At 62.9% G+C, this 54,693-nt stretch carries 60 protein-coding genes and 1 tRNA gene (2 of these 61 running past the window's edge); 16 read left to right on the top strand and 45 right to left on the bottom strand.

The window, feature by feature from the left end; translation table 11 throughout:
- A protein-coding gene (locus P9217_RS22090; RefSeq protein WP_067319885.1) for an aldo/keto reductase crosses the window boundary here: on the bottom strand, positions 1-327 show its beginning. Its footprint begins 783 nt before the window's first position; only the first 327 of its 1,110 coding nucleotides appear in the window; the start codon lies at positions 325-327; the stop codon falls past the left edge of the window.
- Between the two features lie 29 nt (positions 328-356).
- Entirely contained in the window at positions 357-884 is a 528-nt protein-coding gene (locus P9217_RS22085) for a nuclear transport factor 2 family protein (RefSeq protein WP_278087515.1), read from the bottom strand.
- Positions 885-999: 115 nt separating this feature from the next.
- On the opposite strand from P9217_RS22085, the gene P9217_RS22080 reads away from it, so the two are divergent.
- A complete protein-coding gene (locus P9217_RS22080) occupies positions 1,000-1,926 on the top strand; it encodes a LysR family transcriptional regulator (RefSeq protein WP_278087514.1) in 927 nt (308 codons plus the stop codon).
- A 27-nt stretch (positions 1,927-1,953) separates the two neighbouring features.
- On the opposite strand, the gene tsf is transcribed toward P9217_RS22080, so the two are convergent.
- The 5 genes from tsf to P9217_RS22055 all read right to left on the bottom strand — a co-directional run bounded on the left by tsf (position 1,954) and on the right by P9217_RS22055 (position 6,597).
- Positions 1,954-2,874, bottom strand: a complete 921-nt coding sequence (gene tsf, locus P9217_RS22075; RefSeq protein ID WP_278087513.1) for a translation elongation factor Ts — start codon at positions 2,872-2,874, stop codon at positions 1,954-1,956.
- 119 nt (positions 2,875-2,993) lie between these two features.
- Positions 2,994-3,773, bottom strand: a complete 780-nt coding sequence (rpsB, locus tag P9217_RS22070) for a 30S ribosomal protein S2 (RefSeq protein WP_059188654.1) — start codon at positions 3,771-3,773, stop codon at positions 2,994-2,996.
- Between the two features lie 259 nt (positions 3,774-4,032).
- Entirely contained in the window at positions 4,033-4,311 is a 279-nt protein-coding gene (locus P9217_RS22065) for a DUF4031 domain-containing protein (RefSeq protein WP_095800767.1), read from the bottom strand.
- Between the two features lie 64 nt (positions 4,312-4,375).
- Complete coding sequence (locus tag P9217_RS22060) at positions 4,376-5,671, bottom strand: hypothetical protein (protein WP_095800768.1); 1,296 nt, start codon at positions 5,669-5,671, stop codon at positions 4,376-4,378.
- A gap of 95 nt (positions 5,672-5,766) precedes the next feature.
- On the bottom strand, positions 5,767-6,597 hold the full coding sequence (locus P9217_RS22055; protein ID WP_127242192.1) for a cell envelope integrity EipB family protein: 831 nt from the start codon (positions 6,595-6,597) through the stop codon (positions 5,767-5,769).
- A 138-nt stretch (positions 6,598-6,735) separates the two neighbouring features.
- Here P9217_RS22055 and P9217_RS22050 point away from each other — a divergent pair, with 138 nt between their 5' ends.
- The 3 genes from P9217_RS22050 to P9217_RS22040 all read left to right on the top strand — a co-directional run bounded on the left by P9217_RS22050 (position 6,736) and on the right by P9217_RS22040 (position 9,300).
- On the top strand, positions 6,736-7,200 hold the full coding sequence (locus P9217_RS22050; protein ID WP_066992618.1) for a RidA family protein: 465 nt from the start codon (positions 6,736-6,738) through the stop codon (positions 7,198-7,200).
- A gap of 12 nt (positions 7,201-7,212) precedes the next feature.
- The gene (locus P9217_RS22045) at positions 7,213-7,941 is read left to right on the top strand and encodes a glycerophosphodiester phosphodiesterase (protein ID WP_278087512.1); all 729 of its coding nucleotides are present in this window, start codon (positions 7,213-7,215) and stop codon (positions 7,939-7,941) included.
- 144 nt (positions 7,942-8,085) lie between these two features.
- Entirely contained in the window at positions 8,086-9,300 is a 1,215-nt protein-coding gene (locus tag P9217_RS22040; RefSeq protein WP_278087511.1) for a GNAT family N-acetyltransferase, read from the top strand.
- Positions 9,301-9,321: 21 nt separating this feature from the next.
- On the opposite strand, the gene P9217_RS22035 is transcribed toward P9217_RS22040, so the two are convergent.
- Positions 9,322-9,486: a cytochrome oxidase subunit III gene (locus P9217_RS22035; RefSeq protein ID WP_095780537.1), complete on the bottom strand. Its 165-nt coding sequence runs from the start codon at positions 9,484-9,486 to the stop codon at positions 9,322-9,324.
- A gap of 157 nt (positions 9,487-9,643) precedes the next feature.
- On the opposite strand from P9217_RS22035, the gene P9217_RS22030 reads away from it, so the two are divergent.
- The gene (locus P9217_RS22030; protein ID WP_066992609.1) at positions 9,644-10,072 is read left to right on the top strand and encodes an HIT family protein; all 429 of its coding nucleotides are present in this window, start codon (positions 9,644-9,646) and stop codon (positions 10,070-10,072) included.
- 369 nt (positions 10,073-10,441) lie between these two features.
- Positions 10,442-11,374, top strand: coding sequence for a phosphatase PAP2 family protein (locus P9217_RS22025; protein WP_278087510.1), 933 nt, complete (start codon positions 10,442-10,444; stop codon positions 11,372-11,374).
- Positions 11,375-11,610: 236 nt separating this feature from the next.
- Here the strand turns inward: P9217_RS22025 and clpA are convergent, their stop codons facing one another.
- Complete coding sequence (gene clpA, locus P9217_RS22020) at positions 11,611-14,076, bottom strand: ATP-dependent Clp protease ATP-binding subunit ClpA (protein WP_066992605.1); 2,466 nt, start codon at positions 14,074-14,076, stop codon at positions 11,611-11,613.
- Between the two features lie 6 nt (positions 14,077-14,082).
- On the bottom strand, positions 14,083-14,409 hold the full coding sequence (clpS, locus tag P9217_RS22015; protein WP_041000825.1) for an ATP-dependent Clp protease adapter ClpS: 327 nt from the start codon (positions 14,407-14,409) through the stop codon (positions 14,083-14,085).
- An 89-nt stretch (positions 14,410-14,498) separates the two neighbouring features.
- Between clpS and P9217_RS22010 the strand changes: the two genes are divergently transcribed.
- Complete coding sequence (locus P9217_RS22010) at positions 14,499-14,675, top strand: hypothetical protein (protein ID WP_156751000.1); 177 nt, start codon at positions 14,499-14,501, stop codon at positions 14,673-14,675.
- A gap of 10 nt (positions 14,676-14,685) precedes the next feature.
- Here the strand turns inward: P9217_RS22010 and P9217_RS22005 are convergent, their stop codons facing one another.
- Complete coding sequence (locus P9217_RS22005; RefSeq protein ID WP_066992785.1) at positions 14,686-15,015, bottom strand: phasin family protein; 330 nt, start codon at positions 15,013-15,015, stop codon at positions 14,686-14,688.
- Positions 15,016-15,303: 288 nt separating this feature from the next.
- Here P9217_RS22005 and P9217_RS22000 point away from each other — a divergent pair, with 288 nt between their 5' ends.
- Complete coding sequence (locus tag P9217_RS22000) at positions 15,304-16,740, top strand: D-alanyl-D-alanine carboxypeptidase (RefSeq protein ID WP_278087509.1); 1,437 nt, start codon at positions 15,304-15,306, stop codon at positions 16,738-16,740.
- A gap of 41 nt (positions 16,741-16,781) precedes the next feature.
- Here P9217_RS22000 and P9217_RS21995 read toward each other — a convergent pair whose 3' ends face one another.
- The 3 genes from P9217_RS21995 to P9217_RS21985 form a co-directional block, all read right to left on the bottom strand.
- A complete protein-coding gene (locus P9217_RS21995) occupies positions 16,782-17,480 on the bottom strand; it encodes a molecular chaperone DnaJ (RefSeq protein WP_095777736.1) in 699 nt (232 codons plus the stop codon).
- A gap of 123 nt (positions 17,481-17,603) precedes the next feature.
- The gene (locus tag P9217_RS21990) at positions 17,604-18,041 is read right to left on the bottom strand and encodes a DUF1489 family protein (RefSeq protein ID WP_067319848.1); all 438 of its coding nucleotides are present in this window, start codon (positions 18,039-18,041) and stop codon (positions 17,604-17,606) included.
- 135 nt (positions 18,042-18,176) lie between these two features.
- Positions 18,177-19,580 (bottom strand): L-serine ammonia-lyase, encoded by a 1,404-nt coding sequence (locus P9217_RS21985; RefSeq protein WP_278087508.1) that lies wholly within the window; start codon positions 19,578-19,580, stop codon positions 18,177-18,179.
- 168 nt (positions 19,581-19,748) lie between these two features.
- Here P9217_RS21985 and P9217_RS21980 point away from each other — a divergent pair, with 168 nt between their 5' ends.
- A complete protein-coding gene (locus tag P9217_RS21980; protein ID WP_095825359.1) occupies positions 19,749-20,468 on the top strand; it encodes a DUF599 domain-containing protein in 720 nt (239 codons plus the stop codon).
- Here the strand turns inward: P9217_RS21980 and P9217_RS21975 are convergent.
- From P9217_RS21975 to P9217_RS21955, 5 genes are all read right to left on the bottom strand, one after another.
- Positions 20,441-21,238, bottom strand: coding sequence for a YdcF family protein (locus P9217_RS21975; RefSeq protein ID WP_278087507.1), 798 nt, complete (start codon positions 21,236-21,238; stop codon positions 20,441-20,443). The genes P9217_RS21980 and P9217_RS21975 overlap by 28 nt on opposite strands.
- A gap of 82 nt (positions 21,239-21,320) precedes the next feature.
- Entirely contained in the window at positions 21,321-22,886 is a 1,566-nt protein-coding gene (locus P9217_RS21970) for an amidase family protein (RefSeq protein ID WP_278087506.1), read from the bottom strand.
- Positions 22,886-23,344: a GNAT family N-acetyltransferase gene (locus P9217_RS21965; RefSeq protein ID WP_067319833.1), complete on the bottom strand. Its 459-nt coding sequence runs from the start codon at positions 23,342-23,344 to the stop codon at positions 22,886-22,888. Before P9217_RS21965 ends, P9217_RS21970 begins: the two co-directional genes overlap by 1 nt.
- Positions 23,345-23,351: 7 nt before the next feature.
- Positions 23,352-23,639: an Asp-tRNA(Asn)/Glu-tRNA(Gln) amidotransferase subunit GatC gene (gene gatC, locus P9217_RS21960; RefSeq protein WP_095800780.1), complete on the bottom strand. Its 288-nt coding sequence runs from the start codon at positions 23,637-23,639 to the stop codon at positions 23,352-23,354.
- A 137-nt stretch (positions 23,640-23,776) separates the two neighbouring features.
- A complete protein-coding gene (locus tag P9217_RS21955) occupies positions 23,777-24,484 on the bottom strand; it encodes a metal-dependent hydrolase (protein WP_278087505.1) in 708 nt (235 codons plus the stop codon).
- Positions 24,485-24,591: 107 nt separating this feature from the next.
- On the opposite strand from P9217_RS21955, the gene ruvX reads away from it, so the two are divergent.
- Positions 24,592-25,074, top strand: a complete 483-nt coding sequence (ruvX, locus tag P9217_RS21950) for a Holliday junction resolvase RuvX (RefSeq protein WP_278087504.1) — start codon at positions 24,592-24,594, stop codon at positions 25,072-25,074.
- Here ruvX and P9217_RS21945 read toward each other — a convergent pair.
- The 3 genes from P9217_RS21945 to P9217_RS21935 form a co-directional block, all read right to left on the bottom strand.
- Positions 25,016-25,357: a DUF6105 family protein gene (locus P9217_RS21945; protein WP_278087503.1), complete on the bottom strand. Its 342-nt coding sequence runs from the start codon at positions 25,355-25,357 to the stop codon at positions 25,016-25,018. The genes ruvX and P9217_RS21945 overlap by 59 nt on opposite strands.
- A complete protein-coding gene (locus tag P9217_RS21940) occupies positions 25,357-25,917 on the bottom strand; it encodes a hypothetical protein (RefSeq protein ID WP_127240657.1) in 561 nt (186 codons plus the stop codon). The genes P9217_RS21945 and P9217_RS21940 overlap by 1 nt, the downstream gene beginning before the upstream one ends.
- A 152-nt stretch (positions 25,918-26,069) precedes the next feature.
- Positions 26,070-27,698, bottom strand: a complete 1,629-nt coding sequence (locus P9217_RS21935; RefSeq protein ID WP_278087502.1) for a DNA alkylation response protein — start codon at positions 27,696-27,698, stop codon at positions 26,070-26,072.
- A 182-nt stretch (positions 27,699-27,880) separates the two neighbouring features.
- Here P9217_RS21935 and P9217_RS21930 point away from each other — a divergent pair, with 182 nt between their 5' ends.
- From P9217_RS21930 to dprA, 4 genes are read left to right on the top strand one after another with little or no spacing between them, the layout of a single operon-like run.
- The gene (locus tag P9217_RS21930; RefSeq protein ID WP_095777744.1) at positions 27,881-28,846 is read left to right on the top strand and encodes an aspartate carbamoyltransferase catalytic subunit; all 966 of its coding nucleotides are present in this window, start codon (positions 27,881-27,883) and stop codon (positions 28,844-28,846) included.
- Positions 28,843-30,129 carry a dihydroorotase gene (locus tag P9217_RS21925; RefSeq protein ID WP_278087501.1) on the top strand — a complete coding sequence of 429 codons (1,287 nt, stop codon included), beginning with the start codon at positions 28,843-28,845 and terminating at the stop codon, positions 30,127-30,129. The genes P9217_RS21930 and P9217_RS21925 overlap by 4 nt, the downstream gene beginning before the upstream one ends.
- Before the next feature lie 55 nt (positions 30,130-30,184).
- Positions 30,185-30,766 carry a glycerol-3-phosphate 1-O-acyltransferase PlsY gene (gene plsY / locus P9217_RS21920; protein WP_067319814.1) on the top strand — a complete coding sequence of 194 codons (582 nt, stop codon included), beginning with the start codon at positions 30,185-30,187 and terminating at the stop codon, positions 30,764-30,766.
- Positions 30,763-31,890 (top strand): DNA-processing protein DprA, encoded by a 1,128-nt coding sequence (gene dprA / locus P9217_RS21915; RefSeq protein ID WP_095825355.1) that lies wholly within the window; start codon positions 30,763-30,765, stop codon positions 31,888-31,890. The genes plsY and dprA overlap by 4 nt, the downstream gene beginning before the upstream one ends.
- A 33-nt stretch (positions 31,891-31,923) precedes the next feature.
- On the opposite strand, the gene P9217_RS21910 is transcribed toward dprA, so the two are convergent.
- From P9217_RS21910 to P9217_RS21895, 4 genes are all read right to left on the bottom strand, one after another.
- Positions 31,924-33,069, bottom strand: coding sequence for a hypothetical protein (locus P9217_RS21910; protein WP_095800784.1), 1,146 nt, complete (start codon positions 33,067-33,069; stop codon positions 31,924-31,926).
- 100 nt (positions 33,070-33,169) lie between these two features.
- Positions 33,170-33,355: a hypothetical protein gene (locus P9217_RS21905; protein ID WP_066992556.1), complete on the bottom strand. Its 186-nt coding sequence runs from the start codon at positions 33,353-33,355 to the stop codon at positions 33,170-33,172.
- Between the two features lie 183 nt (positions 33,356-33,538).
- Complete coding sequence (locus tag P9217_RS21900; RefSeq protein ID WP_067319800.1) at positions 33,539-34,078, bottom strand: J domain-containing protein; 540 nt, start codon at positions 34,076-34,078, stop codon at positions 33,539-33,541.
- Between the two features lie 471 nt (positions 34,079-34,549).
- Positions 34,550-34,625 (bottom strand) — tRNA-Lys (locus P9217_RS21895).
- A gap of 284 nt (positions 34,626-34,909) precedes the next feature.
- Between P9217_RS21895 and P9217_RS21890 the strand changes: the two genes are divergently transcribed.
- Positions 34,910-35,365, top strand: a complete 456-nt coding sequence (locus P9217_RS21890) for a BA14K family protein (protein ID WP_095777749.1) — start codon at positions 34,910-34,912, stop codon at positions 35,363-35,365.
- Positions 35,366-35,432: 67 nt separating this feature from the next.
- On the opposite strand, the gene P9217_RS21885 is transcribed toward P9217_RS21890, so the two are convergent.
- The 16 genes from P9217_RS21885 to P9217_RS21810 all read right to left on the bottom strand — a co-directional run bounded on the left by P9217_RS21885 (position 35,433) and on the right by P9217_RS21810 (position 52,214).
- Positions 35,433-35,912 (bottom strand): DUF6882 domain-containing protein, encoded by a 480-nt coding sequence (locus P9217_RS21885; protein ID WP_067319793.1) that lies wholly within the window; start codon positions 35,910-35,912, stop codon positions 35,433-35,435.
- A 32-nt stretch (positions 35,913-35,944) separates the two neighbouring features.
- On the bottom strand, positions 35,945-37,438 hold the full coding sequence (gene glpK / locus P9217_RS21880; RefSeq protein ID WP_095825326.1) for a glycerol kinase GlpK: 1,494 nt from the start codon (positions 37,436-37,438) through the stop codon (positions 35,945-35,947).
- Between the two features lie 90 nt (positions 37,439-37,528).
- Positions 37,529-39,259 carry an ABC transporter substrate-binding protein gene (locus P9217_RS21875; RefSeq protein WP_066992542.1) on the bottom strand — a complete coding sequence of 577 codons (1,731 nt, stop codon included), beginning with the start codon at positions 39,257-39,259 and terminating at the stop codon, positions 37,529-37,531.
- A 77-nt stretch (positions 39,260-39,336) separates the two neighbouring features.
- The gene (locus P9217_RS21870; RefSeq protein ID WP_067319787.1) at positions 39,337-39,624 is read right to left on the bottom strand and encodes a DUF2160 domain-containing protein; all 288 of its coding nucleotides are present in this window, start codon (positions 39,622-39,624) and stop codon (positions 39,337-39,339) included.
- A 3-nt stretch (positions 39,625-39,627) separates the two neighbouring features.
- Entirely contained in the window at positions 39,628-40,536 is a 909-nt protein-coding gene (locus tag P9217_RS21865; protein WP_066992537.1) for a carbohydrate ABC transporter permease, read from the bottom strand.
- A 1-nt stretch (position 40,537) separates the two neighbouring features.
- On the bottom strand, positions 40,538-41,404 hold the full coding sequence (locus tag P9217_RS21860; RefSeq protein ID WP_066992534.1) for a sugar ABC transporter permease: 867 nt from the start codon (positions 41,402-41,404) through the stop codon (positions 40,538-40,540).
- On the bottom strand, positions 41,405-42,472 hold the full coding sequence (locus P9217_RS21855; protein ID WP_095825325.1) for an ABC transporter ATP-binding protein: 1,068 nt from the start codon (positions 42,470-42,472) through the stop codon (positions 41,405-41,407).
- A 10-nt stretch (positions 42,473-42,482) separates the two neighbouring features.
- Positions 42,483-43,562: an ABC transporter ATP-binding protein gene (locus P9217_RS21850; RefSeq protein WP_095825324.1), complete on the bottom strand. Its 1,080-nt coding sequence runs from the start codon at positions 43,560-43,562 to the stop codon at positions 42,483-42,485.
- A 39-nt stretch (positions 43,563-43,601) separates the two neighbouring features.
- Positions 43,602-45,128 (bottom strand): glycerol-3-phosphate dehydrogenase, encoded by a 1,527-nt coding sequence (glpD, locus tag P9217_RS21845; RefSeq protein ID WP_067319781.1) that lies wholly within the window; start codon positions 45,126-45,128, stop codon positions 43,602-43,604.
- A 126-nt stretch (positions 45,129-45,254) separates the two neighbouring features.
- On the bottom strand, positions 45,255-46,022 hold the full coding sequence (locus P9217_RS21840; protein WP_095800787.1) for a DeoR/GlpR family DNA-binding transcription regulator: 768 nt from the start codon (positions 46,020-46,022) through the stop codon (positions 45,255-45,257).
- Between the two features lie 110 nt (positions 46,023-46,132).
- The gene (locus P9217_RS21835; RefSeq protein ID WP_067319779.1) at positions 46,133-47,560 is read right to left on the bottom strand and encodes a pyridoxal-dependent decarboxylase; all 1,428 of its coding nucleotides are present in this window, start codon (positions 47,558-47,560) and stop codon (positions 46,133-46,135) included.
- 92 nt (positions 47,561-47,652) lie between these two features.
- Complete coding sequence (locus P9217_RS21830; protein ID WP_095800788.1) at positions 47,653-48,384, bottom strand: peptidase; 732 nt, start codon at positions 48,382-48,384, stop codon at positions 47,653-47,655.
- A 30-nt stretch (positions 48,385-48,414) separates the two neighbouring features.
- A complete protein-coding gene (locus tag P9217_RS21825) occupies positions 48,415-49,209 on the bottom strand; it encodes a transglutaminase family protein (RefSeq protein ID WP_067319775.1) in 795 nt (264 codons plus the stop codon).
- A gap of 20 nt (positions 49,210-49,229) precedes the next feature.
- Positions 49,230-50,171, bottom strand: coding sequence for an alpha-E domain-containing protein (locus P9217_RS21820; protein ID WP_066992511.1), 942 nt, complete (start codon positions 50,169-50,171; stop codon positions 49,230-49,232).
- 225 nt (positions 50,172-50,396) lie between these two features.
- A complete protein-coding gene (locus P9217_RS21815) occupies positions 50,397-51,809 on the bottom strand; it encodes a circularly permuted type 2 ATP-grasp protein (protein WP_066992507.1) in 1,413 nt (470 codons plus the stop codon).
- Between the two features lie 168 nt (positions 51,810-51,977).
- On the bottom strand, positions 51,978-52,214 hold the full coding sequence (locus tag P9217_RS21810) for an Lrp/AsnC ligand binding domain-containing protein (RefSeq protein ID WP_066992504.1): 237 nt from the start codon (positions 52,212-52,214) through the stop codon (positions 51,978-51,980).
- 278 nt (positions 52,215-52,492) lie between these two features.
- On the opposite strand from P9217_RS21810, the gene P9217_RS21805 reads away from it, so the two are divergent.
- Positions 52,493-52,912 carry a DUF4864 domain-containing protein gene (locus P9217_RS21805; protein ID WP_066992501.1) on the top strand — a complete coding sequence of 140 codons (420 nt, stop codon included), beginning with the start codon at positions 52,493-52,495 and terminating at the stop codon, positions 52,910-52,912.
- 6 nt (positions 52,913-52,918) lie between these two features.
- On the opposite strand, the gene tgt is transcribed toward P9217_RS21805, so the two are convergent.
- The 3 genes in view from tgt to queA are tightly spaced (each overlapping or abutting the next) and all read right to left on the bottom strand, a layout consistent with a single transcriptional unit that may run on beyond the window.
- Positions 52,919-54,049, bottom strand: a complete 1,131-nt coding sequence (tgt, locus tag P9217_RS21800) for a tRNA guanosine(34) transglycosylase Tgt (protein ID WP_278054113.1) — start codon at positions 54,047-54,049, stop codon at positions 52,919-52,921.
- Complete coding sequence (locus P9217_RS21795) at positions 54,042-54,311, bottom strand: hypothetical protein (protein WP_095780556.1); 270 nt, start codon at positions 54,309-54,311, stop codon at positions 54,042-54,044. Before P9217_RS21795 ends, tgt begins: the two co-directional genes overlap by 8 nt.
- Positions 54,301-54,693, bottom strand: partial view of a tRNA preQ1(34) S-adenosylmethionine ribosyltransferase-isomerase QueA gene (queA, locus tag P9217_RS21790; protein WP_278054112.1) — the 3' end only. The gene runs 696 nt beyond the window's last position; only the last 393 of its 1,089 coding nucleotides appear in the window; its start codon lies off the right edge, out of view — the gene reads right to left on this strand; the stop codon is at positions 54,301-54,303. Before queA ends, P9217_RS21795 begins: the two co-directional genes overlap by 11 nt.

Below are 54,693 nucleotides of genomic sequence, written 5' to 3'. Positions count from 1 at the left end.
CGCGCGCATGATGTTCTTTCGGCCATTGCCGCCGGCATTCGGATTGCCGGGTTCCTTGTTCATCGTGAATTTGGTGGCGATCACCGCCTTGTCGCGCAAGCCGCGCTCGGCGACGAATTCGCCGAGCCAGGTCTCTGCCGTCCCGCCGGTGTAGAGGTCGGCCGTGTCGAAGAAATTGCCGCCAGCCTCGACATAGGCGTCGAACATGGCGCGGGAGGTTTCCCTGTCAGCACCCCAGCCCCATTCGGTGCCGAAGGTCATGGTGCCCAGCGCCAGCCGGCTGACGCGCAGGCCGCTATTGCCGAGCGTGTAATAGTTCATGCTCATGACGTGTTCCGATCGTGTTTGGTATGGGCTTATTGGCCAGGCGTCGCTTTCACCCAGGGATTGCCGCGCTCATGCGTCATGCGGAACGTGAAGCCGTCCACCTTCCAGCCTTGACCCGATCGGCTCAGGCGATGCTCATAGGTGCCCCAGACCTCCCAGAGCGGATCGCCATTGCCTTCCATCCTGTTCCAGGCATAGCCGTTGGAACGGACGGTCGCCGTATCGGCCTCTATTTCGACCTGGTGGTTGGTCCGCAGGTGCAGGCTCGTCTTGCTGCCTTTGAGATTGGCAGCCCAGGCGCCGATCAGATCGTCGGAGGCGACCCTGGCCGCGGGCTGTCCGGAAAGGCTGCTGAAGTCCGCGGTAACCCGGTCGGCGAAGAAGCTGCGGGCGAGTTTCCAATCCTGCGCATCGACGGCGCGGTCAATGGCATCCGCGATGCGGATGACGGCGCGCTCGTCGGCGAGCGTTTGCCAGCCCATTGGTTCGGCTCCGCCGGCATCGACGGGCGCCAGTGCCAGTCCTGCCGCGAAGGTCGCATGTCTCAAAGCATTCATGTTTTTTCTCCTTGCGCATCGGCCCCACCGCCCGTGTGTTGGCGCCAATGTGGACCAGCTTGGCGGCATCGATAAGATTGCATTGTTCGCAAGGACTATGCGATATTATTCATGAATGGATCGAGATCTGCTGACGCATCTGCCGGTGATCGTCGCCGTGGCTCGGCGCGGCGGCTTCGCGCTTGCCGCGGCCGAACTCGGCATGAGTCCGTCGGCGGTCAGTCATGCGGTGCGGCTGGTGGAGGAGCGCATCGGCCAGCCGCTGTTTGCGCGCACCACGCGCAGCGTTTCGCTGACCGAAGCCGGCAAGGCGCTGGTGGAGACCGCGGCCCCTGCCCTGCAGGACATCTCCGAGCGCATCGACCGCATCCGCGGCATCAAGGGCAGGCCCTCCGGCCTGCTCAGGATCAATGCGTCCAATATCGCGATCCCCCTGGCGGTCACGCCGGTGATCGCGGCCATGGCCGAACGCTATCCGGAGGTGACGGTCGAGGTCTTCGCCGACCAGGCCCTGGTCGATATCGTCGGCGAGGGTTTCGATGCCGGCATCAGGCTGGGCGAGATGATCGCACAGGATATGATCACCGTGCGGCTTACGCCTCCCGTCAAGGCAGTGGTTGTCGCCTCGCCCGGCTATATCGGAAAGCACGGCCGGCCGCGCGACGTAGCCGACCTGGCGAGGCACAATTGCATCGGCTACCGGCTTGTCCGCTCCGGCGGGCTCTATCGTTGGGATCTGAACGAAAACGGCACGGATGTCGTGGTCGAGACGCGCGGCACGGCCATCGTCACAGATTCGCTTGCGGCGATCGATCTTGCGCTTGCTGGCGTCGGGCTCGCCTACGTATTCGAGCCGCTGGTGCGCGCCGATCTCGCCGCGGGTCGTCTGGTTCAGATCCTGCCGAAGACGGCGATCGAGGAGCCGGGCCTGTTCCTCTATTTCCCGCGCAGGGCATCGATGGCGCCGAAGCTCAGAGCCTTTATCGATACCGCTCAAGAGATCGGCCGGGCATCCATGCGGACACCCGGCCGAGTTGCCTGAGCTCTGTAGCCTTACTTTTGCTTCGGGCTATTTCTTGACCGCGGCCGCGACTTCCGCCGCGAAATTGGTCGCTTCCTTCTCGATGCCCTCGCCCAGCGCGTAACGCAGATAGGCGGTGATCTTCGCCGGAGCGCCGATCTCCTTCTCGGCATCCTTCAGCGCCTTCTCGACGGTGATGTCGGGATTGAGCACGAAGGCCTGCTTCAGGAGCACGACCTCTTCATAGAACTTACGCAGCCGGCCCTCGACCATCTTCTCGATGATCGCTTCCGGCTTGCCGGACTGGCGGGCCTGGTCGGAGAAGATCGCCTTCTCGCGCTCGATCAGGGCCGGGTCGACTTCCTCGGCAGTCAGCGCAACCGGGTTGGTCGCGGCGACATGCATGGCGACCTGGCGGCCGAAGGCGTTCGCCGCATGCTCATTGCCGGTGGTCTCGATCGCGACCAGCACGCCGAGCTTGCCGAGGCCATCCGCGACGGCATTGTGGACATAGGTCGCCACCGCGCCATGCGGGACAGTGAGCTTGGCCGAGCGGCGGAAGCCCATGTTCTCGCCGATGGTGCCGACCGCGTCCTTGATGGTGTCGGTGACTGACTTGTCGGAGCCCGGATACTTGGCCGCGGCAACTGCTTCGGTCGTGCCATAGGCGAGCGCCACCTTGGCGACGTTGGCGACGATTTCCTGGAAGGCGGAGTTGCGCGCGACGAAGTCGGTCTCGGAGTTCACCTCGACGACCGCGGCTTCGCGAACACCGGAATCGACGCCGATCAGGCCTTCCGCCGCGGTGCGGCCGGCCTTCTTGTCGGCCTTGGAGATGCCCTTCTTGCGCAGCCAGTCGACGGCCGCTTCCATGTCGCCGTTGGTTTCGTTCAACGCCGCCTTGCAGTCCATCATGCCCGCGCCGGTCAAGTCGCGGAGTTCTTTGACCTGTGCAGCCGAAATGCTCATTGTCGCCTCTTTGTTTCAAAAGCGCCGACGCACCATCGAATCCCGATGATGCGCCCGGCAAAAGCGCTTTAACGCGCCAACTTATTGGAAAGATGAAGGCCGAAGCCGGCCTTCGTTTTTCAAGCTTCCGGAGCTTCAGTGGCCGGAGTGTCGAGCGCCGGTTCGACCGGAGCCTCGGCCGACGCGCCGATGTCCATGCCGAGCGCGCCCTGCTGCCGGGCGATGCCGTCGATCGCAGCCTTGGCGATCAGGTCGCAATAAAGCTGGATCGCGCGGGCCGCGTCGTCATTGCCGGGGATCGGGAAGTCGATTTTGTCCGGGTCGCAGTTGGAATCGATGATGGCGACGACCGGGATGCCGAGGCGCTTAGCCTCGAGGATGGCGATCGCCTCCTTGTTGGTGTCGATGACGAACATCAGGTCCGGCGTCGAGCCCATGTCCTTGATGCCGCCCAGCGCCTTGTTGAGCTTCTCGCGCTCACGGTCGAGGTTGAGGCGCTCCTTCTTGGTGAGGCCCTGGGCCTCGCCGGCCAGCGTCTCGTCGAGCTTGCGCAGGCGTTGGATCGAATTCGAGATCGTCTTCCAGTTGGTCAGCATGCCGCCCAGCCAACGCGAGTTGACATAATACTGGGCCGAACGCTGCGCGGCGTCGGCGACGATGTCCGAAGCCTGGCGCTTGGTGCCGACGAACAGCACACGGCCGCCCTTGGCGACGGTGTCGGAAACCTGCTTCAGGGCCTGGTGCAGCAGCGGCACCGTCTGCGACAGGTCGATGATGTGGATGTTGTTGCGGGCGCCATAGATGTAGGGCGCCATCTTCGGGTTCCAGCGGTGGGTCTGGTGGCCGAAGTGAACACCAGCTTCCAGAAGCTGGCGCATGCTGAAATCAGGCAGAGCCATTCCTTAGTTCCTTTCCGGTTGGCCTCCACGGACACAGGCATTTCGGACTTATGTCCTGATGCCACCGGAGGTTTCAGCCGGATTTCTCCCGGGCAGACACCAAAGTCCGTGTGTGGAATGAGCGGGCATATAGAGGGGAAGTCTCGTAAACGCAAGCGAGCTACCGGAAAACGCCCTCACCTGCGGCGATCCGCGCACTTATGCATGTCGTCCAGAAGTGTTCGGCGGTTCTGGGACAACGACATGCATCAAAACTCCGTCAGCGTCGGGTCTTGCCGTTCGGTACTCTGACGCGGCGGAAGACGGCGACAATCTCCTCGCGACTGCATTCGACCGCGCCAAGCCGCACGGCGCGGTCGCGCTCAAAGCCGGTGATATCGTAATGCGGCGCCGAAGTCTTCGGCGGCCCCTGATAGGACGAGCCCTTGAGGCCGAGATCGGCGGCAAAGCGGTGGAGCTCGTCGGTGTCGTCGGCGAGCAGATGGCACCAGCGATGGCCGGCCCATTTCCAGATCGCCGCATCGACATAGACAGCCATCGAGCTTGCAGCACTCCAACCGACATCGGCGGCCCGCTCACAATCATCCCGGGCCGACGCGAAGTCAGCGATGATAAAAGGGATTCGGATAGGAAATGAAGCCGCCGGCGGCTTCAAGTTCGGTCACGATTCTCGACACCGCTTCCTGCATCCTTGAGCGCAGCACGGCGAGCGCCTCTTCGACCGAACCATCATATGCATGAAGCGCCAACGGCTCGGGCACGCGGATGTGAGCGCAGCGCGGCCCGGCGGGCTGCGGAATGAAGCGGTTGATCGAATCGCGCAAAGCGCCTTTGCAATAGTCGTTGCGGATGCGCTTCAGATGCTCGGCGATCTCCTCCTGGGTTATCGTCTGATTGGCGAAGGCCCAGGAGCCGACGCGCTGGACGCGCTGGATCGTTTCCGCCAGTTTTCGCACGCGTTTTTGCTCATCCGCATCAGCCTTGCCCTCGCGCAGCCAGCGGCGTGAACGCCGCAGCAACTCGGCCAAATCGAGGTCGGGTTCGGCCGCAACGGCATCGGCGAGCCGCAGGCCAAGCTCGGCCAGCACCCTTTGCTGGCGGCTGGCAAAGGAAGCGCCCGCCTCTGCGGTCAGGCCGCAGGCCTGCTCGTCGAGGGAGAGCAGGCCTGAATAGATGCTGTAGACGCGCTCCGGCAGGGAGCCGGCTGCAACACTTTCCATTTTCAGCTTTTTCTCGACATAGGCGCATTCCCTGGCGAGCGGCCGCTCGACATTGCCGATGAAGGCGAGCTTCCAGACAACAGGAGCCACCCAGACCTTGAAATCCTTGTTGGTTTCGCGCCCGCGCTTCAGCGCCGCCAGCCCCATCTCCACCGCGCCGGGAAGCAGCGGCGCGACATGGTTGCCGTGCCAGCCGACGCTGCCTTCCGGATGAAGCAGCACGCCATGGCCTTTCAGCGCCCAATCGACCGAATGCGCCTTGGCGGCTTCGCTGTTGCCGGGAATCTGCGCGATCAGATTGTTGGCCAGCCAGAATTTCTGCATCAGCCGACCGAGCCCGTTCACCACCCCATGTGTTGCCCATGAGGCGGCAAGCGGGCTGACGCGCGAGACGATCTCCTTGTCGATCATCCAGTCGGTGAAGAATTCCGGATGGTTGGGCGTGATGAACGTCGCTTGGCCTTCGCCGCAGCAGGCGTGCAGCTTCTGCTGGTCGGCGACGGGAAAGTCGATGTGACGGATATTGGCGACGCCGCGCAGGCCGGCGAGCCGATTGAACGGCAACAGGTCGCGGAAGCCGGGAACCCCTCGCAACATGACGATGCGGTTGACGATCGTCATCACCTTGATCAGCGCCGGATTGGGTCGCGGCGCCACGAACACGTCGATCCTGCCCAAGCTTTTCCCCCGAAATGCCTACGGGATGCTGGAACGGGATTGCGGCGTCTTCAAGTCAGGCTCGGCGACGGATCGCCGTAGCGGTTAACCCGCCGCTATTTCGAGGCCGGACAGGGCTTGGCCTGATCGAACAGCGACAGGTTCACCAATTTGCCGGTCATTGAGAAGTCGCCATAATCCATGACGAGGTCGCGCGTGATGCCGTTCTCATGCAGTTTGAAGCTGATCCGGTACTCCGGCACCTCTTCGCCGCTTTTGTCGGTGTCGTCGAAATAGGCGATGTCGACCGGCCAGTATTTGTCGGTGGCAAGCTCGGCGAGCGCCGGCGCTTCCGGGTCCGCCTTGTCGGCGTCGGCTCTTTTGCCGACGACGACGGTGGTCGTCATTACCTTATTGGCATCCTCGGAGCCGTCGAACAGATTGGTCTGATAGAAGTTCTCTCCCTTCTCGGCCTTGCCGATCAGCTCCACGAGGTGCTGGGTGGGGAACTGCGTGGCGGCGAGCTCGAGCGTGTTCTTCTCGGGCTTGTCGATGTTGACTTTGAGGCCCTTCGGCTCCCTGGTCGCCATACCCTTGACTTCCTTGTCGAGGTTCTGGTCGACGAAGGACTTCGTCACGAAGGAGAAGGTCTTGCCTTCTGCGTCCTCAAACGTCGTCGTCTGCTGGTCGGTCAGCCTAGTGTTCTCGCTGGTGACGATCTGCGTGACGAAACGGAACTTCACCGTATAGCCCTCGCAGGGAGAGCCGTTGAACTCATAGACCATGCGGCCGGAGATGCCCGTGATGCCGGAGCGGTCGGACGCCTTGTTGAGGGTGAGATCATAGACGGCGCGGTGCGCCTGCAGCGCGGGCACGGCAAGGGCCGGAGCCATCGGGATGGCCGCCGACACGAGAGCGGTGGAAAGGAAAAGGCGCGTCAAGCGCATGCAGTGCTCCGATCGTCGCGGCCGATGGCAGGCCGCAGGGAAAGATGGTCCAGCTTAAAAAAAGTCGTGGCGGAAGCGAGGCAAAAATAGCAATTTCGGCCCCGCCAACGCGGCGCCTTCCAGCAATAGGGAAAACCAATGAGCGAAACAATCGAAAAGCGGCTAAGCGATCTCGGCGTTGCCATTCCGGCCGCAGCAGCGCCGGCCGCCAACTACGTGCCCTACTGCCGGACCGGCAACACCCTCTTCACCGCCGGGCAGCTGCCGCTGAAGGACGGCAAGCTGCAGGCAAGCGGGCTGCTTGGCCGCGACATCGATACCGCCGCCGGCAAGGAGGGCGCAAAATTCTGCGCCATCAACATCCTGGCGCAGGCCAAGGCAGCACTTGGCGATCTCGAAAAAATCCGCCGGCTGGTCAAGATCACGGTCTTCGTCGCCTCGGCGCCGGACTTCGTCGAGCAGCATCTGGTCGCCAACGGCGCCTCCGACTTCCTCGTCGCGGTCCTCGGCGAACGTGGCAAGCACGCTCGCTCCGCCGTCGGCACTGCGTCGCTCCCGCTCAATGCCGCGGTCGAGATCGAAGCGATCTTCGAAGTCGAGTAAAACGAGCCTGACATGACCGACCTTTCCTGGTTGATTGCCCGCCCCGTCGCGCATCGCGGCTTCCACGACATGAACAAGACACGCTGGGAGAACACTCTGTCGGCCTTCGCCGCGGCAGCCGACCGCGGTTACGCGATCGAATGCGACGTGCATATCTCGTCCGACGGCGTTCCCGTCATCATCCACGACTGCGACCTGAAACGACTGACAGGCGAGGATGGCTTCGTCTGGCAACGCACCGCGGCCGAGCTCACCGCGCTCAAGGTGGGCGGCACGAAAGATCATGTGCCGACGTTGCAGGAGGGGCTCGACCTGATCGACGGACGCGTGCCGCTGGTGGTCGAGCTGAAAGGTGTTCCCGGCCACGACAAAGGATTGGTCGCGAGCGTCGGCAGGCTGCTCAAGCGCTACACTGGCAAGGTGGCGATCATGTCGTTTGACCATTGGCTGATCCGCGACTTCGCCAAGGAGGCGCCGGGCATTCCCGGCGGGCTCACCGCCTACGGCAAGGACGACCAGCTGATCGAGGCGCATTTTGCCATGCTGGCGCACAACCTCGCCTTCACCTCTTACGCCGCCGGCGATCTGCCGAACCCGTTCGTCAGCTTCGTGCGCGAAAAGCTCAAGATGCCGGTCATCACCTGGACCGTGCACGACCAGCCGGCGGTCGACCTCACCTTCAAATATGCCGACCAGATGACCTTCGAGGGCTTTGAGCCGGACCTGGTCAAGGTCGCCTAGAGCTGGATGATTTCAGGTCGAACGACCTGGATCAGATCCGAGCATGATGCCGTCCGAAAACCGCTTCGCACTTTCGGCATCATGCTGTGAGGCAGTGCCTGAAACGTGACTTGTAGCTGCCCTGAGGACGCTTAAATAAGCCGGATGGATCAGGGTGACGACGACGATGGACCGACAGCGAATGCGGACTATTCGGTCCGCATCGCGACCACCATCGGCGCATTCACCTGCGATGAATGGAACAGCTTCGCCGGAACCGCGCGCGGCGACAGAGCAAACGGCTACAACCCGCTCGTTTCATTCGGTTTTCTGAGCGCGCTTGAGGATTCTGGCTGTGCCGTGCGGCGCACCGGCTGGCAGGGTCATCACCTCAGGCTCGAGACGGCGCAAGGCAAGCTGCTGGGCGCCGTGCCTTGCTATCTCAAATCGCACAGTCAGGGCGAATATGTCTTCGACCACGGATGGTCGGACGCGTTCGAGCGCGCAGGTGGGCGCTATTATCCGAAGCTGCAATGCTCGGTGCCGTTCACGCCCGTCACCGGCCCTCGCCTGCTCGTAAGCAGGGGCGAGGACGAAGGCGCGGTGAGGGCCGGCCTCGCCGCCGGCCTGAAATTGGTGACCGACAAGCTCGGCGTATCTTCCGCGCATGTCACCTTCGCCGCCGAGCCCGACATTGCGACGCTCGAAGCAGCGGGTTTCCTGCACCGGACCGACCAACAGTTCCATTTCTTCAACGAAGGCTTTTCGAGCTATGATGACTTCCTCGCCACGCTCGCTTCACGCAAGCGTAAGGCGATGAAAAAGGAGCGTCGCGAGGCGCTGGCCGACGGCATCAGCATCGATTGGCTGACCGGCAGGGACATCACCGAACGCGTCTGGGACGATTTCTTCGCTTTCTACATGGATACCGGCGGCAGGAAATGGGGCCGCCCTTATCTCAACCGCCAGTTCTTCTCGCTGATCGGCGAGCGCATGGCCGAGGACATTCTCCTGGTCATGGCCAAGCGCAGCGGCCGCTACATTGCGGGCGCCATCAACTTCATCGGGTCCGACGCGCTTTACGGCCGCAACTGGGGCTGCATCGAGGATCACCCCTTCCTGCATTTCGAGGTCTGCTACCATCAGGCGATCGACTTCGCGATCGAGCGCAAGTTGAAGGTGGTGGAGGCCGGCGCGCAAGGCGAGCACAAGTTGGCGCGCGGCTACCAGCCGGTGACCATGCATTCGGCGCACTACATCGCCCATCCTGGCCTGCGCAACGCGGTCGCCGACTACCTTCGCCGCGAGAGGCGCGAGGTGGAGCGGATGGGGGAGTATCTCGAAGAGCACACCCCGTTCCGCAAGGATCTCAAGGAATAGCTCGGGCCTTGCCATCCACAGTCATTGCGGCTTTCGGGCCGCGATCGGAACGAGGAACGAAAAGCAGGCAACCAGGAAGAAAATGCCGCCGCCAAGCGCCAGCAGATCGCCTGCGCGCCACGCGGCGGCGATGAAGAACAGCGCCGACACAATGAACAACAGCCATCCGGCGACGATCCACTTCACAGTCGCTCCATCCTGACATTGACGTATCAGACGACAACACCTGCGATCATGCAACAGCGATGGCCGACCGCGCTGCCGACAGATCGGCTCAATCGTCTTGCCGCTCGGAAGCGGCTTCGCTACACCGGACGACGACACCTAATCCGGAGTGCCCGCCATGGCCGAAGCCTACGATCCCGGCAACATCTTTGCGAAAATCCTGCGCGGCGAAATCCCCTCGCACCGCATCTATGAGGACGATGCGGTCGTAGCCTTCATGGATGTGATGCCGCAAGGAGTCGGCCACACGCTGGTGGTGCCGAAGGCGCCGTCGCGCAATATCCTCGACGCCGATCCGGCAACATTCGGTCCGCTGTTTGCCGTGGTGCAGAAGGTGGCGGTTGCCGTGAAAAAGGCCTTCAATGCCGACGGCGTCACCTTGATGCAATTCAACGAGCCGGCCTCCGGGCAGACCGTCTACCATCTCCATGTCCACGTCATTCCGCGCTTCGACGGCGTGCCGCTGAAGCCCCATTCCGGGCAGATGGAAAAGCCGGAAGTGCTGGCCGAGAACGCCGGCAAGATCCGCGCGGCACTAGGGAACTAAAGCGCGCGGCCCCGTCGCCGTTGAAGGCCGACTGACAGCCTCGCACTGACGATCCTATATCGGTTTGCCGCGACAACCCTGGCGCGTTTTCCCCGGCCGCGTGCGGCGCCCGGATGCGACCGTTCGCACTCGAATCGTTTGGTTAGGAAATATCGAACCATCTCGCTGTAGAACGCTGGGGCGTGGCGAGCTATTGGGTTTCAAACCATGGACAATTCGGTTGCGGCGTCGACCCCCCTTGCGACGATGGCTGGCGGACGGGCTTTTCTGATCGCCCTGGCACACGCCTTTCGACGACACAGATTGCTTCACGCCTTGGCCGTCGGCGCTCTGCTTCTGGCAATAGCGATCGGCATGCGCACCGGAAACATGCCGGATTTCGGCATATTGAAAGAATACATTGAGTACCTTTTGATCGCTTTCTGGATCTGCGGTTGCGTCTTTGCACTTGGGATCTTTCTCCACCTTGCGCTGGTCAAACGGGATCCCGAACCGCTCGGCACCTTCCTGAAATCGCTGGGCAGCTTTTTCGGCGACGCCGAACGCACGGCCAACAGCCTCAACGGCCTGACCGCCAGCATCGCCTTCGTATCCGCCGTCGGCGTTCTGAAAGGAGCCATCGCAATCCTCTCCCCTTTTGCATGGGACAAGGCGCTGGCCCACGCCGATCGGATCCTGCATTTCGGTAGAGCGCCGGACGAATGGCTGTGGTTTATCGTCCAGTCGCCCTTTGCATTGAGGATGCTCAATCTCGCCTACAATTTCTGGTTCATCGTGCTCATCGCCACGGTTTTCACCGCCTGCATCACGCGCAAAGATACGAAGCTGCGTCATCAGTTCCTGATGAGCTTCATGCTGATATGGACGCTTGGCGGCTTCTTCCTGGCGATGGGGCTGTCGTCGGCGGGGCCGTGCTTTTACGAGCGACTGGGACTCGGCGGTGACTTCCGTCCCCTCATGCAGGCACTCGCCGCCGCCGATCGCATCTATCCGATCTGGGCGCTTAGCACGCAGGACATGCTGTGGAGCGGCTATACCGGCGCGACCGTCGGCAGCATCGGCATATCCGCTTTCCCGTCCATGCACGTGGCGATGGCGGTGCTTTTCTCCTTGTACGCAACGCAGCGCTCCCGGCCGGCCGGTGTCCTGATGTGGGCATTCGCTGCTGTGATAATGGTCGGCTCAGTCGCGCTTGGCTGGCACTATGCCATCGACGGCTACGCGGGTGCCCTCTTGTCGATCATGATCTGGAAGGCGTGCGGATATTTCCTGACACGCTTCGCGCCGGACGGCGTTGCTTGACTCTGCAGCCAGCAAACATTTCACGGGGCGGCAATGCTCGACTTCCGGAGGGCCGTGCGCCATTCCGTATGGATGATTTGGCCAGCCGTCACGTGGGTTCCTCCCAAGTCAAAAAGCCCCGTTGCCGGGGCTTTTTGACTTCAATGCATGTCGCCCAAAGGCGGGCGGCCGTTTTGGTAACAAGCACCTAGCGCGCGCCGCCTGAATCCGTTTCAGCGGGACGCGCTTCAGGTCGATCAGCCCTTGCGGGGCAGCTGCGGCACCAGGCTTCGCTTGCCGCCGTCCTTGCCCTTCGGCTCCGGCTTCTGCGCCACGGCCTTCTTGGCGGCAGGCTTCTTCGCCGCCGCCTTCCTCGGCTTCGGCGCGTCCTCCGGCTCTTCCTTCTTCGGCTTCACCGGAGCTTCATCGGCCAACGATTCGAGCTTCAGGCCGGTCTCGCCGGTTTCCTTCTTCTCGACGGTGACGCGCACCGTGCCACCCTTCTTCAGCTTGCCGAACAGCACCTCGTCGGCCAGCGGCTTCTTGATGTGCTCCTGAATGACGCGGCCGAGCGGACGCGCGCCCATGCGCTCGTCATAGCCCTTGTCGGCCAGCCAGGCGATCGCGTCCGGCGACAGGTCGAAGGTGACGCCCCGCTCGGAAAGTTGGGCCTCGAGCTGCATGACGAATTTCTGCACCACCTGATGGATCACCGGGATCGGCAGCGAGCCGAACGGAATGATCGCGTCGAGACGGTTGCGGAATTCGGGCGTGAACAGCCGGTTGATAGCCTCGACGTCGTCGCCCTCGCGCTTGGTCGAGCCGAAGCCGATCGCCGCGCGCTGAGCGTCCGATGCGCCCGCATTGGTCGTCATGATCAGGATGACGTTGCGGAAGTCGATCTGCTTGCCGTTGTGGTCGGTCAGCTTGCCATGGTCCATCACCTGCAACAGGATGTTGAACAGATCCGGATGCGCCTTCTCCACCTCGTCGAGCAACAGCACGCAATGGGGATGCTGGTCGACACCGTCGGTCAACAGTCCACCCTGGTCGAAGCCGACATAGCCGGGAGGTGCGCCGATCAGCCGCGAGACGGTGTGGCGTTCCATATATTCCGACATGTCGAAGCGGATCAGCTCGACGCCGAGCGAGGCCGCAAGCTGCTTGGCCACTTCCGTCTTGCCGACGCCGGTCGGCCCTGAGAAAAGGTAGGAGCCGATCGGCTTCTCCGGCTCGCGCAGGCCCGCCCGCGCCAGCTTGATCGCCGACGTCAGCGCGGTGATTGCGGTATCCTGACCGTAGACGACGCGCTTCAGCTCGACATCGAGACCCTGCAGCACCTTCTCGTCGTCCGCCGAAACCGTCTTCGGCGGGATGCGCGCCATGGTGGCGATCGTCGCCTCGATTTCCTTGATGCCGATCGTCTTCTTGCGCTTGGCCTCAGGCACCAGCATCTGCGAGGCGCCGGTCTCGTCGATCACGTCGATCGCCTTGTCCGGCAGCTTGCGGTCGCTGATGTAGCGGGCCGACAACTCCACCGAAGCCTTGATCGCTTCGCTCGTGTAGCGGACCTTGTGGAACTCCTCGAAATAGGGCTTCAGGCCCTTCATGATCTCGATGGCGTCCTCGATGGTCGGCTCGTTGACGTCGATCTTCTGGAAGCGCCGCACCAGCGCGCGGTCCTTCTCGAAGAACTGGCGGAACTCCTTGTACGTTGTCGAGCCGATGCAGCGGATCGCGCCGGACGACAGCGCCGGCTTCAACAGGTTCGAGGCATCCATGGCGCCGCCAGACGTGGCCCCTGCCCCGATCACGGTGTGGATCTCGTCGATGAACAGCACCGCGCCCGGATAGTCCTCGAGCTCCTTGACGACCTGCTTCAGCCGCTCCTCGAAGTCGCCGCGATAGCGCGTGCCGGCCAACAGAGTGCCCATGTCGAGCGCGAAGATGGTGGCGTCCTGCAGCACCTCGGGCACGTCGCCTTCGACGATGCGCTTGGCAAGGCCCTCGGCGATCGCCGTCTTGCCGACGCCTGGGTCGCCGACATAGAGCGGGTTGTTCTTGGAGCGGCGGCACAGCACCTGGATGGTGCGATTGATCTCGCTCTCGCGACCGATCAGCGGATCGATCTTGCCGGCCTTGGCCTTGTTGTTGAGGTTGATGCAGTAGGCCGTCAGCGCGTCCTGCGGCTTCTTCTTGCCGCCGTCTTCCTGCGGCTCGGCGCCGTTCTGACCGCCCTGCTCATCGTCGGCGCCGCGCGGCGTGCGCGACTCCGAAGCGCCGGGGCGCTTGGCGATGCCGTGCGAGATGTAGTTGACCGCGTCGTAGCGGGTCATCTGCTGTTCCTGCAGGAAATAGGCCGCATGGCTTTCGCGCTCGGCAAAGATTGCGACGAGCACATTGGCCCCGGACACCTCCTCGCGGCCGGACGACTGCACATGGATGACGGCGCGCTGGATGACGCGCTGGAACCCGGCGGTCGGTTTCGAATCCTCGTCGTAACCGGTGACGAGATTGTCAAGCTCGGTGTCGATATAGGTCAGAACGGTGTGCTTGAGCTCGTCGAGATCGACATTGCAGGCGCGCATCACCGCGGCCGCCTCGGTGTCGTCGATGAGCGCCAGCAGCAGGTGTTCGAGCGTTGCATATTCATGATGCCGCTCGTTGGCGAACGTCAGCGCCTGATGTAGCGCCTTTTCCAGGCCTTGGGAGAAAGCCGGCATGTTACCTCACTTCTTCTCCATCACGCATTGCAGCGGATGCTGATTCTGTCGGGCGAAATCCATGACCTGAGACACTTTGGTCTCGGCCACCTCGAATGTGTAGACCCCGCACTCGCCCACTCCATGATTATGAACATGCAGCATGATGCGTGTGGCGGCCTCGCGGTCCTTCTGGAAAAAACGCTCCAGGACGTGGACCACGAACTCCATGGGAGTGTAGTCGTCGTTAAGGATGAGGACCCTGTAGAGGCTGGGCTTTTTTGTCTTGGTTTTGGTGCGCGTGATGACCGCCGTGCCGCGACCGGGATCGTTGCGGTCGCCGTCACCTTGCATTCGCACCACGCCTGCCGTGGCAGTCAAACCGATCGTCACGTAGTCCTGCCTTTTCGAATCCTCATGCGAGTTCAACATGTAGGTCTTCGATGGCCGATTTTAAGCCCTTCTGTTTAGCTGACAATATGGCTAGGTACGCAAACTTCAGCGAATTTCTCAATCGTGAATGCGGCAAGGCGCGGGTGGTTGCGGCGGCGCATGAAAAAACCCGGCCGCGCTTCCGCGACCGGGTTGTTTTTGCGGGCCGGCTAGCCTGCCCGATGTGATCGGACGAAATTACTTCGCCTTGGCGACGACCGATTCGAACGGCTTGTAGGCTTCCTTGGCGAGCTCGGCATAGAGATTGCCGATCTTGCTGGCCTCGGCCACGAAGCTCTCGTAGCTCTGCTTGGCGTAGTCGGTCTGGATCTCGATGGCCTTCTCGATCGACTTGGCCGAGAACAGCTTCTCGAAGGCGGCGCTGCCGGCCTCGAAGCTCTTCTTGGTGTATTCGCCGGCTTCGGTCGCGATCGCCTGCGCACCCTTGGTGAGCGAGGCAAAGCTCTTCAGCCCGGTGTCGGCAAACTCCTTGCCGTATTTCGCGAAGTCCTCATAGGTCTGGGTCATTTCATGCCTTCCCTTGGTTGAAACGCCCATTTAGCCCCGGGCGCCCTTGTGCAATGCACTGGAATATATTGTGCGCTGCACAAAAGTCAAGATTGCCTTGAGCTGCAAGGGCTCCGCGCGACAGCGACCGCTAAAGTTCGAATAAACAGAGGCTCAAATCGCCAGAAAATGGTGAACGCGGCGGTTACCATAAACGGATTGGTAACGCTGACCGCGATAGCTTGGCCGGAAGTGAGGCAGGCACCCCTCTGCCGCCTCCGGGGCAACGAAAATTCAGGGTAAGTAACGGTGCGTCAGGCGTTGTCGGGCTTCGTCTCCAAATCTTCATTCTCCTTCAAGGCGATCATGATTGCCGCGCTCGCGGTGACGATTGTCACCGCCGATGTCGCCTCCGCGATGGCGGCAAAGTCTGCCGCGATTGTCGTCGACGCCAAGACCGGAAGGGTGCTTTATTCGGCCGACGCCAACGGCCGGCGCTATCCGGCTTCGCTCACCAAGATGATGACGCTCTACCTCACCTTCGAGGCATTGGCGAAGGGCAGGATCGGCAAGAACACGCCGGTGCCGTTCTCGGCCCATGCCGCGTCCGAGCCGCCGACCAAGCTCGGCGTGCGCGCCGGCGGGTCGGTGCCGGTCGAGACCGCGATCCTGTCGATGGTGACGAAGTCGGCGAACGACTCGGCGACCGCGCTGGGCGAGTTGCTCGGCGGCAGCGAAGACAATTTTGCCCGCATGATGACGGCCAAGGCACGCCAGCTTGGCATGAACGGCACTGTCTTCCGCAATGCCAATGGCCTGCCCGATCCGGGCCAGTTCACCACGGCGCACGACATGGCGATGCTCGGCATCGCGCTCCGCGAGCACTTCCCGCAATATTACGGCTATTTCTCGCAGCGCTCGTTCCTCTATGGCCGCCAGCGCATCAACGGCCATAATCGCCTGCTCGGCCGCATCAAGGGTGTCGACGGCATCAAAACCGGCTACACGCGCGCTTCCGGCTACAACCTGGTCTCCTCAGTCGCCGATGGCGATCGCCGCCTCGTCGCAGTGGTGATGGGCGGCGCTTCCGGCCGCAGCCGCGACAACCAGATGGCTTCACTGATCAACACCTACCTTCCGCGCGCCTCGACCCGCGGCGGCGGCAACCTGATCGCCAAGGCGGGCGGCGGCAATCCGATCAAGGCTCTGGCCAAGGTCCTCCTGCCCAAGCATGACGCACCGACTCCGGACGAAAAACCGGCTGTCGACGACACCGAAGTCGCGTCAGCCGATGACAGCGCGCCGGTCGCTGAGGAAACCAAGCCGGTGATCCAGGTCAGGAAGGTGAAGACGGTTGCGGTGGCCGCCATGGCTCCGGCACCCGCGCCCCAAGAAACCACCTCAGAGACCGAAACCGCATCACAGCCCGAAGCCACGTCCCAGACGGTTGCCGCTTACGCCGAGCCGGCCATCGATCCGGTCAAGACGGCCTCGCTGCCGTCGGGATGGGTGGTGCAGGTCGCGTCCTCGCCGACGCAATCGGGGGCTCAGGCGCTTCTCGACAAGACGACCAAGCAGGCGCCGAAGGTGCTGGCCGACGCATCGGGCTTCACGGTCGCGTTCGACAAGGGCGGCGTCACCTACTACCGCGCCCGCTTCGGCGGTTTCGGCTCGAAGGACGCAGCCTGGAAAGCTTGCGACGCCCTGAAGCGAAAGAAGATCGAGTGCTACGCCGTCCAGCAATAGGCGGCTTTTGAACCTCCCGGGAAGTTCCGCGTCGAAGGAGACTAGTCGTGATTGGAGAGCAAGACGTCCTTGGCTTCATTGATCCGCGCCGCCAGGACAGACGTGCCGCCGACATCGGCGTTCAGGCGCTGCATCAGGCGGCGGTGCGCCTTGCGGATATCCGCCGCGGCAGCCCCCGCTTCAAGACCAAGGATCTTGTAGGCCTCCTCCTTAGTCATGGCGCCCGCACCTGGCGCAACACCCAGCCCTTCGCCACTGTCCGGCTGCGCGTCCTTGCGCCAGACGGGAAAACGGCCGTCAAGATACGTCTCTAGCAGTTGGCGGCTCTCCGGGTCCGGCCGTAGCTCGACATGGAGTTGCTGCAGCTCGGCGATCTCCATGGCGCTCAGCATTCTCCCCTCATAGTGGCCGGCGAGAACAAGGCCTTCGAGCTTGCCGCTGTCGTGGTCGAGCTCCATTTCGAGAGCCGCGGTGCGCACGGTTGAGCGTTTGGCCGCGACAAGTTTCGGTGGCGGTCGCCTCGCCCGCATCCAGGCATACCAGCCTGCCGCAGCAATCATCAGCAGACCGCCAAAGCTGCTGCGGCCGACCACGAGCATCGTCGCGCCGATCAGGCCCAACAGCGCGGGCCCAAGCGTTCTGAGACTGTCCGCCATCCTCGCTGCGTCGGCACGCACAAAGATTGTCGCGGCGCCGAAAAGCACCAGGAGCACGGCTGCCAATGCGATGATCACGCCCATCAGTTTGCACCGCCATCCAAATGATTGTGCATCGAAATCAAGATGTGGCGCAGGGGCGGTGCTTGCAAGCCCCACGCCGGGCCGCTCGAAGGGCCAGCAAGCGGAAGATGAGGACCTGCAGTCCTACAGCAGGCCGAGTTCCGCAAGCTCCAGGCGCAGTTTCGGCGGCATCTCGGCCAATGCGGCCCTGCCCTTGCCGAGATCGGCCGGCGCATCGGAGGGCTTAAGATAACGCCAGCCCTGGAAGGCGCGGCGCGGCTGCCAGTCGGTGCGCACCACTTCGGGATCAAGCACGAGATGGCAGCGGCCGATGCCTTCGCCATCGACGAAAGGCCGGATCTCCGTAATCAGCTGCCGGCATTGGACGTTGCCCTTGATCACCCAGTAGAGCGAGCCGCCATCGGTGATCTCCCCACCGCGCGTCGGCACCATGCGCGTGGTGTGCCAGTGCTCGGCCGGCTCGCCAGCGCGGCACCGCTCGTCGAGACGGAAGGCGATCCACTCTTCCAGGTCCTCGACGCTGTCGCAGCCGACGCAGAGTTTGACGAGATTGAGAGACATGCCCGCAATCTAGCGACAGCGCCGGAGGCATTCAACGCCAAGCGGGATTATGCACAGGCCGACTGCAGCCAAATCATGAGGCCAGCGTGGCCGTTTCGATCGCTTCGGCAAACCAAGCCCGCCGGTGGGGCAAGGTCAGCACTCGACCACGTTGACAGCCAGTCCGCCGAGGCTGGTTTCCTTGTATTTCTCGTTCATGTCGAGACCCGTCTGGCGCATGGTCTCGATAGCAGCATCCAGCGGCACGAAATGCGTCCCGTCGCCCTTGATGGCGAGCGAGGCGGCTGTTACCGCCTTGACCGCGCCCAGCGCATTGCGCTCGATGCAGGGCACCTGCACCAGGCCGCCGACCGGATCGCAGGTCATGCCGAGGTGGTGCTCGAGCGCGATTTCGGCGGCGTTCTCGACCTGCTCCGGAGTGCCCCCCATGACCGCGCAAAGCCCGGCCGCCGCCATTGCCGAGGCGGATCCCACTTCGCCCTGGCAGCCGACCTCGGCGCCCGAGATCGAAGCGTTTGACTTGATGATGCCGCCGACGGCGGCGGCCGTCAGCAGGAAGTCGCGGATGCTCGGCTGGTCGGCTTCGGGATGGAAATGCAGCCAGTAGCGCAGCACCGCCGGCAGCGTGCCGGCGGCACCGTTGGTCGGCGCAGTCACCACGCGCCCGCCGGCGGCGTTCTCCTCGTTCACCGCCATGGCATAGATCGACAGCCAGTCATTGGCGAGCAAGGGGTTGGGCCGGTTCTGCTGCCACTGTTCCTGCAGCTTGTCATGCAATTGGCGTGCGCGGCGCCGCACCTTCAGTCCGCCCGGCATGATGCCGTCCTGCGACAGCCCGCGGTCGATGCAGCCTTTCATGGCGCTCCAGATCGCGTCGAGGCCGGCGTCCAGCTCCTCGCGCGACATATGCGTTTCCTCGTTGGACCGCTTCATCTCGGCGATCGAAAGCCCGCTCCTGGCCGCCATCGCCAGCATCTCGACGGCGTTCTTGAACGGATAAGGCACCTTCTTGCCTTCCGTCGTCACCGAGCCCTTGGCCTTCATGCGCTGCAACTCTTCCTCGGAGACGACGAAGCCGCCGCCGATCGAATAATAGATGCGCTTGAGCAGCAGCCGGTCGGACGCATCGTAGGCATAGAAGGCCATGCCGTTGGCATGGCCGGTCAACGGCGTCTTGCGGTCGAGCACCAGATCCTTGGCCGGGTCGAAGCGGTAGGCCGGATGCCCAGGCGGCGAAATCCGTTTCTCCGTTCCGATGCGGGCAACGATGCTATCCGCCTCATCCGGATCGACTGTCTGCGGCGTCTCGCCGGCCAGTCCGAGGATGACGGCGCGGTCCGAGCCATGGCCGATCCCGGTATAAGCGAGCGAGCCGTGCAGGCTGGCGCCGATGCGATCGACCTCGACGCCGGCCGGGCGCGGCCAGTCGTCGGCGAGGATCTCGTCGAGGAAGCGGCGGGCAGCCGTCATCGGCCCCATCGTATGCGAGCTCGATGGACCGATGCCGATCTTGAACAGGTCGAAAACCGAAAGGAACACGCGCCGCTGTCTCCTGGAGGCCGCTCAAAACTTACATATAGGAATTCTCGCGATGTTTCCGCTGTTTTGCATGTCGCGGCGCGGCGTCAGCCGACCTTGTTTGCTCCGGCAGCGACATGTACCGCTTGCTTCCGCCGTCGAAGCGCCCGGCCTGTGGTAAAAGAACGTATGGGCGATTCCCTTCATCTTTCGGCGACAGACCTGGCCGCTCTGGCCTTTTTCCTGGTCGTCTGGGTGCTGCATACGCTGGCCTCCGACGGCAAGCTCGTTAGCCGCGTGTCGCTGACCACGGCCATGAACGCTCAGCGCGAAGCCTGGATGCGCAACATGGCCGAGCGCGAGGTGCGCATAGTCGACACCGCCATCATGTCCGGGCTGCAGCAAGGCACCGCCTTCTTTGCCTCGAGCTCGCTGATCGCGCTCGGCGGCTGCTTTGCCCTTCTCGGCGCTTCCGACCGGGTTCTGACCATAATGACTGACTTGCCGTTGGCCTCCGCATCCTCCCGCGAAGCCTTCCAGACCAAAATGTTCGGCCTGGTGCTGATCCTCGCCTTCGCTTTCTTCAAATTCGGCTGGGCCTACCGGCTGTTCAACTACTGCTCGATCCTGATCGGTGCCGTGCCGGTCCCGCATGGCGAGGCCTCGCGCAATCCGGTCAGCGGGACGGCGGTGTGGCGGGCCACCCGCATGAACGTGCTAGCCGGCAAGCATTTCAATTCCGGCCTGCGCGCCGTCTTCTTCTCGATCGGCTATCTCGGCTCGTTCGTCGGCCCGACGGTGTTCGTGCTGTCGACGCTGGTGCTGCTTGCCGTGCTTGTGCGCCGTCAGTTCTTCTCGGCCGCGCGCCAGGCAGTGCTCGGTCAGCCGCCCGGCGCCGGGAAAGGTTGATCGATGCGGCCCGACAGCCAATAGGCGGAGAGCCCGATCCATTCGCGGATCGCCATGGTGGTCGCCTGCAGCGAATCGGCCGGATTGTCGCGGAACAGACCGATGCCTTCCTTGCCTGAGGTCCGGTAATCGACCGGCCAAGGGACGGTTGGAAAACCGGCCTTGTCGAACAACGCCTTGGCGCGCGGCATATGGAAGGCAGACGTCACCAGCAGCCATGTCTCGCCCGGTTTCGGCTCGACCAGCCTGCGGGTGAAGACTGCATTTTCGTACGTGTTGCGGGACTTGTTCTCAAGAATCAGGCGATCGGGCGCGACCCCCAGCGCGCCAAGCAGGCGCGGCGCGGTGTCGGCATCGCCCTCGCCGTCCAGGAAAAGCTCGCCATTGCCGCCGGAGACGACCACTTTCGCTTGCGGAAAACGCCTGGCGAGGATCGCGGTCTCGACCATGCGATCGCCGCCGCTGTTCAGCTCATAGCCGCCGCGCGCCAGATTGATCGCGCCCTCGAAACCGCCGCCGAGCACGACGATGCCGTCGACCTTGGCCGGCAGCGGCGGCTTGGGAAAGCGTTCCTCCAGCGGATTGAGCATCATTGCGCCAAGCGAGGTCCAGCCCGAAAGCGCGAGGATCAGGAAGGCGAGCACGCTGCCGGTGCCGGCCAGCCGAGGGCGGCGGAACAGCGCCGCCAGCAGACCGGCGAGCAGCAGGAAGATCGCCAGATTGAGCGGCTGGACGAGAAACCAGAGGATCTTGGAAAGATAATAGAACATCCCTCACCCCATTACGGCGCCGCGCGTCCGTTTGGACGCGCAAAGGACGCCACAACGCTAATGGACTAGATGAGGGACAACGCTACCACCACTTGTCCGGCTGGAACCTGCCCGCGGCCTGTTCGATGACGTGGGCGGTCTGGAACAGCGTTTCCTCGTCGAACGGCCTGCCGATGAGCTGCAGGCCGAGCGGCAGGCCTTTGCGGTCAAGGCCGGCGGGCACCGATATCCCCGGCAACCCGGCCATGTTCACCGTCACGGTGAAGATGTCGTTGAGATACATTTTCACCGGATCGGCGTTCATGTCCTCGTCGGCGACGCCGAAGGCAGCCGACGGTGTGGCCGGGGTCAGGATGACGTCGACACCGGCAGCAAAGACGGTCTCGAAATCGCGCTTGATCAGCGTGCGCACTTTCTGCGCCTGCAGGTAGTAGGCGTCATAGTAACCCGCGGAAAGCACATAGGTGCCGATCATGATGCGGCGCTTAACCTCGCGGCCGAAGCCGGCGGCGCGCGTCTTCTCATACATGTCGACGATGTCCTTGCCGGGCACGCGCAACCCGTAGCGCACGCCGTCATAGCGGGCGAGGTTGGACGAGGCCTCGGCCGGCGCCACGATGTAGTAGGCCGGCAGCGCGTATTTGGTGTGCGGCAAAGAGATATCGACGATCTCCGCGCCGGCGTCCTTCAGCCAGGCAATGCCTTTCTGCCAGAGCGCCTCGATATCCTCAGGCATGCCGTCGACGCGGTACTCCTTCGGAATGCCGACCTTCATGCCCTTGATCGGCTTGCCGATCACCGCTTCGTAGTCCGGCACCGGCCGGTCGACCGACGTCGTGTCCTTCGGGTCGGAGGAGGCCATCGACTTCAACAGGATCGCGGCGTCGCGCACATCGCGCGCGATCGGACCGGCCTGGTCGAGCGAGGACGCGAAGGCGACGACGCCCCAGCGTGAGCAGCGGCCATAGGTCGGCTTGATGCCGACGGTGCCGGTGAAGGCTGCCGGCTGGCGGATCGAGCCGCCGGTATCGGTCGCGGTGGCGCCGGCGCAGAGGAAGGCGGCGACCGCGGAAGCCGATCCGCCGGAGGAGCCGCCCGGCACCAGCTGGGCGTTATCCAACGTCCGCGCGGTCTTCGCGCCGCCGGCCGAGACAAACCCGCCGTCGCCCTGATGCGTCGTCGGCGTCACCACCGTGTCGAGGCGCGAGCGCCGCCAAGGATTGATGACCGGGCCGTAATAGGAGGTCTCGTTGGAGGAGCCCATGGCGAACTCGTCCATGTTGAGCTTGCCGAGCATAACGGCGCCGTCGGCCCACAGATTGGATGTGACGGTCGATTCGTAGCGCGGTTGGAAACCGTCGAGCACATGGCTGCAGGCCTGGGTGTGGACGCCTTCGGTGGCGAACAGATCCTTGATGCCGAGCGGAATTCCTTCGAGCGCCCCGCCCTCGCCCTTGCCGAGCTTCGCGTCGGAAACCTTGGCCATCTCGCGCCCCTTGTCGCCGGTCACCGCGACATAGGCATTGAGCACCGGATTGGCGCGCTCGATCGCCGAGAGATAGGCTTCGGTGATCTCGGCAGCCGAAATCTCCTTGCCGCGCAGCTTGGCGCGGGCCTCGGAAATGGTGAGATGTGTGAGGTCGCTCATCAGGTAAGGCTCTTTTCGTAAAACACCGACCATTCCGAGTCGGGATAATCCAGCACCGGGCCGCAACGCGAAAACCCGGCGCGTTCGTAGACGGCCCAGGCGGCAGGGTGGCGATCGCCGGTCTCCAGAACCAGGCGCTTCAGGCCTTCCTGCCGCGCCAGACCCTCGATCCGCGCAACGATTTGGGCACCGATCTTCTGGCCGCGATGCGTGGGCCGCGTGTACATGCGCTTGACCTCGCCGACCGCGTCCGCATGACGCTTCAGCGCGCCGCAGCCGACCGCAAGGCCAGCGTCGCGGGCGACGAACACGGTCGTGTCGTGGCCAGCCATCTGCTCGACGGTGAGGTGATAGCAATGTTCCGGCGGCGTCAGTTCGAGCAGCGCGGTGTTGAGTTCTGCGACCAGCGCGCGCACGTCGTCCTGCAAGGGCGTCTCGACGCCGATTTCGACGGCCATCCTGCCCTTACTCCACAACCTTGGGAACGAGGAAGAAATTCTCTTCCATGGCCGGCGCGTTGGCGACGATGTCGACCGCTTTGTTGCCGTCGGTGATCATATCCTGCCGCTTCTTCATCTCCATCGGCGTGACCGAAGTCATCGGTTCGACGCCGGAGACGTCCACCTCGTTCAACTGCTCGACGAAGCCAAGGATGGCGTTCAGCTCGCCTGTCATGCGCTCGGCATCCTGCTCGCTCACGGCAATGCGGGCAAGGTGCGCGACGCGCTTCACGGTCTGAAGATCAACGGACATGTCTATTTGCCTCGGGAAAACCAGTGCGGGCTATAGCGGCGCCGCGCTTGCGGCGCAACATAGATCATGCCGCCGACCGGGATGCGGTGCTTCGGGCGCCGCTCTAGGCAGTGTACCCTACTACATAGGGCGAACGCCTAGATCGTGATCGCCTTGCCGATCTCGGGCAGCGCCACCTTGACGCCGGATCCCTCCATGCCGGCGACGAATTTGTCGGCGGTCTGGTCGATCATCGGGAAGGTGCCGAAATGGCAGGGAACGACCGTATCGAAGCGGAAAAAGCGGCGGCAGGCTAGGGCAGCCACCGCGCCGCCCATGGTGAAGCGATCGCCGATCGGCACGATGCCGATCTTCGGTTCATGCAATTCGTTGATCAGCCCCATATCGGAAAAAATGTCGGTGTCGCCCATGTGGTAGAGCGTCTTGTCCTCCGGGAAATGCAGCACGAGCCCGCCCGGATTGCCGAGATAGGTGTTGGTGCCGTCTTGTCCGCCGAACGAAGAGGAGTGCAAAGCCTGGACGAAAGTGGTGGTGAAGGGAGCGCAATCGACGGTACCGCCGATATTGCCGGGATTTATCTTCTTATCGCTGACGCCCTGGCCGACGAGATACATGCAGATCTCGAAATTGGCGACCAGCATGGCGCCGCTCTTGTTCAGTACCTCGGCGGCTCCGCTGATATGATCGCTGTGGCCATGGGTCAGAAGAACATGCGTCACCCCTTCGGCTGGATTTTCCCAGCCGCCCGTCCATGACGGATTGCCGACCAGATACGGGTCTATGAGGATGTTGGCGTCCTTGGTCTCGATGCGGAATGCCGAATGTCCATACCAGGTCAGTTTCATGAAGGGATTCCTCGATTTTCTCGTTGCCAAAGGATAGAACGCCGAAAGCAAATTGAAAGTCCCGCGGCCGATCAAAAAGCCGCGCGGCGACTAACCAGGACGAGCGGTTGGGCATCATAAGCATCGAGGAATTGCCTGCAGTTCTCGCGGGCGGCCGCACGCTCGCCGGGCTTGATCTGGGCGACAAGACGATCGGCGTGGCGGTGTCGGACCGAAGCCTGTCCTTCGCCCATCCGCGCCCGGTCATCCTGCGCAAGAAGTTTTCGCTCGATGCCGCCCAGTTGCTGGCTCAGCTCGAGAAGGACAATGTCGGCGCGATCGTGCTCGGCCTTCCCGTCAACATGGACGGATCGGAAGGACCGCGCGCTCAGAAATCCCGCGCCTTCGCGCGCAACATGGCCGCCTTGTCCGACCTGCCCTTCGTGCTATGGGACGAGCGGCTGTCGACGGTCGCGGCGGAACGGACGCTGATCGAGATGGATTTCTCGCGCAAGAAGCGCGCCGGCAAGATCGATTCGGCGGCGGCGGCCTTTATTCTGCAGGGAGCGTTGGACCGACTCCAGTCGCTCGGCCGAGCTGATCGGGGCTGACAGGGCCTTCCCGGCGCCGCCTGATCCATTCGGCGATTTGGCGCCGGCGGCGGAATGCCACCAGTCCGAGCAGCAGGAAACTGTCGAACACGCAGGCCCGCGCCACCATACCGGGGATGATCCCCGGATCGACGCCGAGCATATGGCCGTAAAGCTGGAAGACCAGGTCGTGCAATTGGCGGCTGAGCATCACGTAGCCGAAATTGATGTCGTTGAGAGACAGGAAGAACCAGCCCCAGAACAGGACCAGCGGAGCCGCCCAGAATGCGAACAAGGCGCGCATCAGCGGCGACCTCCGGGTCTGGTTTCCGGCCGGCTGGAGATGCGGGACAGGAGCGAGCTGTGCGCGACGCCCGCTGCCATGCGATGGGAAACCAGGGGGGCTTCGCCTTCATGCAAGGTCATCGCGGCGAGAGCCGAGCGTCGCTCGGCGAGCACCGCGACATAAGAGGCGAGCAGCGCCGTCATCTGGATGGCGACGACCATGAACAGCCCGTTGATGCCTTGCGCGGCGCCGCCGACGAGAATCACCGAAAGCAGGAAGGAGGCGCAGATGAAGGCTATCCGCACCACCGTATCGCCCGCATCCGGCCTTGTCGCGATGTTGAGCAGCGTCTCGACGAAGGCCCAGCAGAACAGCAGCGCGACGATCAGCAGAGCGACCGCGAGCGGCGCCACGACGAGAGCATGATCGAGATCCGGGAAACGGCTGCTTTGCAGCGAGACGCCAAGCACGCCGAGCGCCGACGCGATGCCGCGATTGCCATCCATGCAGATGTAGGCCAGCAGGGCGAAGACAACCGCCCAATGCAAGGCCAGAAATGATGTCAAAACGTGCCGCATGCGCTTCCTGCCTGGGAGCACGGGATCGTCATGGTTAACATTTCCCTACTCCGGTGGACAGAGTGGGCTCCGCGAAGCCTCCCCGCAACGGAAACCATTCGTTAAGGTTAACGGCAATCCACAGGCCGGCGATCGAACGCCTTTCAGGCCGCTCAATTCAGCGGCGGGTAAAGCGTGTCGATGATCATGCGCGCGTCATGGCGCGAATCGAGCATGCCGTAGGTGGTGCGCCATTGGCCGCCGAGTCTTGTTTCGACGAAGGCGTCGGCGATCCGCCCTGCCCCCAGCCGGCGCAGCTCCGCCGCCGCCGCCGAAAGCGCCAGCTGTTCGGTCAGCAGGCGAGCAGAGCCCTGGTCGGTCGAAGCCACCTGCATGGCCGCATTGAGCACGCTGATGGTGCCCCGCCCGCCGGCGCCGAGGTCGCGGTCGATGCCGGCCAGCACCTCCTCGAACAGGCCTGGCGCGCGGCCAAGCACACGCAGCACGTCGAGCGCCATGACGTTGCCGGAGCCTTCCCAGATCGCGTTGACCGGAGCCTCACGGTAATAGCGAGCAAGCGGCGCTTCCTCCACATAGCCGTTGCCGCCGAGGCACTCCATCGCCTCGTAAAGCAAGGCCGGTGCGATCTTGCATACCCAGTATTTGACCACCGGCGTCATGGCGCGTGCAAAGGCCGCCTCGCCGCGATCGCTCGCCGCCTCGTCGAAGGAACGCGCCAGCCGGAACGACAGCGCCGTCGCGGCGGCAACGTCGAGCGCCATGTCGGCAAGGACCCGCTGCATCAGCGGTTGATCGACCAGACTGGTGCCGAACACCTGGCGATGGCGCACGTGGTGGACGGCTTCGGCCAGCCCGGCGCGCATGAGCGCTGACGAAGCGACGGCGCAGTCGAGCCTGGTCAGCGTGACCATGTCCATGATCGTCTTGATCCCGGCGCCCGGCTCGCCGACCATCTCGCCGATGGCATTGGCGAACTCGACCTCCGACGAGGCGTTGGAGCGGTTGCCGAGCTTGTCCTTCAGGCGCTGGAAACGGAAGCCATTGCCCGAGCCGTCGCCCAGAATGCGCGGAACCAGGAAGCATGAAAGCCCTTCCGGCACCTGGCCGAGCACGAGAAAGGCGTCGGACATCGGCGCCGACATGAACCATTTATGCCCGGTCAGCCGATAGAAGCCGTTTCCCGCGCGCTCGGCCTTTGTGACATTGGCGCGCACGTCGGTGCCGCCCTGTTTCTCGGTCATTCCCATGCCGAGGGTAAGCCCGGTCTTTTGCACCGGCGGCTTCTGGCTCTGGTCGTATTTGCGCGTTGTCACGCGCGGCGCCCATTCGCGGAACAGCTTTGGGCTCGCCATCAGCGCCGCCAGCGAAGCGCTGGTCATGGTGATGGGGCAAAGATGTCCGGTCTCGAGCTCCGCGGTCAGGTAGAAGCGCGCCGCCCTCACCTGATGCCGGCGGCCGATCTCGGCATCGCCGTTTTCCCAAACCGAGGAATGCAGGCCGCCGGCAACCGAGCGTCGCATGAGCGCGTGATAAGCGGGATGAAACTCGACCAGATCGACGCGTCGGCCCTGGCGGTCATGCGTCCTGAGCTTCGGTGTGTCGGTGTTGGCGAGCCGGGCAAGTTCCTGTGCTTCCTGCGTCATGACGAACCTGCCGAGCCCGTCCAGATCCTTGCGGACGGAATCGGAAAAACGCTCGGCAAGCTGGATGAGCAACGGATCGCCCCGCCATGCGTTGCCGCCCCTCAGTGGCGGCGGCTGGTTGATCACCTCGTCGGTCACGCCCAATCCTTCAGTTGGCAGAGAGGTCCTTACCATCTCAAGGCCGCGGTCGCGAATCCGAAGCCATCGGGCCTTATAGCCAAGCAATGCAAGGCGCGCGACGAAAATACCGGGGAGAACGCGCGCAATCCAAAGCTGGCGCTTGCGGCTGGCCGGACCGCACCCTATAGCAGCGCCTTGAGATGACCGACGCTTCGTCCCTGCCGCTGTTCCCTCACCGCCATCTTCTAGGCATCCGCGATCTTTCCCCCGCTGATATCGAGCTGTTGCTCGATCGCGCCGACCGGGCCGTCTCGATCTCGCGGCAATCTGAAAAGAAGACCTCGACGCTGCGCGGCCGGACACAAATCAACCTCTTCTACGAGGCCTCGACCCGCACGCAATCGTCCTTCGAGCTCGCCGGAAAACGGCTCGGGGCCGACGTCATGAACATGTCGGTGGCGAGCTCTTCGGTGAAGAAGGGCGAGACCCTGATCGACACCGCCATGACGCTCAACGCCATGCGTCCGGATATCCTGATCATCCGCCATCAGTCGGCGGGCGCGGCAGCGCTTCTGGCGCAAAAGGTCGGCTGCTCGGTGGTCAACGCCGGCGACGGCGCGCATGAGCACCCGACGCAGGCGCTGCTCGACGCGCTGACCATACGCCGCGCCAAGGGACCGCTGTCGAAGCTGATCGTGGCGATCTGCGGCGACATTCTGCATTCGCGCGTCGCCCGCTCCAACATCATGCTCTTGAACGCGCTCGGCGCGCAGGTGCGGGTGGTCGCACCCTCCACGCTGCTGCCCGCGGGCATCGACAGGATGGGCGTGATCGTGTCGCGCTCGATGGCGGAAGGACTGAAGGACGCCGACGTCGTGATGATGCTGCGCCTGCAGCGCGAGCGCATGGAAGGCGCCTTCGTGCCGTCGATCCGCGAATATTTCCGCTATTTCGGCCTCGACGCCGAGAAGCTGAAAGCGGCCAAGGAGGATGCGCTGGTCATGCATCCCGGGCCGATGAACCGCGGCGTCGAGATCGCCTCGGAGATCGCCGACGGGCCGCAGAGCGTCATCCAGGAACAGGTCGAGATGGGCGTAGCCGTGCGCATGGCGGTTATGCAAGCGCTGTTAGACCCGCGTCGCAACCAGGAGGGACGCGGCGCATGAGCGTGACGGTCTTCAACAAGGCCCGCATCGTCGACCCCTCGCGCGGTGTCGACGAGATCGGTGCGGTAATCGTCGACGGCCGCCGGATCGTCGCCGCCGGCAAGGCGGCGCTGAACCAGGGCGCGCCCGAAGGCGCTGTCGTCATCGACTGCGCCGGCAAGACGATTATTCCGGGTCTCATCGATGCCCGCGTCTTCATCGGCGAACCCGGCGGTGAGCACCGCGAGACCATCGCCTCGGCAAGCGTCGCTGCGGCAGTCGGCGGCGTCACCTCCATCGTCATGATGCCTGACACCAATCCGGTGATCGACAATGTGGCGCTGGTCGAATTCGTGCTGCGCACGGCAAGGGACACCGCAAGCGTCAACATCTTCCCAGCGGCGGCAATCACCAAGGGTCTCGACGGCCGCGAGATGACCGAGTTCGGCCTGCTGCGCGAAGCCGGCGCCGTGGCCTTCACCGATGGTCGACACACGATCGCCAACGCCTTGGTCATGCGCCGCGCGCTGACTTATGCCCGCGATTTCGGTAGCGTAATCGCGCATGAAACCCAGGATGCCGACCTTGCCTCGGCCGGCGTGATGAACGAGGGCCTTTATGCGAGCTGGCTCGGCCTTTCCGGCATCCCGCGCGAGGCCGAGCTCATCCCGCTGGAGCGGGACCTGGCGCTGGCGCGGCTGACCGGCGGCGCCTATCACGCCGCCAAGATCTCGACTGCGATGGCGGTTGGCGCGGTGAGCCGGGCAAAGGCCGACGGCGCCAATGTCACGGCGGGCGTCGCCATCCACAATCTGTCGCTCAATGAGAACGATGTCGGCGAATACCGCACCTTCTTCCGGCTCACCCCGCCCTTGCGCGCCGAGGACGACCGGATGGCGATGGTCGAGGCGATCAAGGACGGCACGATCGATCTCATCGTCTCCTCGCACGACCCGCAGGATGTCGATACCAAGCGACTGCCTTTCGCGGATGCCGCCGCCGGGGCGATCGGGCTGGAGACGCTGCTTGGCGCAGCACTTCGGCTCTACCACAATGGCGATGTGCCGCTGCTCAGGCTGGTTGAGACCCTGTCCACCGCGCCGGCAAGACTGTTCGGCCTGCCCGGCGGCACGCTGAAGCCGGGTGCCGCGGCCGATCTTGCGCTGGTCGATCTTGACGAGCCCTGGATCGTCAGCGAGAGCGGCCTGCACTCGCGGTCGAAGAACACCTGTTTCGAAGGCGCGCGCCTTCAGGGCAAAGTCTTGCAAACCATGGTAGCGGGCCGCACAGTGTTTTCGGCCTGAACATCAATCGACCAAAGCCGGAAGCAGCTGGATCGGCTGAAATAGGTGGGGGACAATGGGTTACGGGCTCGCACTGATCTTCGGATACCTGCTCGGCTCGATCCCGTTCGGGCTTTTGATTACCCGCGCGGCCGGTCTCGGCGATGTCCGCCAGATCGGTTCAGGCAACATCGGCGCGACCAATGTGCTGCGCACCGGCAACAAGGGGCTCGCCGCTGCGACGCTGCTGCTCGATGCGCTGAAGGGCACCGCGGCAGTGCTGATCGCCGGACATTTCTCGCCGGACTTCGGACTGCTCGCCGGCTTCGGCGCTTTCCTCGGCCATCTCTTTCCGGTCTGGCTAGGATTCAAGGGCGGCAAGGGCGTCGCCACCTACCTCGGCGTGCTGCTCGGGCTTGCCTGGCAGGGCATGGTTGTCTTCGCCGTTGTCTGGCTCGCCATGGCCTTCCTGTTCCGCTACTCCTCGCTCGCGGCGCTCGCGGCGACGGTGGTCGTGCCGATCGCGCTTTACTTCATCAGCACGCCTCAGATCGCCGGCCTGTTCGCGCTGATGAGCCTGATCGTCTTCGTCAAGCACCGCGCCAACATCTCGCGGCTGCTCGCCGGCACCGAGGGCAAGATCGGGGCGAAGGGGTGAGTGCTCCGGTCACCGGCCCGCGCCTTAGCGAGCGGCAACGGCTTGCCTGGCTTCGCCTGATCCGCACGCCGAACGTCGGCCCTGCCTCTTTTCGCGAACTGATCAATCGCTTCGGCTCGGCCGAAGCCGCGCTCGAAATGCTGCCCGAGCTGATGATCTCGGGCGGCGCCAACCGCATCGCTCGCATTCCCTCCGCCGGCGAAGCCGAGGCGGAGTTGGAAGCGGCCCGGCGCGCCGGCGCCCGGTTCGTCGGCATCGGCGAAGCAGACTATCCCGCTTTGCTGAAGACCCTGGACAACCCGCCGCCGCTGTTGGCGGTGAAGGGTGAAGGCGCGGTGTTCCGTCTCCCTGCGGTGGCGATCGTCGGCGCCCGCAACGCCTCGCTCGCCGGCATCAAGATGGCGAGAATGCTGGCGAGCGACCTCGGTCGCGAGGGCTACGCCATCGTCTCCGGCCTCGCACGCGGCATCGACACCGCGGCGCATCAGGGGAGCCTTTCGACCGGCACGGTCGGAGTGCTGGCCGGCGGCCTCGATGTGCCCTACCCGCCGGAAAATGCCGGTCTGTGCGACGACATCGCCGAGCGCGGCGGCGCCATCGTTTCGGAAATGCCCTTCGGCTGGCAGCCGCGAGCGCAGGATTTCCCGCGCCGCAACCGCCTCGTCGCCGGCATTGCGCTCGGGCTCGTCGTGGTCGAAGCCGCACAGCGCTCGGGTTCGCTGATCAGCGCCAGGCTGGCCGGCGAGATGGGCCGACTGGTCTTCGCGGTTCCGGGCTCGCCGCTCGACCCGCGTGCCGCCGGCAGCAATGCGCTGCTCAAGGACGGCGCCACGCTCGTCACCGAAGCGGCCGACATTCTGGGCGCGCTGGCACCGCTGGCTGGCACTCGCCCGCCAAGGACCATGCCGCTCGCCGAGGCGCCCGACTTGTCGGCAATGCCGCCGCCCGGCGACGACGAACGCGCCGACGTGCTGGAAGCGCTCGGCCCGACGCCGATCGCGGTCGACGAGATCATCCGCCACACAGGCTTGAGCGCCGCGCAGATCGCCATGGTGCTGTTGGAGCTCGACCTCGCCGGACGCCTCGAGCGCCATGCCGGCGGGAACGTGTCGCTGGTGGCGTGAACCCGGCTGCTGCTCCGACCTGCGGCTTCAGCGTTAGCGGAACAAATATTTGGACACTTCAGGATTGCCTCGGCGCCACATCACGTTGTCCAGAAAATAGTGGTGCACGTTGATGAAGATCAGCACGATGAAGAAGAACAGCGAGGACCCGAGGACTTGCTTGTCGTAGGGGATCAAGGCAGTCATCGCCATCGGCATAAGCCAGAAGCCGAGATATCCGAGCGCACCACCCCCGACGATGAATCCCAGAACCCTAAGCCTGTAGAGAGGTCCGAGAAAGGACAGTACCTTCGGTTGCGGATTTTGTGCGGCATCCGCGACGTCGCGCTCGACGTTCGTCTGGTAGCGCCAGACCACGGCCAGATACTGCAGCGAGTGGAGCGCCGGCACCACTAGCAGCCAGAGCGGGTTTATCCTCGCAATCAGGATCCACAGATAGAGCGACGCGACATAGGCTACGATGCCGTTATACGGCAGCGCATGACCATTTCTGTGCCAGCGGTTGATCAGCATCAGAACCGTGGCCGCCGTCGAGGCGACGGCCGCCAGCAGGGCAATGTTGGTTATCCAGGAAGGGACCGCGAATGTGTAATATTCCAGGCCGTAATATTTCCCCTGGGTCACCGCCGTGTTCGTCTGGAGCCATGCCAGGATCCACACGACATAGCTGTTGACCAGCAGCACCTTCTTGTCACGATCGTCGAAGAATTTACGCTTCAGCACGGCGTCGACCATCAGCATGCCGTAGCCTTGCTTGACGTAGTGCCAACCGACGAAGAAGAACATGGCGTTGGCTGCGTATCCCAGCAGCCGAGTGTCCGCCCTTGCCGCGCCATATGCAAAGAACGCGGCCATGATCAGGGGGACGACGATGCCCGCGAAAATATAGCGAAGCTGCAGGCTCTTCTCGTATCCGTTGCCCCTCACCTTGCGCCCGAAATTGCGATAGAAAATCTGGTACGAGTGGGCGAAGTGGGGGTAGTTGACCAGATATGCCACGACGACCATGGTTGCAGCGACGAGGCCTTCATATTCGAGCGGCACCAGGAACAGGATGGGCAGGATCAGAAACGCGCTGCCGCCGAGCATGAGGAAATCGGCGACCGGGCCAAACAGATATTTGCCAGGCAGCGTCGCCGCTTTAGCGGCTGAAGCATCCACCGAAAGGTCAAGTGCCATGGTCGAGCTCTCCTTCGGGAAGGATCGAGCTTAGCCGCCACCCCGCCTGGCGACAAGGTTGGGGTGCCGCTCCAGCCTTTGCCGACGTCTCGATCCCCAGTTAGATGGAAAACTGAACGCGTTTCGGCGACTGCAGCTCGCGCCCCATCTTTGCCGCCTGAAAGATCGTCAGCAAGACCAGGATCGGCTCACCGTCTGTCGGATTGACGGTCAGGGCCACGCGGCCGAGTTCGTCACTCATGGCGCAAGTCCAGTCTTTGACGGCAATCACCTTCTTCTCGGGCAATTTATCCTCCCCTTGGGCCGCCATCCTGACGCTACCTGCCAGGTTGCACGGAACCAGGCATGGCGCGGCCGGCCCACACCGGATCGATCCTACTCGCCGGGCAACCATGGCCCCGGCGAATTCGAACACAAGCATTCGCGAATGTAAAAGCAACCGATCAGCCGGCAGTATTAGAGGGCATCGTCAAGTTGCATGATCCAGCAGCCTGGTTGCGACGGTTTCACGGCGATGCTCTGAATTGGCGCGATCGATGCCGTCTACGGTGATCGCGAACATCCCGTTTTCGATCCTTGCTATCCAGCTCTTTGCCTTCAGATACCAAAGATGAAATTCCAGATGTTCTCGCGGGCAGCCCGACAAGCGTTCGAGCTCTTCATCGCCGATGCCAGGATTGTTGACGTCCTGTCGACGTTTTACATAGAGAAGCGACAGCAGCTTGGCCTGGATGACAACGTCCCGTTCAAGCCCTTTGGCATCGCTGGCTTCTTCGGCGAGCTCGCGGCGAACGCTCAGATGGTCTCTATACTGGACATCGTATTGGGCGCGTTTGACTGGATCCTTGAGCGTATTATGGGCTTCTACGATTTCGCTGAAGCGTGACTCATTGCCGGTATCCCGATTGTCGGGATGGTAGCGCATGGCAAAGTAACGAAATATCCGCTCGATCGTTTCCGAATTCGCGTTCGGGCTGATCTCGAGCAGCTCATAGTAGTCAACGAACATAGTGGTGATTCCACAGAATCGATATTGCGACACCACTCCCCAACGGCAGCATCGCGCAACCGTCCTGCCCGCGCAAGCCGCATACCGAGCATGAGGGACTCGCCGCAAGCGATCTTGCGGAACCTGGCAGTCAGAATTCACGGAAGGCTGTTGAGCCTAGGCGGAAGGCAGCAGCGGCGCCGACAGGGTCGCTTTGGGAAGAACTCGCCGGGCGAGGCCCCCAACAACGGCCTTCAAGCCCGACGAGCTGCCGGGGATCAAACCGGCCATGTCTGCGGTGCAAAGCCGATGCCAAGCATTCCCGTCCTGAAACGAGACAGGAAGACCAAATGCCACCTGGTCGGGTCGTTTCGGCTGCCGGGCTTTCTCGGTGCCAATCACGAATCTGGCAGCCACAGATAAGCCGGGGCGTGAGAAGCGGTCTGCCGTCTCGAAGTTGAAACCTTATCTCGTTGAAATGGGTTGGAAATTTGGTGAGCGCGATGGGATTCGAACCCATGACCTACTGATTAAAAGTCAGTTGCTCTACCGGCTGAGCTACGCGCTCCCGCGGGCTCAAAACACCGCCCTCGAAATTGCGCGGAACATAGGGAGAGTGCCGCGACCGGTCAACCGGAAAAACACCAGCTTCCAAGGCGGATTTTGAACGGATTCCAAAGGAGCGGTTAAGATGCCCGGGAGAAGCTTTCGGTGCCTCCGCCAATCACCCGGACCCGGGCTGCTTCAGAAAGCCCTACGATAACAACAGGTTGATGGGGAAGCGGGAACCATTGCAACCCAGACCCGTTTCGCAACACAGGGACGATTACCAAACCCTTGAGGAGTACATCGATGAAAAGGATCGCATCAGGCCTGATGGCAGCCGCCCTCTCGGCGTCGTTCATCGCGGCGGAGGTGGTGCCGGTCAACGCTCAGCCAGCTTATGTGCCACAATCCCAGGGCCTCTGGTCGGATGTCCAGACCGTGCAGTATCGGGATTGGAGACGACACCGCAGCTTCAACCGCGATTTCTCGCGTCGCGACGGCGTCGTCTACTGGAATGGCCATCGCGGCTACCGTGAATATCGCCGCGGCTATCGCCGGCATGGCGATTATTGGTTCCCGCTCGCTGCCTTCGCCACCGGCGCGCTGATTACCGGCGCCATCATCAACAGCCAGAACCGCGTCTATCGTGGCGGCGATGCGCATGTGCAGTGGTGCTATGACCGTTATCGGTCTTATCGCGCCTCGGACAACACTTTCCAGCCCTACAACGGCCCGCGTCAGCAGTGCGTTTCGCCCTACTGACAGCCTCCAGTCAGTATCCAGGGTCGTTGACCGAGCCCGTGTCGCAAGGCACGGGCTCTCTGTTCGTTCAGCTGGCCCAGTTGACGCTTTTCAATATCAGGTACAGGCCCCCGCCTTCCCCTCGGGGTGAGCGATAGGCTCCGAGCGCGTTGCAAATCCGAACCATGGCACCGGTCAGTCCCCAACCAAGCGCTTCGAGGTCATCGGCCACGTCGAGCACATAAGCCTGCGCCAGTTCGTCTATGCCCTTCTCCTCGCCGAATGACCGAACCAGTTTGGCGTCGCTGAGAAGATCGCCCGGCAAATTTGAATTTGCCCAAGCCCATAGCCAGTTGTCCGCCTTGGCGCTTGTAGAGCCGGCAATCTGTATGTGAGCGACCACCTTGACGACACCATCTGCCGAAAAAAGCAGTTTTCCGGTGGTTAAGTCATAGTCGTAGCGCTGCCAGCTGCCGAGGCGGAATTCATCCTCCAAACGATGGTTCTTGGCGTTCAGTTGGTCGAAAGCCTCGTCACGCCATGCGGGGTACCAGTCCGGATGCTTCATGCCCCCTCGCCTTGCCGTGTCTCCCGCGCCCCTCATTGCACACTCAGCGTCCTGCGCACTGCGTCGCGCCAGCCACTCAGCTTGGCGGAACGGGTGGCGGCGTCCATATCCGGCTTGAAGCGCTTATCGAGAGCCCAGGTCTTGGCAAACTCCTTCGCCTTCGGCCACACGCCGGCTTTGGATCCGGCAAGCCAGGCGGCACCCAGCGCGGTCGTTTCCAGGATGGTCGGCCGATCGACCGGCGCGTCGAGGATGTCGGCCAACCTCTGCATGGTCCAATCCGATGCGACCATGCCGCCGTCGACCCGCAGCACGGTCTTGGCGGAAGCGCCCTTCCAATCCTTGCGCATGGCGTCGAGCAGGTCGCGCGTCTGGAAGGCGACGGATTCGAGCGCCGCGCGCGCGAACTCGGCCGGGCCTGAATTGCGCGTCAGGCCGAAGATCGCGCCGCGGGCATCCGCGTCCCAGTGCGGCGCGCCCAGGCCGACAAAGGCCGGCACCAGATAGACTTGTTGCGCCGGATCGGCGGTCGCCGCCAGCGCGCCGCTCTGCTCGGCCTTGCCGATCACCTTGATGCCGTCGCGCAGCCATTGCACGGCGGCACCCGCAATGAAGATCGAGCCCTCCAGCGCATAGGTGGTCTTGCCGTTCAACCGATAGGCGATGGTGGTCAAGAGCCGGTTCTTCGAGCGCACCAGATCGGCGCCGGTGTTCAGCAGCGCGAAGCAGCCGGTGCCGTAGGTGGACTTCATCATGCCCGGCTCGAAACAGGCCTGGCCGATGGTCGCTGCGTGCTGGTCGCCGGCGACCCCGAGAATCCTCATCTCGGCGCCGAAAAGGCTCTTTTCTGTGACACCGAAATCATCGGCGCAGTCCTTCACCTGCGGCAGGACCGCGGCCGGTATGTTCAGGATGGACAGCAGCTCGTCGTCCCAGACATTCTTCTCGATGTTGTAGACCAGCGTGCGCGAGGCGTTGGTGGCATCGGTGGCGTGTACCTTGCCGCCGGTCAGGCGCCAGATGAGAAAACTGTCGATCGTGCCGGCGAGCAATTCGCCTTTCTCGGCGCGCTTTCTCGCGCCCTTCACCTTGTCCAGCATCCAGGCGATCTTGGTGCCGGAAAAATAGGGATCGAGCAGCAACCCGGTCTTTTTCGTGAACGTCTTCTCCAGCCCTTGCTTCTTGAGCTTCTGGCAAAGCGGCGCGGTTCGTCTGTCCTGCCACACAATCGCGTTGTGGATCGGTTTTCCCGTCGCCTTGTCCCAGATGACCACCGTCTCGCGCTGGTTGGTGATGCCGATCGCGGCCATATCCGATGCTGCGCAACCGGCAACCTTCAGCGCCGCCTTCACTGTCGCGAGCACGCTTGCCCAAATGTCTTCCGGATCATGCTCGACCCAGCCGGAAGCCGGATAATGCTGCGTGAATTCCTGCTGGCCCGTGCCGGCGACTTTCATTTCGCTGTCGAAGACGATCGCCCTGGTCGAGGTCGTTCCCTGGTCGATGGCCAGCACAAAACCGCTCATTCCGTCCCTCCACTTCTCATGCAACAGGGGAGACGGCCAAGCCGCCTCCCCTGCATTTCCTACACAGGCTCGCGGGCCTGCGTCATGCAGTTACTGCTGCTGCCAGCTCTTCACCAACTCGTCGTAGTTGATGGTGATCGGCTTTTCCTTTTCGTTCTCGATCTTCAACTGCGGCGCAAGGTTGCCCTTCGAGACCGCGTCCTTGTTCCAGTATTCGAGATCATGCTCTTCGGCCATCTTCGGGCCGATATCGCCCTGGACGCCCGACTTTTCGATGCGGCTCATGACCTTTTCCTGCTCGGCGCAAAGCGAGTCCATCGCTTCCTGCGCGGTCTTGGCGCCCGACGACGCATCGCCAATCGCCTGCCACCAAAGCTGAGCGAGCTTCGGATAGTCGGGCACGTTGGTGCCGGTCGGCGACCACTGCACGCGGGCCGGCGAGCGGTAGAACTCGATCAGGCCGCCGAGCTTCGGAGCGCGCTCGGTGAAGCTCTTGTCGTGGATCGTGCTCTCGCGGATGAAGGTCAGGCCGACATGGCTCTTCTTCACGTCGACGGTCTTTGAGGTGACGAACTGGGCGTAAAGCCAGGCGGCCTTGGCGCGGTCGGTCGGCGTCGACTTCATCAGCGTCCAGGAACCCACGTCCTGGTAGCCGAGCTTCATGCCGTCCTTCCAGTAGACGCCGTGCGGCGACGGCGCCATGCGCCACTTCGGCGTGCCGTCGTCGTTCAGCACCGCCTTGGCGCTGGCGTCGACCATCGAGGCGGTGAAAGCGGTGTACCAGAAGATCTGCTGGGCCACCCCACCCTGCGCCGGAACCGGGCCGGATTCGGAGAAGGTCATGCCCTGCGCTTCGGCCGGAGCGTAAGCCTTCAGCCAGTCGAGGTATTTCTGGATCGAGTAGACGGCAGCCGGACCATTCGTGTCGCCGCCGCGCGCGGTGCAGGAGCCCACGGGCCGCGAATTCTCGTCGACCTTGATGCCCCATTCGTCGACCGGCAGGCCGTTCGGAATGCCCTTGTCGCCGTTGCCGGCCATGGACAGCCAGGCGTCGGTGAACCGCCAGCCGAGCGATGGGTCCTTCTTGCCGTAGTCCATGTGGCCGTAGACCTTCTTGCCATCGATTTCGCGGCCGGTGAAGAACGCGGCGATGTCCTCATAGGCCGACCAGTTGACGGGAACGCCGAGGTCGTAGCCGTACTTGGCCTTGAAGTCGGCCTTGTTCTTCTCGTCGTTGAACCAGTCGTAGCGGAACCAGTAGAGGTTCGCGAACTGCTGGTCCGGCAGTTGATAGAGCTTCTTGTCGGGCGCCGTCGTGAACGAGGTGCCGATGAAGTCCTTCAGGTCGAGATTCGGATTGGTGACGTCCTTGCCGTCGCCTTCCATCCAGTCGGTCAGGTTGCGCACCTGCTGGTAGCGCCAGTGCGTGCCGATCAGGTCGGAGTCGTTGACCCAGCCGTCATAGAGGTTCTGACCGGTCTGCATCTGGGTCTGGATCTTCTCGACCACATCACCTTCCTGGATCGTGTCGTGGGTGACCTTGATGCCGGTGATGGCCGAGAAGGCCGGCGCCAGCACCTGCGATTCATAGGAATGGGTGGCGATGGTTTCCGACACGACCTTGATGTCCATGCCGGCAAACGGCTTGGCTGCGTCGATGAACCACTGCATTTCCTTTTCCTGATCGGCGCGCGAAAGCGTCGACAGATCACCTATCTCCTTGTCGAGAAAGGCTTTTGCCTCGTCCATACCGGCATAGGCGTTACCTACGCCCAGCAATAGTGCAATGGCTGTCGTTGATGTAAAAATTTGCCGTCGCATGTGTTTCCTCCAGTCTTAGGTTGCAAGTGCGATCTGGAGCGGCTGCCGGCACGCGGCCGCTCCAACTATTTCCCCCTCTATACGTATCGGAATACGCCGATCGCGTAGACCACGGAGAGAGCGAGAGCCCACCACAGGTTGGGTCCAACGAGACCCAGCCAAGCGAGATGGATAAAGGCGCTGCCGAGCAGCGACAGGAAGAGGCGGTCGCCGCGCGTCGTTTCGAAGCGCAGGATCCCGACCCGCGGATTGCCGCCGGGCGAGGCATATTCCCAGGCCGCCATGCCGACCAGCAGCAGCAATACGGTTCCGAAGAAAGCCGCTGTCGGCAACGTCCACGCCATCCAGGAGAAGTCGAGGTTCATCGATCACACCCTCCCCAGGGCGAAGCCCTTGGCGATATAGTTGCGCACAAACCAGATCACGAGCGCGCCGGGGATCAGCGTCAGCACGCCGGCTGCGGCGAGCAGCCCCCAGTCCATGCCGGCGGCCGAGACGGTGCGGGTCATGGTGGCCGCGATCGGCTTGGCGTCGGTCGTCGTCAGCGTTCGGGCGATCAAAAGCTCCACCCAAGAGAACATGAAGCAGAAGAAGCAGGCGACACCGATGCCGCTCGCGATCAGCGGCATGAAGATCTTTACGAAGAAGCGCGGGAAGGAATAGCCGTCGATATAGGCGGTCTCGTCGATCTCCTTCGGCACCCCGGACATGAAGCCTTCCAGGATCCACACCGCCAGCGGCACGTTGAACAGACAGTGCGCCAGCGCCACCGCGATATGCGTGTCGATCAGGCCGAAGGCCGAATAGAGCTGGAAGAACGGCAGGGCGAACACCGCCGGCGGCGCCATGCGGTTCGTCAACAGCCAGAAGAACAGGTGCTTGTCGCCGAGGAAGCGGTAGCGCGAGAAGGCGTACGCCGCGGGCAGCGCCACGGCCACCGAGATCACCATGTTCATCACCACATAGGTGATCGAATTGATGTAGCCCGAATACCAGGACGCATCGGTGAAGATGGTGCGGTAGTTTGCCAGCGTCGGATTGTGCGGGAACAACGTCAGCGACGAGACGATCTCCGCATTGGTCTTGAAGCTCATGTTGATGAGCCAGTAGATCGGCAGCAGCAGCACGACGATGTAGAGTGTCGGCACAATCCACCACCAGCGCGATTCCTCGCCCCGGCGCCGCATCAGCTTCGCCACCTCGTCCTGCGAAAGGGTGCTGCCTACCTCGGTGACCGCCGCTTCGCTTACGCGTGTCGTCTCGTTTGCGCTCGCCATCTCAGCGCTCCGCGTCGTAGTTGGTCATCACGGTGTAGAACACCCACGACAACAACAGGATGATCAGGAAATAGACCAGCGACATGGCCGCCGCCGGACCGAGATCGAACTGACCGAGCGCCATCTTGACGAGGTCGATCGACAGGAACGTGGTCGAATTGCCGGGACCGCCGCCGGTGACGACGAAGGGCTCGGTATAGATCATGAAGGAGTCCATGAAGCGCAGCAGCACCGCGATCAGCAGCACGCGCTGCATCTTCGGCAACTGGATGTAGCGGAACACCGCCCAGCGCGAGGCGCCGTCGATCTTGGCCGCCTGGTAGAAGGCGTCCGGGATCGAAACCAGGCCGGCATAGCAGAGCAGCACGACCAGGCTCGTCCAGTGCCACACGTCCATGATGATGACGGTGACCCACGCGTCGATCGGATCCTGGACATAGTTGTAGTCGATGCCGAATGCGTTGACGTAGTAGCCGAGCAGGCCAATGTCGTTGCGGCCGAACACCTGCCAGATCGTGCCGACAACGTTCCATGGGATGAGTAGCGGCAGCGCCATCAGCACCAGGCAGACCGGCACGCCCCATCCCTTCTTCGGCATGTTGAGCGCGATGAAGATGCCGAGCGGCACCTCGATCGCCAGGATGATGAAGGAGAAGATCAGGTTGCGCGCCATCGCTTCCCAGAAGCGGTCGGACGCCAGCAACTCCTCGAACCACTCGGTGCCGGCCCAGAAGAAGACATTGTTGCCGAACGTGTCCTGCACCGAATAGTTGACGACGGTCATCAGCGGAATGACGGCCGAGAAGGCCACCAGCACCAACACCGGCAGGACGAGGAACCAGGCTTTGTTGTTCCAGGTCTTTTCCATCTACGCCCCCATCTCGACGCGCCATGAATCGGCATAGATGTTGATGCCGGCCGGATCGAAGCGGACCCTGGGTTCGGTCGGCACCTCATCGTCCTCGCCGATGACGGCGGCGATCTCTTTGCCCTCGAGATTGGCGCGAACCACCTTGTGGCGGCCAACATCCTCGACCTTGCTGACGGAAACCGCCATGCCTTCGCGGCCGAGCCGGACATATTCGGGACGGATGCCGAGCTCGACGGGACCGGCTTCGGCCTTGGGTGCGCCCGGCAGTTCGATGCGCTGCGAGCCGAGCAACGCCGTCCTGCCTTCGAGCGCAACCGGGAGCACATTCATGCCCGGCGAACCGATGAAATAGCCGACGAAGGTGTGGCGCGGCCGCTCGAACAGCTCGGCCGGCGTGCCGATCTGCACGATCTCGCCGTCATACATGACCACGACGCGGTCGGCGAAAGTCAGCGCTTCGGTCTGGTCGTGCGTGACATAGACCATGGTGTAACCAAACCGGCGATGCAGCTGCTTCAGCTGCGAACGCAGCACCCATTTCATATGCGGATCGATGACGGTGAGCGGCTCGTCGAACAGGATGGCGTTGACGTCCGAGCGCACTAGTCCTCGACCGAGCGAGATCTTCTGCTTCTGGTCGGCGGTCAGCCGGCGCGCCTTCCGGTTCGCCATCGAGGCGAGATCGATCATGTCGAGCGTCTCGCGCACCTTGCGGTCGACATCGGCCTCCGGCACGCGGCGGTTGCGCAGCGGAAAGGCCAGATTGTCGTAGACGGTCATGGTGTCGTAGATGACCGGGAATTGGAACACCTGGGCGATATTGCGCTCCTGCGTCGACAGATTGGTCACGTTCCGGCCGTTGAACAGGAGCTGGCCGTGCGAGGGATAGAGCAGCCCCGAGATGATGTTGAGCAAGGTGGTCTTGCCGCAGCCGGACGGCCCGAGCAGCGCATAGGCGCCGCCGTCCTCGAAGGTGTGATGCACTTCCTTCAGCGCGAAATCCGAATCCTTCTTTGGATTGGTCAGGTAGGAGTGGCGGATGTGGTTGACGTCGATGCGTGCCATCGCTCCCTCCTCAAGCCGCCAGCTTCGACGCAGTCACCGCGCGGCCGTTCTGGTCGAAGACCATGATGTGGCGCGGGTCGATGAACACCTCGACCTCGTCGTCGGTCTCGAAATCGAGGATGCCGTGCGCGAGCATCACCCAGCGCGCGTCGGCGAAGTCGAGATGGACGAAGCTTTCCGAGCCGGTGATCTCGGTGATGGTGACCTTGGCCCGCACCGGCACGGCGCCGGGGTTGGGACGCTCCAGCGACAAATGGTGCGGCTGGAAGCCGATCGTGTAGCTGGCATCCGGAATGCCGAGCAGTTCGGGCGGCACCGGCAGCTTCACGCCTCCTTCGAGAAGGAAGTCCGATCCCTTCTTGGCGAGCACAATGGTGTTGAGCGGAGGGTCGGCGAAGGTCCGCGCCGTCACCAGGTCGACCGGCTTGCGGAAAACCTCGACGGTTGGGCCGAACTGCGTGACGCGACCTTCCGAAAGCGTCGCGGTGTTGCCGCCGAGCAAAAGCGCCTCGTGCGGCTCCGTCGTGGCATAGACGAAGATCGTGCCCGCCGCGGCGAAAATCTTCGGCAATTCGGCGCGCAACTCCTCGCGCAGCTTGTAGTCGAGATTGGCGAGCGGCTCGTCGAGCAGCACCAGGCTGGCGTTCTTGACGATGGCGCGGGCAAGCGCCGTGCGCTGCTGCTGGCCGCCCGAGAGGTTGAGCGGCGTGCGGTCGAGATAGGGCGTGAGCTTGAGAAGTGCCGCAGCGTTGCGCACCTCCTTGTCGATCCTGGCCTGTTCGATGCCGGCAACCCGAAGCGGCGAGGCGATGTTCTCGTACACCGTCATCGCCGGGTAGTTGATGAATTGCTGGTAGACCATGGCGACGTTGCGCTTCTGCACCGGCTGTCCGGTGACGTCCTTGCCGTCGAACCAGACCGAGCCGGAAGTTGGCGCGTCGAGCCCGGCCATCAGCCGCATCAGGCTGGTCTTGCCGGAAAGCGTCGGCCCGAGCAGGACATTCAGCGAGCCGTGCTGAAGCGTCAGCGACACGTCGCGGATATGCTCCTGCGCGCCGACCGTCTTCGTCACGTTCCTCAATTCCAGCATCACGCCTCCTCCCAGGCCTTGCGCATCAGCGCTCGATCCTCATTCCGCCGCGGCGACATGGCGGCTGCTTAACCCGCGCATGAATTCTTCCAATGCCGCCGTCTGCTCGCGGCTGAAATGCAGGCCGCGTTTGGTCCTGCGCCACAGCACGTCCTCGGCGGTGATCGCCCACTCGTTCTCGACCAGGTAGCGCACCTCGGCTTCGTAGAGGTCGGCACCGAAATTGCGGCCGAGATCGGCATTCGACTTGGCGAGGCCAAGCAGCTTCTCCGCGCGCGTGCCGTAAAGCCGGGTCAACCTGCGTGCCAGCCGTTGGTCGAGGAACGGATAGGCGTTCTTGAGCCTCGATACCTGCTCGTCGAACCCGGTCGCCGGAAAATCGCCGCCGGGCAGCGGCGCGTTGGCGGTCCATGGCTTGCCGCGCTTGCCGAGAAAGCCTTCGATCTTCTCCAACATCGATTCCGCCAGCCGGCGGAACGTGGTGATCTTGCCGCCGAAGGCGTTGAGCAAGGGGGCGGCACCCTCCCCGCCATCGGCCTTCAGCACATAGTCGCGCGTCGCCTCCTGCGCCTTCGAGGCGCCGTCGTCATAAAGCGGGCGCACCGCCGAATAGGTCCAGACGATGTCCGAACGCTTGACCGGCTGGGCGAAATATTCGCTCGCGGCGGCGCAAAGATAGTCGATCTCGGTATCGCTGATCTTCACCTCATGCGGATCGCCGGGAAAGTCGCGGTCGGTGGTGCCGATCAGCGTGAACTCTTCTTCGTAAGGAATGGCGAAGATGATGCGTCCGTCCTTGTTCTGAAAGAAATAGGCGCGCGGATCGTCGAACTTCTTGCCGATGACGATGTGGCTGCCCTGCACCAGCCGAACATTGTGCACATCGTTCTGGCCGACGGTTTTTGCCAATACCTGATCGACCCACGGCCCGGCGGCGTTGACGAGAAGACGCGCGCGGACTTCCTCGATCTCGCCGGTCAGCACGTTCTGGATCTTGATCGTCCACAGCCCGCTCTCGCGGCGCGCGCTGACCACCTTGGTGCGAGTGCGGATGACGGCGCCGCGGTCGGCCGCGTCGCGGGCATTGAGCGCCACGAGGCGGGCATCGTTGACCCAGCCGTCCGAATATTCGAACGCCTTGCGGAACAGCGGCTTCAGCGGCTTGCCGGCCGGGTCGGTGGCCATGTCCAGCGTCTTGGTCGCCGGCAGCAGCTTGCGCCCGCCGATATGGTCGTAAAGGAAAAGGCCGAGCCGGATCAGCCAGGCCGGACGCAGGCCCTTGGCGTAGGGCAGCACGAAGCGCATCGGCCAGATGATATGCGGCGCGTTCTTCCACAGAACCTCGCGCTCCATCAGCGCTTCGCGCACCAGCCGGAATTCGTAGAACTCGAGATAGCGCAACCCGCCATGGATTAGTTTGGTCGAGCCGGAGGAAGTCCCGCTGGCGAGATCGTTCATCTCGGCGAGGTATACGGAAAATCCGCGGCCAACGGCGTCGCGGGCGATGCCGCAGCCATTGATGCCGCCGCCTATGACAAAAATGTCATGGATCGGAGATGCGTCCACAGGGTTCCTCCACGATTTCGCATTGCACCATTTTTGTGTTTCGCGAAACCGTGGCGGGATTATTTCGAACTCGATCCGAATGTCAAACGAAATATCACAGGTGCGTGAGATGTCCGTGAAGAGACGTTATCCGAGCGCTGTCTCGATCAAACGAACCTCCGTTTCCTCGCAAATCCGGCGCACCGAAGGGATGTCGCAACGGTCGGTGATGAAGGTGTTCACCTGCGACAGGTGACCAATGCGAACCGGCGCCGTGCGCTCGAATTTTGTCCGGTCGGAGACGAGAATCACATGACGCGCATTGGCGATGATGGCCTGCGCCACTTTCACTTCGCGAAAGTCGAAGTCGAGCAGCGCGCCGTCATGGTCGATGGCCGAGGCGCCGATGACGGCGTAGTCGACTTTGAACTGGCGAATGAAATCCACCGCGGCCTCACCCACGACGCCGCCGTCGGAGCCGCGTACAACGCCGCCGGCGATCACCACCTCGATCGAAGGATAGATCCGCATCCTATTGGCAACGTTGATGTTATTGGTGATGACCATAAGCCCGTTATGGTCGAGAAGCGCCTTTGAGACAGCTTCCGTCGTGGTGCCTATATTGATGAACAGCGAGGCGTTGTCGGGAATGAGCCTGGCCGCCGCGCGGCCGATCGCCTCCTTCTCATCGGCAGCGATTTTGCGCCGCGCCTCGTATTCCATGTTCTCGATGCCGGACGGGAACAGCGCCCCGCCATGGATGCGCGTCAGCAGCCGCTGGTCACAGAGATCGTTGAGGTCCTTGCGGATGGTCTGCGGCGTCACGCTGAAATGTGTCGCCAGATCGTCGACCAGCACCCGGCCGTCGTCCTTCGCCATCTGGATGATCTCGGCGTGACGGGGCGAAAGGAACATCCGCTATCCTTCATTTTCGTTTTTTCCGTCTATATCGGAAAACGAAAGTGATGGAAAGGGACAGCCGGCCAAGGAAATTCACCTTCTCGCAAAGGCAAACCGGTCTGCAATCAGTTCGTTGCCTCAATGGTAAGCCGGCGCGCAATCTCTGTGACGACATCGAAGGCCGCATCAATATCGCCGGCCGTGGTCTCGAACTGTCCTGCCTGAAAGCGGATCGCCACCCGACCATCGACGCGCGTCTGCGTCAAATAGATGCGTCCGTCCGTGTTGATGGCATCGACGAGACGCAAATTGTGCTCGTCTGGATCGGCACCCTGAGGAGCGCGATGGCGGAACGAGAACAGTGACAACATCGGCTCGGTGACGAGCTCGAAATCCGCTTCCCCGGCCAGGCGTGCGGCAAGTCCCTCGCTCCAGGCTACATGGTTTCGGATCATCTTGCGCAATCCTTCCAGTCCGTGGGCGCGCAGCAGGAACCAGAGTTTCAGCGCACGGAATCGGCGGCCAAGCGGCACCGACCATTCCGAATAGTTGATGATGCCGTCATGACCTCTGGTCTTGAGATAGTCCGGCTTGATGGCCAGCGTGCGCACAAGGTCTTCCGGTTGGCTGACGAACTGGATCGAGCAGTCGAATTGCGCGCCGAGCCATTTGTGCGGATTGAAGACGATGGAATCGGCGCTCTCGACACCGGCCCAGAAATGCCGGTACTCCGGGCAGATCATCGCCGACCCGGCCCAGGCCGCATCGACGTGCAGGTAAAGGCCGTGCCGCTTCGCCACGGCCGCTACGGCAGCGATGTCGTCGGTGCCGCCGGTGCTGGTGCCGCCGACGCAGGCGACAATGCCCGCCGGCAGCAGGCCGGCCTCGCGATCGGCGATAATTGCCGCCTCGAGCGCCGCCGTATCCATCGCGCGAAAACGACCGGTTACCGGGATACGGATGAGATTCTCCTCGCCGATGCCGGCGACCCAGATCGCTCGGTCGATCGAGGTGTGAACCTGGTTGGAGCAATAGACACGCAGCTTCGCCTGGCCGGCGAGACCTTGTCTGTTTCCCTGCCAGTCAAGCGCCCGCTCGCGCATGGTGAGCACCGCGGCAAGCGTCGCCGACGAAGCCGAATCCTGAATGACACCGGAGAATCCTTCGGGCAGGCCCAGCGCCTGGCGCATCCAGTCGACGATACGCGTCTCGAGCTCTGTCGCCGCCGGCGAGGTCTGCCACAGCATGCACTGCGCGGCCATCGCCGAGACGAGATACTCGGCCACCACCGAGACCGGCGCCGCGTTGGCCGGGAAATAGGCGAAGAAGCGCGGATGCTGCCAATGCGTCATCCCGGGCACGATCTTCGTTTCGAAATCGGCGAAGATTTTTTCCATCGGCTCGGCCGTCTCGGGCGGCGACTCTTCGATGCTCCTGAATATGTCGCCGGGCGCGATCGCCGGCCGCACCGGACGATCGCGCAGGCTGGACCGGTAGTCCACGCCCCAATCCGCGGCTCGCCTCGACCAATCGCGGAATTCTTTCTTGTCCATGTATCCTCTCAGCAGCCGCCGGACCTTGATCGGCCCGCCACTTCGACCTTTAATTAACATGTTAAATATAATGCGCCTCGTAGGCGAACGCCCTAGCCGGGAAAATCGGGCAGGCTGGCGAAGGCCGCCCTTAGCGCGTTGGACCAGCCATCCGATATGGTTCGGTAATATTGGTCGTCATGACCGATCCGCTTCTTCAGGCCGACCTTGAAAGCATCCAGTTCCAGGAAGAGCAGGTCGAGCGGCAGGCCGACCGACAGGTTCGACTTCAGCGTCGAGTCGAAGGAGACCAACAGCAGCTTCACCGTCTCGGCCAGGCTCATCGTACGGTCATAGGCACGGATGATGATCGGCTTGCCGTATTTGGTCTCGCCGATCTGGAAGAATGGCGTGTCGTCGGTCGACTCGATGAAATTGCCCTCGGGATAGATCATGAACAGCCGGGGTTGGCTGCCCTTGATTTGGCCGCCGAGGATGAAGGAGGCGTTGAAATAGGAATCCGCCTGATCGCCGGCGGGCGAAGAGTGTGCGATCACCTCTTTCACCGTCTCGCCGACCAGCCGCACCGTCTGGTACATTGACGGGGTCTCGAGCAGCTTCTCGTGACGGTCGCCGGCCGCCTTGTTGCGCTCGTCCAGCAGGCTGACCACGGCTTGCGTCGTGGCAAGATTGCCTGCAGACATCAGCACGATGACGCGCTCGCCAGGCTCTTCCCAGACATGCATTTTCCTGAAGGTCGAAATCGAATCCATGCCGGCATTGGTGCGCGTGTCCGACATGAACACGAGTCCACGATCGATCTTGAGGCCGACGCAATAGGTCATGGTCGCTCTTCTGGTGAATCTTGGCAGAGACTACTGCTCTACCGTGACGGTGACGGCAAGCTTCTCTTCCGCTTGCCCCAGCAGTATTCCCGACACAGGCGAGGCATCGCGATAGTCCCGACCCGTCGCTACTCTTACATAGCGTTCGTCGGGAGAGATACCGTTGGCGGGATCAAAGGCAACCCATCCCAGGCTCGGCACATGCGCTTCTGCCCAAGCATGGCTTGCCGCCTGCTCGACCGAGGCATCCATCATCAGATAGCCGCTGATATAGCGCGCGGGGAAGCCCATCACGCGCGCCACGGCGGTGAAGATGTGGCTGTGATCCTGGCAGACACCGGCCTTGAGCGTCAGCGCTTCTTCCGCCGGCGTCACGGCGCTGGTCGTCCCGGGCTTATAGGCGACGCGCTCCCGGATCGCGCCCATCAGCTTGTGCAGCCTGTCGATATCCGTCCCCTCCCCGACCGACGCGGCCAGGTCGCGAATGCCGTCGCCGACGGTCGTAAGCGGCGTTTGCTGGCTGAACAGCCAGAGCGGCGCGAAACCATGATGCGCACCGGACACACCGGCAGTGTCGCGCGTCGTCACCTCGCCCGCCGCCTCGACTATGATGGTGTGCTGGCCGCCCTCGGCGCTCACCAGCTGCGTGTCATTGCCGAAATGGTCCGTGAAGCGAACCTCCTCTCGCGCGCCGTCGATTTTGATCACCCAGGACGCAACCGTCTGAGTCGATCCGCTAACCGGCATCAGGCGCAGCCGCTGCAACAGGTACTGCACCGGTGCATCGTAGCGGTACTCGGTCCGGTGTGTGATCTTGAGCCGCATGGCGCCTGTCTCTCCAGCGCTCAGTAGAACCGGTAGTCCAGGGCGATCTCATCCCCCAGCCTGGTGTTGTCACGAATGAATTCCGCCAGGAACTCATGCAGGCCGTGGTCGAAAATATCCTTGATCGACCCCTTCTTCAGCATCGTCTGAATTTTCTCGGCGGTGGCGTGGCAGGCATGGCGCTCGCCATAGTCGTCGGCGAGGAATCTCAGATGCTCGCCCAGGAAGCGATAGCAGAAGGTCAGCGAGCGCGGCATACGGACATTGAGGATCAGATAGTCGGCGATGTTGGTCGGCTTGTAGTCCGCGTCATACACCCACCGGTAGGAGCGGTGCGCCGACACCGAGCGCAAGATCGATTCCCATTGATAATTGTCGAGTGTCGAGCCCACCCAGGAGATCGACGGCAAGAGCACATAGTATTTCACGTCGAGGATGCGGGCCGTGTTGTCGGCGCGCTCCACATAGGTGCCGAGCTGCGAGAAGTCGAAGATCTCGTTGCGCAGCATCGTGCCGTAGAACGAGCCGCGGATCAGCGCCGTCTCGCGCTTGATCGCATCGAGCACCGTCGGCAGATCGCGCTCGTCGATCGGCCGTGCCAGCATCCGCTTCAGCGACATCCAGGCCTCGTTGATGCTCTCCCAGGTCTCGCGCGTCAGCGCCGTGCGCACCATGCGCGCATTGTTGCGCGCCGTCTCGATCGAGGCCATCGTGCTCGACGGGTTCGAAGTGTCGCGCAGCAGGAAATCCGAGACGTTGGCGACAGTGTAGTCCTGGTATTTCTGCGAGAAGGCCAGGTCGGAGCCGGCGCTGAGCAGCACGGAGTTCCATTCCTCCGACGCGTTCTGCGTCCGCGTCAGCGCCATGCGCAGGCCGGCATCGACCAAGCGCGCCATGTTTTCGGCCCGCTCTATATAGCGGTTCATCCAGTAGAGACCGTTGGCGGTGCGGCCGAGAAGCATGTCAGCTTGCTCCGGTGTCGAGCGAATAGCGAATAGTGAGTAGCGAGTAGCGAAAAAAAGATTTCATGATCTCTATTGAAGGCTCCTGATCATCGATCGCAGCATTTTTCCGATTTCGTCAGCTTGGCCACCTTCCAAACAATTAGGTCCCTGTAAGAATTGATTGCGTCGGATCCCCCTCTTTCCCTATTCGCTATTCGCTATTCGCTACTCTCTATTCGCTCTTTAATCATCCAACACCCACGTATCCTTCGTCCCACCGCCTTGCGAGGAGTTGACCACAAGCGACCCCTCCTTGAGCGCGACGCGAGTCAGGCCGCCCGGGACGATCTGGATACGATCCGAAACCAGCACATAAGGCCTGAGATCGACATGGCGCGGCGACAGCCCCTTCTCGGTCAGGATCGGGCATGTCGACAGCGCGAGCGTCGGCTGGGCGATGTAGTTGCCGGGTTTGGCCTGCAGCTTCTTGGCGAACGCCTCGCATTCCTTCTTGGTCGCCGCGGGGCCGACCAGCATGCCGTAGCCGCCGGAGCCGTGCACTTCCTTGATGACAAGCTCGCCGATGTGCTCCAGCACATATTTCAGGCTGTCGGGTTCCGAGCAGCGCCAGGTCGGGATGTTGCCGAGGATCGCCTTGCGGCCTGTGTAGAACTCGACGATCTCGGGCATGTAGGAATAGATCGCCTTGTCGTCGGCGATGCCGGTGCCCGGCGCGTTAGCGATGGTGATGTTGCCGGCCCGATAGACATCCATGATGCCCGGCACGCCGAGCGCGGAATCCGGCCGGAAGGTCAGCGGATCGAGGAAGGCGTCGTCCACGCGCCGGTAAAGCACGTCGATCTGCTTGTAGCCCTCGGTGGTGCGCATCGTGACATGGCCGTCGACCACGCGCAGATCCTGTCCTTCGACCAGTTGCACGCCCATCTGGTCGGCGAGGAAGGCGTGCTCGAAATAGGCGGAGTTGTAGCTGCCCGGCGTCAGCACCGCGATGGTCGGCGCGCCCTTTGCGCTCTGCGGCCGCACCGCCGCCAGCGACTGGCGCAGCAGTTGCGGATAGTTCTCCACCGGCCGCACCTTGATCTGCTGGAACAGCTCCGGGAAGAGCTGCATCATCGTCTCGCGGTTCTCCAGCATGTAGGAGACGCCCGACGGCGTGCGGGCATTGTCCTCGAGCACGTAGAATTCATTCTCGCTGATGCGCACGATGTCGACGCCGATGATGTGGGTGTAGACGCCGGCCGGCGGTCTCACACCGATCATCTCCGGCAGGAACGCTTCATTCTTCGCCACCAGCTCCTTGGGAACGCGCCCGGCGCGCAGGATTTCCTGGCGGTGGTAGATATCGTCGAGAAAGGCGTTGAGCGCCTGCACGCGCTGCTCGATGCCCTGCGTCAGCCGGCGCCATTCCTGGCCGGAAATGATGCGCGGGACGATGTCGAAGGGGATCAGCCGTTCGGAAGCTTCCTGCTCGCCATAGACGGCGAAGGTGATGCCGGTCTTGCGGAAGACGCGTTCGGCGTCCTCCATTTTCTGGGTGAGCCTGGCCGGGTCCTGTTCCTTCAGCCAGCGATCATAAGCCTGGTATGGTCTTCTCAATCCGGAGACTTCCGGAAGCATTTCGTCGAACGCTGCCAATCGCGTACTCCCCTCTGAAGCCATTTCACTGGCCCGGCTGGAGAAAATCAAGCGCAATCGATGATTTGGGCGGCGCTGGCGGCCGTCCTATGCAAATTGCCTACGATTAGGGCAGCGGGAGCGACGCCGGGTCAGTTCATGCCCGGTGAGCGGGCATCAAACGGCAAATCAGAACGCCCGGAAAGTGACGATGGTGAAGGTGTCCTTGATTCCAGGCAGGATCTGCACCCGTTCATTGATGAAGTGGCCGATGTCTTCCTCGTCGTCGACATAGAATTTTGCGAGCAGGTCGTAATTGCCGGCGGTCGAATAGATTTCGGAGGCGATCTCGGCATCGGCGAGCGCGCTGGCGACCTCATAGGCTTTGCCCAGATCGCACTTTATCTGCACGAAAAATGCCTTCATTTCCCGGTCCTGCCAGTCTTCGCGAATGAGCGGCCCTTGTGGCAGACTGGCGACGGGCTTTCAAGCATCAGGCTGCACGCGCCTTGGCGGCCGCTTGCCGCAACTCCGCGATTGGCATGCCACACCGGCCCGGGGACGCCACCAAGGACAGTTCGGGAACACCTCAGGTCAGGTCCTAGCGGAGGCATCCATGCAGGCAAGAAATCTGCGAAACGGTGAAACCACGGCACGCCGGCCAGCGTATGATTGTTGTTCCACGCGAATTCTGGAGACAGGCCATGCGCCGCGTATTGTTCGCACTCGCTCTCGTTCCGATGGTTCTTGCATCCATGGCCTTCGCCGGTGACGCCGAGATCAAAGCGGCGCAAACAGTCATCGACAGCCAGCTCAAGGCCTTTCTCGCCGATGACGGCGCCACCGCCTACAGCTTCGCCGCGCCAAATGTGAAGCGGATCTTCCCGACCGTCGACACCTTCATGAACATGGTGACCAACGGCTATGCGCCGGTGCGCAGGCCGCAGAACTATTCCTTCGGCAAGGTGGAGCAGACCGGGCCGGCCTCGATCGTCCAGCAGGTGCTGATCGTCGGGCCCGATGGCAAGGACTATGAGGCGGTGTACACGCTCGAACAGCAGCCCGACGGCAGCTTTAAGATCACCGGCTGCAGCCTGCGCGCCGCGACTTCGGTGAGCACATAAAAGCGCTCATAGCGCCGGCAGATCGCCCCTCGCCCAGTATTCCGAAATCTCGGCAGCGCGCGTCTCGAAGGCTTTTGCCTCGATCGCGGCGCGGATGTCCTGCATCAGCTTCTGGTAGTAGGACAGGTTGTTCCAGGTGAGCAGCATTGCGCCGAGCGACTCCTGCGAGCGCACGAGATGATGGAGATAGGCGCGCGAATAGTCGCGCGCGGCCGGGCAGTCGCTTTCCTCGTCCAGCGGACGCGGATCGTCGGCATGGCGGGCGTTGCGCAGGTTGATCTTGCCGCGGCGCGTATAGGCCAGACCATGGCGGCCGGCGCGCGTCGGCATCACGCAGTCGAACATGTCGATGCCGCGTGCCACGGATTTCAAGATGTCGTCCGGGGTGCCGACACCCATCAGGTAGCGCGGCCTGTCGGCCGGCAGTTCCGGGCAGGTTATGTCCAGCATCTCCAGCATCACCGCCTGCGGCTCGCCGACCGCCAGCCCACCGACGGCATAGCCTTTGAGGTCCATAGCCGCCAGCGCCTGCGCCGAACGCACGCGCATCACAGCACTGTCGCCGCCCTGCACGATGCCGAACATCGCCTTGCCCGGCTGATCGCCGAACGCCGTCTTGCAGCGTTCGGCCCAGCGCAGCGACAGTTCCATGGCGCGCTCGATTTCCTTCGGCTTGGCGGGAAGCGCCGTACACTCGTCGAGCTGCATCTGGATATCGGAATCGAGCAGCCCCTGGATTTCGATCGACCGCTCCGGCGACATCTCGTAGCGCGCACCGTCGATATGCGAGCGGAAGGTGACGCCCGTTTCGCTAAGCTTCCTCAGCTTCGACAGCGACATTACCTGGAAGCCGCCGCTATCGGTCAGGATCGGGTGCGGCCAGCGCGCGAATTCATGCAGGCCGCCGAGCTTCGCCACGCGCTCGGCGCCTGGCCTGAGCATCAAATGATAGGTGTTGCCGAGGATGATGTCGGCGCCGACGCCGCGCACCTGATCCATATACATGGCCTTGACGGTGCCGCCGGTGCCGACCGGCATGAAGGCCGGCGTGCGGATCTCGCCGCGCGGCATGCTGATGAGGCCGCGCCGCGCATTACCGTCGGTGGCGAGCAGCTTGAAAGAGAAAGTCTCAGCCATCGAATTCCTTGTCGTGCACCGGGGCGCCGGGTGCCTGCTCGTCGAGCGACTGCCGGTAGCGGATGCAGCCGCGCATGAATTTCGGCCACGGCGGCACGGCGATCGCCGGCTCGGTCTTCTCCGGCAGCAGGTCCCAGAGGTCGGGATGATGCCAGCAGAGATCATGGCCGGTCGCATCGCGATGCGCGCGGATACCGGCGCGCAGCTTTGTCACTTCCGCGATGAGCGCCTCGCGGTCCATTCTCTCTAGATCATCGTCCATCGCTCGTCTCCGCTCGATAAAGCAGGCTGGAGTCCCCGTAGGAGTAGAACCTGTAGCGGCTCTCGATGGCATGCGCATAGGCCGAACGCATCGCGTCCAGTCCGCTGAAGGCCGAGACCAGCATGAACAGCGTCGAGCGCGGCAGATGGAAATTGGTCATCAACATGTCAGCTGTCTTGAAGCGGTAGCCGGGGGTGATGAAGATATCGGTCGGCCCGGACCAGGCCTCGATCCTGCCATCCTCAAGCGCAGCACTTTCCAGAAGGCGCAGCGAGGTCGTGCCGACGGCGACAAGCCGCCCTCCCCGCGCCCTTGCAGCGTTGAGCGCGTCTGCCGTTTCTTGGCTCACCAAGCCCGTTTCCGCGTGCATCTTATGGTCGGC

The sequence above is a fragment of the Mesorhizobium sp. WSM4989 genome (assembly GCF_029625795.1).
Lineage (GTDB): Bacteria > Pseudomonadota > Alphaproteobacteria > Rhizobiales > Rhizobiaceae > Mesorhizobium.
The sequence above is the reverse complement of the archived record's forward strand: the minus strand, read 5'-3'. Positions and strand labels throughout refer to the sequence as shown.

Excerpts from the sequence above, each read along its gene's own strand:
- P9217_RS22085 (WP_278087515.1), bottom strand. The coding sequence starts at position 884 with ATGAATGCTTTGAGACATGCGACCTTCGCGGCAGGACTGGCACTGGCG.
- P9217_RS22080 (WP_278087514.1), top strand. The coding sequence starts at position 1,000 with ATGGATCGAGATCTGCTGACGCATCTGCCGGTGATCGTCGCCGTGGCT.
- tsf (WP_278087513.1), bottom strand. The coding sequence starts at position 2,874 with ATGAGCATTTCGGCTGCACAGGTCAAAGAACTCCGCGACTTGACCGGC.
- rpsB (WP_059188654.1), bottom strand. The coding sequence starts at position 3,773 with ATGGCTCTGCCTGATTTCAGCATGCGCCAGCTTCTGGAAGCTGGTGTT.
- P9217_RS22065 (WP_095800767.1), bottom strand. The coding sequence starts at position 4,311 with ATGGCTGTCTATGTCGATGCGGCGATCTGGAAATGGGCCGGCCATCGC.
- P9217_RS22055 (WP_127242192.1), bottom strand. The coding sequence starts at position 6,597 with ATGCGCTTGACGCGCCTTTTCCTTTCCACCGCTCTCGTGTCGGCGGCC.
- P9217_RS22050 (WP_066992618.1), top strand. The coding sequence starts at position 6,736 with ATGAGCGAAACAATCGAAAAGCGGCTAAGCGATCTCGGCGTTGCCATT.
- P9217_RS22045 (WP_278087512.1), top strand. The coding sequence starts at position 7,213 with ATGACCGACCTTTCCTGGTTGATTGCCCGCCCCGTCGCGCATCGCGGC.
- P9217_RS22040 (WP_278087511.1), top strand. The coding sequence starts at position 8,086 with ATGGATCAGGGTGACGACGACGATGGACCGACAGCGAATGCGGACTAT.
- P9217_RS22030 (WP_066992609.1), top strand. The coding sequence starts at position 9,644 with ATGGCCGAAGCCTACGATCCCGGCAACATCTTTGCGAAAATCCTGCGC.
- P9217_RS22025 (WP_278087510.1), top strand. The coding sequence starts at position 10,442 with ATGCCGGATTTCGGCATATTGAAAGAATACATTGAGTACCTTTTGATC.
- clpA (WP_066992605.1), bottom strand. The coding sequence starts at position 14,076 with ATGCCGGCTTTCTCCCAAGGCCTGGAAAAGGCGCTACATCAGGCGCTG.
- clpS (WP_041000825.1), bottom strand. The coding sequence starts at position 14,409 with ATGCAAGGTGACGGCGACCGCAACGATCCCGGTCGCGGCACGGCGGTC.
- P9217_RS22010 (WP_156751000.1), top strand. The coding sequence starts at position 14,499 with ATGGCCGATTTTAAGCCCTTCTGTTTAGCTGACAATATGGCTAGGTAC.
- P9217_RS22005 (WP_066992785.1), bottom strand. The coding sequence starts at position 15,015 with ATGACCCAGACCTATGAGGACTTCGCGAAATACGGCAAGGAGTTTGCC.
- P9217_RS21995 (WP_095777736.1), bottom strand. The coding sequence starts at position 17,480 with ATGGGCGTGATCATCGCATTGGCAGCCGTGCTCCTGGTGCTTTTCGGC.
- P9217_RS21990 (WP_067319848.1), bottom strand. The coding sequence starts at position 18,041 with ATGTCTCTCAATCTCGTCAAACTCTGCGTCGGCTGCGACAGCGTCGAG.
- P9217_RS21980 (WP_095825359.1), top strand. The coding sequence starts at position 19,749 with ATGGGCGATTCCCTTCATCTTTCGGCGACAGACCTGGCCGCTCTGGCC.
- P9217_RS21975 (WP_278087507.1), bottom strand. The coding sequence starts at position 21,238 with ATGTTCTATTATCTTTCCAAGATCCTCTGGTTTCTCGTCCAGCCGCTC.
- P9217_RS21970 (WP_278087506.1), bottom strand. The coding sequence starts at position 22,886 with ATGAGCGACCTCACACATCTCACCATTTCCGAGGCCCGCGCCAAGCTG.
- P9217_RS21965 (WP_067319833.1), bottom strand. The coding sequence starts at position 23,344 with ATGGCCGTCGAAATCGGCGTCGAGACGCCCTTGCAGGACGACGTGCGC.
- gatC (WP_095800780.1), bottom strand. The coding sequence starts at position 23,639 with ATGTCCGTTGATCTTCAGACCGTGAAGCGCGTCGCGCACCTTGCCCGC.
- P9217_RS21955 (WP_278087505.1), bottom strand. The coding sequence starts at position 24,484 with ATGAAACTGACCTGGTATGGACATTCGGCATTCCGCATCGAGACCAAG.
- P9217_RS21945 (WP_278087503.1), bottom strand. The coding sequence starts at position 25,357 with ATGCGCGCCTTGTTCGCATTCTGGGCGGCTCCGCTGGTCCTGTTCTGG.
- P9217_RS21940 (WP_127240657.1), bottom strand. The coding sequence starts at position 25,917 with ATGCGGCACGTTTTGACATCATTTCTGGCCTTGCATTGGGCGGTTGTC.
- P9217_RS21930 (WP_095777744.1), top strand. The coding sequence starts at position 27,881 with ATGACCGACGCTTCGTCCCTGCCGCTGTTCCCTCACCGCCATCTTCTA.
- P9217_RS21925 (WP_278087501.1), top strand. The coding sequence starts at position 28,843 with ATGAGCGTGACGGTCTTCAACAAGGCCCGCATCGTCGACCCCTCGCGC.
- plsY (WP_067319814.1), top strand. The coding sequence starts at position 30,185 with ATGGGTTACGGGCTCGCACTGATCTTCGGATACCTGCTCGGCTCGATC.
- P9217_RS21910 (WP_095800784.1), bottom strand. The coding sequence starts at position 33,069 with ATGGCACTTGACCTTTCGGTGGATGCTTCAGCCGCTAAAGCGGCGACG.
- P9217_RS21900 (WP_067319800.1), bottom strand. The coding sequence starts at position 34,078 with ATGTTCGTTGACTACTATGAGCTGCTCGAGATCAGCCCGAACGCGAAT.
- P9217_RS21890 (WP_095777749.1), top strand. The coding sequence starts at position 34,910 with ATGAAAAGGATCGCATCAGGCCTGATGGCAGCCGCCCTCTCGGCGTCG.
- P9217_RS21885 (WP_067319793.1), bottom strand. The coding sequence starts at position 35,912 with ATGAAGCATCCGGACTGGTACCCCGCATGGCGTGACGAGGCTTTCGAC.
- glpK (WP_095825326.1), bottom strand. The coding sequence starts at position 37,438 with ATGAGCGGTTTTGTGCTGGCCATCGACCAGGGAACGACCTCGACCAGG.
- P9217_RS21875 (WP_066992542.1), bottom strand. The coding sequence starts at position 39,259 with ATGCGACGGCAAATTTTTACATCAACGACAGCCATTGCACTATTGCTG.
- P9217_RS21870 (WP_067319787.1), bottom strand. The coding sequence starts at position 39,624 with ATGAACCTCGACTTCTCCTGGATGGCGTGGACGTTGCCGACAGCGGCT.
- P9217_RS21865 (WP_066992537.1), bottom strand. The coding sequence starts at position 40,536 with ATGGCGAGCGCAAACGAGACGACACGCGTAAGCGAAGCGGCGGTCACC.
- P9217_RS21860 (WP_066992534.1), bottom strand. The coding sequence starts at position 41,404 with ATGGAAAAGACCTGGAACAACAAAGCCTGGTTCCTCGTCCTGCCGGTG.
- P9217_RS21855 (WP_095825325.1), bottom strand. The coding sequence starts at position 42,472 with ATGGCACGCATCGACGTCAACCACATCCGCCACTCCTACCTGACCAAT.
- P9217_RS21850 (WP_095825324.1), bottom strand. The coding sequence starts at position 43,562 with ATGCTGGAATTGAGGAACGTGACGAAGACGGTCGGCGCGCAGGAGCAT.
- P9217_RS21840 (WP_095800787.1), bottom strand. The coding sequence starts at position 46,022 with ATGTTCCTTTCGCCCCGTCACGCCGAGATCATCCAGATGGCGAAGGAC.
- P9217_RS21835 (WP_067319779.1), bottom strand. The coding sequence starts at position 47,560 with ATGGACAAGAAAGAATTCCGCGATTGGTCGAGGCGAGCCGCGGATTGG.
- P9217_RS21830 (WP_095800788.1), bottom strand. The coding sequence starts at position 48,384 with ATGACCTATTGCGTCGGCCTCAAGATCGATCGTGGACTCGTGTTCATG.
- P9217_RS21825 (WP_067319775.1), bottom strand. The coding sequence starts at position 49,209 with ATGCGGCTCAAGATCACACACCGGACCGAGTACCGCTACGATGCACCG.
- P9217_RS21820 (WP_066992511.1), bottom strand. The coding sequence starts at position 50,171 with ATGCTTCTCGGCCGCACCGCCAACGGTCTCTACTGGATGAACCGCTAT.
- P9217_RS21810 (WP_066992504.1), bottom strand. The coding sequence starts at position 52,214 with ATGAAGGCATTTTTCGTGCAGATAAAGTGCGATCTGGGCAAAGCCTAT.
- P9217_RS21805 (WP_066992501.1), top strand. The coding sequence starts at position 52,493 with ATGCGCCGCGTATTGTTCGCACTCGCTCTCGTTCCGATGGTTCTTGCA.
- tgt (WP_278054113.1), bottom strand. The coding sequence starts at position 54,049 with ATGGCTGAGACTTTCTCTTTCAAGCTGCTCGCCACCGACGGTAATGCG.
- P9217_RS21795 (WP_095780556.1), bottom strand. The coding sequence starts at position 54,311 with ATGGACGATGATCTAGAGAGAATGGACCGCGAGGCGCTCATCGCGGAA.